The sequence below is a fragment of the Saccharothrix sp. NRRL B-16348 genome (assembly GCF_001280085.1).
Taxonomy (GTDB): domain Bacteria; phylum Actinomycetota; class Actinomycetes; order Mycobacteriales; family Pseudonocardiaceae; genus Actinosynnema.
In genome coordinates, this window is the sequence record NZ_LGED01000222.1 from 1 (window position 1) to 57,671 (window position 57,671).

44 protein-coding genes and 2 pseudogenes are annotated in these 57,671 nt (G+C 66.2%); 12 read left to right on the forward strand and 34 right to left on the reverse strand.

The features are described from left to right. The coding region (locus tag ADK67_RS32330; protein ID WP_157620980.1) for a helix-turn-helix domain-containing protein at positions 1–264 on the reverse strand (264 nt) is incomplete at its 3' end. A gap of 180 nt (positions 265–444) precedes the next feature. On the opposite strand from ADK67_RS32330, the gene ADK67_RS32335 reads away from it, so the two are divergent. Next, positions 445–723, forward strand: coding sequence for a hypothetical protein (locus ADK67_RS32335; protein ID WP_157620981.1), 279 nt, complete (start codon positions 445–447; stop codon positions 721–723). Continuing rightward, positions 683–1,849 carry a TIR domain-containing protein gene (locus ADK67_RS32340; protein ID WP_157620983.1) on the forward strand — a complete coding sequence of 389 codons (1,167 nt, stop codon included), beginning with the start codon at positions 683–685 and terminating at the stop codon, positions 1,847–1,849. The genes ADK67_RS32335 and ADK67_RS32340 overlap by 41 nt, the downstream gene beginning before the upstream one ends. Positions 1,850–2,043: 194 nt before the next feature. Here ADK67_RS32340 and ADK67_RS32345 read toward each other — a convergent pair whose 3' ends face one another. From ADK67_RS32345 to ADK67_RS32405, 14 genes and pseudogenes are all read right to left on the reverse strand, one after another. Next, positions 2,044–4,314 carry a DUF262 domain-containing protein gene (locus ADK67_RS32345; protein WP_053720353.1) on the reverse strand — a complete coding sequence of 757 codons (2,271 nt, stop codon included), beginning with the start codon at positions 4,312–4,314 and terminating at the stop codon, positions 2,044–2,046. Continuing rightward, a complete protein-coding gene (locus ADK67_RS32350; protein ID WP_053720354.1) occupies positions 4,314–5,984 on the reverse strand; it encodes a DUF262 domain-containing protein in 1,671 nt (556 codons plus the stop codon). Before ADK67_RS32350 ends, ADK67_RS32345 begins: the two co-directional genes overlap by 1 nt. A gap of 464 nt (positions 5,985–6,448) precedes the next feature. After that, positions 6,449–7,405: a hypothetical protein gene (locus tag ADK67_RS32355; RefSeq protein WP_053720355.1), complete on the reverse strand. Its 957-nt coding sequence runs from the start codon at positions 7,403–7,405 to the stop codon at positions 6,449–6,451. Next, the gene (locus ADK67_RS32360; RefSeq protein WP_053720356.1) at positions 7,396–8,595 is read right to left on the reverse strand and encodes a restriction endonuclease subunit S; all 1,200 of its coding nucleotides are present in this window, start codon (positions 8,593–8,595) and stop codon (positions 7,396–7,398) included. Before ADK67_RS32360 ends, ADK67_RS32355 begins: the two co-directional genes overlap by 10 nt. Continuing rightward, positions 8,567–9,979 carry an N-6 DNA methylase gene (locus tag ADK67_RS55145; RefSeq protein ID WP_082404152.1) on the reverse strand — a complete coding sequence of 471 codons (1,413 nt, stop codon included), beginning with the start codon at positions 9,977–9,979 and terminating at the stop codon, positions 8,567–8,569. Before ADK67_RS55145 ends, ADK67_RS32360 begins: the two co-directional genes overlap by 29 nt. A gap of 74 nt (positions 9,980–10,053) precedes the next feature. After that, positions 10,054–10,261, reverse strand: a pseudogene (locus tag ADK67_RS49540) (integrase core domain-containing protein); the annotation flags it as partial. A 640-nt stretch (positions 10,262–10,901) separates the two neighbouring features. Then, positions 10,902–13,964 (reverse strand): type I restriction endonuclease subunit R, encoded by a 3,063-nt coding sequence (locus ADK67_RS32370; RefSeq protein WP_053720358.1) that lies wholly within the window; start codon positions 13,962–13,964, stop codon positions 10,902–10,904. Between the two features lie 2 nt (positions 13,965–13,966). Then, positions 13,967–15,136 carry a restriction endonuclease subunit S gene (locus ADK67_RS32375; RefSeq protein ID WP_157620985.1) on the reverse strand — a complete coding sequence of 390 codons (1,170 nt, stop codon included), beginning with the start codon at positions 15,134–15,136 and terminating at the stop codon, positions 13,967–13,969. A gap of 28 nt (positions 15,137–15,164) precedes the next feature. After that, a complete protein-coding gene (locus tag ADK67_RS32380) occupies positions 15,165–16,679 on the reverse strand; it encodes a type I restriction-modification system subunit M (RefSeq protein ID WP_053720360.1) in 1,515 nt (504 codons plus the stop codon). Between the two features lie 344 nt (positions 16,680–17,023). Continuing rightward, the gene (locus ADK67_RS32385; protein ID WP_231648446.1) at positions 17,024–18,028 is read right to left on the reverse strand and encodes an S-4TM family putative pore-forming effector; all 1,005 of its coding nucleotides are present in this window, start codon (positions 18,026–18,028) and stop codon (positions 17,024–17,026) included. After that, on the reverse strand, positions 17,989–18,855 hold the full coding sequence (locus tag ADK67_RS32390) for a CBASS oligonucleotide cyclase (RefSeq protein ID WP_053720362.1): 867 nt from the start codon (positions 18,853–18,855) through the stop codon (positions 17,989–17,991). Before ADK67_RS32390 ends, ADK67_RS32385 begins: the two co-directional genes overlap by 40 nt. A gap of 20 nt (positions 18,856–18,875) precedes the next feature. After that, positions 18,876–19,379: a hypothetical protein gene (locus ADK67_RS32395; protein ID WP_053720363.1), complete on the reverse strand. Its 504-nt coding sequence runs from the start codon at positions 19,377–19,379 to the stop codon at positions 18,876–18,878. Next, positions 19,376–19,822, reverse strand: coding sequence for a hypothetical protein (locus ADK67_RS32400; RefSeq protein WP_197289724.1), 447 nt, complete (start codon positions 19,820–19,822; stop codon positions 19,376–19,378). The genes ADK67_RS32395 and ADK67_RS32400 overlap by 4 nt, the downstream gene beginning before the upstream one ends. A gap of 19 nt (positions 19,823–19,841) precedes the next feature. Next, on the reverse strand, positions 19,842–20,753 hold the full coding sequence (locus ADK67_RS32405; protein ID WP_053720365.1) for an AAA family ATPase: 912 nt from the start codon (positions 20,751–20,753) through the stop codon (positions 19,842–19,844). 240 nt (positions 20,754–20,993) lie between these two features. On the opposite strand from ADK67_RS32405, the gene ADK67_RS32410 reads away from it, so the two are divergent. After that, the gene (locus tag ADK67_RS32410) at positions 20,994–22,106 is read left to right on the forward strand and encodes a helix-turn-helix domain-containing protein (protein ID WP_053720366.1); all 1,113 of its coding nucleotides are present in this window, start codon (positions 20,994–20,996) and stop codon (positions 22,104–22,106) included. Positions 22,107–22,122: 16 nt separating this feature from the next. Here the strand turns inward: ADK67_RS32410 and ADK67_RS32415 are convergent, their stop codons facing one another. The 4 genes from ADK67_RS32415 to ADK67_RS32430 all read right to left on the reverse strand — a co-directional run bounded on the left by ADK67_RS32415 (position 22,123) and on the right by ADK67_RS32430 (position 25,357). Beyond that, positions 22,123–23,232 (reverse strand): hypothetical protein, encoded by a 1,110-nt coding sequence (locus tag ADK67_RS32415; protein ID WP_157620987.1) that lies wholly within the window; start codon positions 23,230–23,232, stop codon positions 22,123–22,125. Positions 23,233–23,282: 50 nt separating this feature from the next. Next, positions 23,283–24,563 (reverse strand): hypothetical protein, encoded by a 1,281-nt coding sequence (locus ADK67_RS32420; protein ID WP_053720368.1) that lies wholly within the window; start codon positions 24,561–24,563, stop codon positions 23,283–23,285. 159 nt (positions 24,564–24,722) lie between these two features. Next, complete coding sequence (locus ADK67_RS32425; RefSeq protein ID WP_053720369.1) at positions 24,723–25,031, reverse strand: hypothetical protein; 309 nt, start codon at positions 25,029–25,031, stop codon at positions 24,723–24,725. Between the two features lie 11 nt (positions 25,032–25,042). Beyond that, the gene (locus ADK67_RS32430; RefSeq protein WP_053720370.1) at positions 25,043–25,357 is read right to left on the reverse strand and encodes a hypothetical protein; all 315 of its coding nucleotides are present in this window, start codon (positions 25,355–25,357) and stop codon (positions 25,043–25,045) included. A 317-nt stretch (positions 25,358–25,674) separates the two neighbouring features. Here ADK67_RS32430 and ADK67_RS32435 point away from each other — a divergent pair, with 317 nt between their 5' ends. Both ADK67_RS32435 and ADK67_RS32440 read left to right on the forward strand, forming a co-directional pair. Next, positions 25,675–26,511 carry an SAM-dependent methyltransferase gene (locus ADK67_RS32435; protein ID WP_053720371.1) on the forward strand — a complete coding sequence of 279 codons (837 nt, stop codon included), beginning with the start codon at positions 25,675–25,677 and terminating at the stop codon, positions 26,509–26,511. Beyond that, positions 26,508–27,335 (forward strand): hypothetical protein, encoded by an 828-nt coding sequence (locus ADK67_RS32440; RefSeq protein ID WP_053720372.1) that lies wholly within the window; start codon positions 26,508–26,510, stop codon positions 27,333–27,335. Before ADK67_RS32435 ends, ADK67_RS32440 begins: the two co-directional genes overlap by 4 nt. Positions 27,336–27,587: 252 nt before the next feature. Here ADK67_RS32440 and ADK67_RS32445 read toward each other — a convergent pair whose 3' ends face one another. Beyond that, complete coding sequence (locus ADK67_RS32445) at positions 27,588–28,487, reverse strand: phosphotransferase enzyme family protein (protein ID WP_053720373.1); 900 nt, start codon at positions 28,485–28,487, stop codon at positions 27,588–27,590. Continuing rightward, positions 28,484–29,878, reverse strand: coding sequence for a helix-turn-helix transcriptional regulator (locus ADK67_RS49545; RefSeq protein WP_197289725.1), 1,395 nt, complete (start codon positions 29,876–29,878; stop codon positions 28,484–28,486). The genes ADK67_RS32445 and ADK67_RS49545 overlap by 4 nt, the downstream gene beginning before the upstream one ends. Before the next feature lie 980 nt (positions 29,879–30,858). Between ADK67_RS49545 and ADK67_RS32455 the strand changes: the two genes are divergently transcribed. Then, positions 30,859–31,965 (forward strand): tetratricopeptide repeat protein, encoded by a 1,107-nt coding sequence (locus tag ADK67_RS32455; protein ID WP_157620989.1) that lies wholly within the window; start codon positions 30,859–30,861, stop codon positions 31,963–31,965. A 200-nt stretch (positions 31,966–32,165) separates the two neighbouring features. On the opposite strand, the gene ADK67_RS32460 is transcribed toward ADK67_RS32455, so the two are convergent. Continuing rightward, a complete protein-coding gene (locus tag ADK67_RS32460; RefSeq protein WP_157620991.1) occupies positions 32,166–33,389 on the reverse strand; it encodes a Fic family protein in 1,224 nt (407 codons plus the stop codon). Between the two features lie 460 nt (positions 33,390–33,849). Between ADK67_RS32460 and ADK67_RS51425 the strand changes: the two genes are divergently transcribed. Then, positions 33,850–35,259 carry a hypothetical protein gene (locus ADK67_RS51425; RefSeq protein WP_157620993.1) on the forward strand — a complete coding sequence of 470 codons (1,410 nt, stop codon included), beginning with the start codon at positions 33,850–33,852 and terminating at the stop codon, positions 35,257–35,259. A gap of 159 nt (positions 35,260–35,418) precedes the next feature. Here the strand turns inward: ADK67_RS51425 and ADK67_RS32470 are convergent, their stop codons facing one another. Together ADK67_RS32470 and ADK67_RS32475 are read right to left on the reverse strand one after the other, a co-directional pair. Beyond that, positions 35,419–36,186, reverse strand: coding sequence for a hypothetical protein (locus ADK67_RS32470; RefSeq protein WP_053720378.1), 768 nt, complete (start codon positions 36,184–36,186; stop codon positions 35,419–35,421). 17 nt (positions 36,187–36,203) lie between these two features. Continuing rightward, the gene (locus ADK67_RS32475; protein WP_157620995.1) at positions 36,204–37,091 is read right to left on the reverse strand and encodes a hypothetical protein; all 888 of its coding nucleotides are present in this window, start codon (positions 37,089–37,091) and stop codon (positions 36,204–36,206) included. 555 nt (positions 37,092–37,646) lie between these two features. Here ADK67_RS32475 and ADK67_RS32480 point away from each other — a divergent pair. Beyond that, positions 37,647–41,405, forward strand: a complete 3,759-nt coding sequence (locus ADK67_RS32480; RefSeq protein ID WP_053720380.1) for an NB-ARC domain-containing protein — start codon at positions 37,647–37,649, stop codon at positions 41,403–41,405. 971 nt (positions 41,406–42,376) lie between these two features. Continuing rightward, positions 42,377–44,605 (forward strand): DUF6185 family protein, encoded by a 2,229-nt coding sequence (locus tag ADK67_RS51430; protein WP_157620997.1) that lies wholly within the window; start codon positions 42,377–42,379, stop codon positions 44,603–44,605. A gap of 254 nt (positions 44,606–44,859) precedes the next feature. On the opposite strand, the gene ADK67_RS32485 is transcribed toward ADK67_RS51430, so the two are convergent. From ADK67_RS32485 to ADK67_RS32505, 4 genes are all read right to left on the reverse strand, one after another. After that, positions 44,860–45,393 carry a flavoprotein gene (locus ADK67_RS32485; protein WP_231648447.1) on the reverse strand — a complete coding sequence of 178 codons (534 nt, stop codon included), beginning with the start codon at positions 45,391–45,393 and terminating at the stop codon, positions 44,860–44,862. 17 nt (positions 45,394–45,410) lie between these two features. Further along, a complete protein-coding gene (locus ADK67_RS32490) occupies positions 45,411–46,718 on the reverse strand; it encodes a helix-turn-helix domain-containing protein (RefSeq protein ID WP_082404158.1) in 1,308 nt (435 codons plus the stop codon). 135 nt (positions 46,719–46,853) lie between these two features. Beyond that, positions 46,854–47,051, reverse strand: coding sequence for a hypothetical protein (locus ADK67_RS51435; protein ID WP_157620999.1), 198 nt, complete (start codon positions 47,049–47,051; stop codon positions 46,854–46,856). A gap of 210 nt (positions 47,052–47,261) precedes the next feature. Beyond that, positions 47,262–47,660, reverse strand: a complete 399-nt coding sequence (locus ADK67_RS32505) for a transposase (protein ID WP_063797803.1) — start codon at positions 47,658–47,660, stop codon at positions 47,262–47,264. A gap of 128 nt (positions 47,661–47,788) precedes the next feature. On the opposite strand from ADK67_RS32505, the pseudogene ADK67_RS55445 reads away from it, so the two are divergent. From ADK67_RS55445 to ADK67_RS32515, 3 genes and pseudogenes are all read left to right on the forward strand, one after another. After that, positions 47,789–48,183, forward strand: a pseudogene (locus ADK67_RS55445) (IS21 family transposase); the annotation flags it as partial. After that, on the forward strand, positions 48,157–48,288 hold the full coding sequence (locus ADK67_RS54840) for a hypothetical protein (RefSeq protein WP_269436080.1): 132 nt from the start codon (positions 48,157–48,159) through the stop codon (positions 48,286–48,288). The pseudogene ADK67_RS55445 and the gene ADK67_RS54840, both read left to right, overlap by 27 nt. A 40-nt stretch (positions 48,289–48,328) precedes the next feature. Continuing rightward, positions 48,329–50,371 carry a hypothetical protein gene (locus tag ADK67_RS32515; RefSeq protein ID WP_053720386.1) on the forward strand — a complete coding sequence of 681 codons (2,043 nt, stop codon included), beginning with the start codon at positions 48,329–48,331 and terminating at the stop codon, positions 50,369–50,371. A 26-nt stretch (positions 50,372–50,397) separates the two neighbouring features. On the opposite strand, the gene ADK67_RS49550 is transcribed toward ADK67_RS32515, so the two are convergent. The 6 genes from ADK67_RS49550 to ADK67_RS32535 all read right to left on the reverse strand — a co-directional run bounded on the left by ADK67_RS49550 (position 50,398) and on the right by ADK67_RS32535 (position 57,615). Then, complete coding sequence (locus ADK67_RS49550) at positions 50,398–50,715, reverse strand: transposase (RefSeq protein WP_157621001.1); 318 nt, start codon at positions 50,713–50,715, stop codon at positions 50,398–50,400. A 326-nt stretch (positions 50,716–51,041) separates the two neighbouring features. Then, positions 51,042–53,756, reverse strand: coding sequence for an ATP-binding protein (locus ADK67_RS32520; RefSeq protein ID WP_231648448.1), 2,715 nt, complete (start codon positions 53,754–53,756; stop codon positions 51,042–51,044). 137 nt (positions 53,757–53,893) lie between these two features. After that, the gene (locus ADK67_RS55450; protein WP_442974214.1) at positions 53,894–54,307 is read right to left on the reverse strand and encodes a tetratricopeptide repeat protein; all 414 of its coding nucleotides are present in this window, start codon (positions 54,305–54,307) and stop codon (positions 53,894–53,896) included. Continuing rightward, complete coding sequence (locus tag ADK67_RS32525; RefSeq protein ID WP_197289727.1) at positions 54,201–56,270, reverse strand: tetratricopeptide repeat protein; 2,070 nt, start codon at positions 56,268–56,270, stop codon at positions 54,201–54,203. Before ADK67_RS32525 ends, ADK67_RS55450 begins: the two co-directional genes overlap by 107 nt. Before the next feature lie 230 nt (positions 56,271–56,500). Next, on the reverse strand, positions 56,501–57,454 hold the full coding sequence (gene tgmB, locus ADK67_RS32530; protein WP_053720389.1) for an ATP-grasp ribosomal peptide maturase: 954 nt from the start codon (positions 57,452–57,454) through the stop codon (positions 56,501–56,503). Continuing rightward, positions 57,451–57,615 carry a hypothetical protein gene (locus ADK67_RS32535; protein WP_197289728.1) on the reverse strand — a complete coding sequence of 55 codons (165 nt, stop codon included), beginning with the start codon at positions 57,613–57,615 and terminating at the stop codon, positions 57,451–57,453. Before ADK67_RS32535 ends, tgmB begins: the two co-directional genes overlap by 4 nt. Positions 57,616–57,671 lie beyond the last annotated feature (56 nt).

Below are 57,671 nucleotides of genomic sequence, written 5' to 3' on the forward strand. Positions count from 1 at the left end.
GGCGATCAGGCAGATCCGTTCACGGATCGCCTCACCGATCGTCCGACTCCGCCCGCCGCTCCATTTTGGGTCCAGCGCCGCGAACCCCCGCTCGTTGAACGCATGGATCACGTCACGGACATAGTCCTCGCCCACCTGCAGCAACGAGGTGATGTCCCCGACCGCCTGGCCCTGGCCGGACATCAGCACCACGATCGCCCGGCGCAGCCGTACCGGATCCTTCGCGGTCCTGGTGATCCGTTGGATCTTCCGGCCTTCCTCCATCGATAACGGCCTCACGAACACGCTCGGACGACGAGCCACAACCACCTCCCGCACTCGACATGCGGGACCAGCCTCGCCGATCACCCCAACCGATCGATTACCGGGTCATCCCTCTGTGACACGCCACTAGTCGAGCTGCACCGGTTGCACGCCAGGGCGGGCAGGCCCAGCCTTGATGACATGGTCAAGCGACAGGACCGGGACCTGAGGGACCGGTTCGGTCGCGACACGGTTCATCGCCTGTTCAGCGACTGCTGGGAAGCCCCAAAGCTGCCACTGCTCTACGAGGTCGTGCGCATCCTCGCCACCATGGCGCCCGGAGCTGATGTCGAGCGCATGTGGGACCGGTTCGATCGGCTGTGGTTGGCCGTCGAGCGCTACGAGGCGCTCGATCTAGGGCAGGGATTCCTGTACGACGGTGTGGTCGCGGACGATTGGTCAGGAGACCATCATGGCTGATCGCGTGGTGCGGATGGCGCGGTCCCGGGCGGTCCTCGTGGGCGTCGCCAGGTACGACGACCCGTCGCTGCCAGACCTGCCTTCGGCCGACCGGGCTGCCGAGGACTTGGCGCGGGGGTTCGAAGAGCTGCCTGCCGGCGGTGCGGTGCTGGTCGACACGGTCGTCGACGCGGATCGGCACGAATTCGTGCGGGCTCTGGTCGAAGCCTGCGCCGACGCCGAGGACCAACTCATCCTCTACTTCTCCGGGCACGGCGTGCTGTCACGGTTCGGCGAGTTGGTCCTGGCGACCCGCGACTGCGACCCGCGTGCCCCGGAGCTGACCGGGGTGCCGTGGAACTCCGTTCGCGCCGCGCTCGCCGACACCCAGGCCCGGTCCGTGATCGTGATACTGGACTGCTGCTTCAGCGGCGCCGCCGACTCCGCCCTGCAGGAAAGCCAGCAGATCGCCGAGGCCGCGCCTGCCGGGAGCCGGGGACCACAGTTCACCTACCTCATGGCTGGCCGCGCACCGTGGCCGTATCAGCCTGGTGTCCTCGGCGCAGCCCTGCGCACCGCCATGGACGCCTTTCCCGTGGAAGACGGCGCCTCACCGGATTTCGCCGCTTTGGCGGTGCTGTTGCGGCACGAGATGACGGGCGTCAGCCAACCCAAGCTGGCAATCTCGGACTCGGGGTCAACAGCGAACGACCACCGGGTGAGCCCAGTCTTCATCACGTACCGGGTCGAGGACAGCGGCTTGGCCGCCGCTATTGACCAAGCCGTAGCCAACAGGTTGGGCAAGGCAGCGGTCTTCCGGTCCACTAGGTCTATCCCAATCGGAGCGAACTTCCGGGAGGTCATCGCGGACAGCATCCGGCGAGCTCAGGTCGTCGTGGCTGTCATCGGTCCGGACTGGGAATCCCGGTCGACCGCCCCGGACGACTGGGTGGTCCACGAGATCGCCACAGCGTTCGAGCACGGCATCCCCGTCGTTCCGGTGGTCGTGGGTGCTCGGGGCCCGGTGCGCGCCGAGGACGTGCCCGAACGGATCCGGCAGCTCGCCTACTTGCAGTTCCTCCAGGTCCGTGCCGACGCGCCAGAGGTGATCGACGCGGTCGTCGGACGGTTGCTGGAGGTGCTCTGAGCCTGCCGCACGGTCCGTGCGGAGCGCCCTGACCAGCAGTGGCGATCGATGAGCCACATCATCTCGCCGGCCCTCGGTGAGATCGTCCGAGTGCGTGAAGGCTACTGGTGGGACAGCGCTGTGCGCGGATCTGGTCTCCAGAACCCTCTAGGTCCGGCAGGGCCCAAGTCCGGTTAAAGTCGATTGACAATCCCTCAGAGACCCGCGGCGACAAGGTCACGCAGCAACCTTGCACCGGCCTGGATGCGGTCTTCGGTGTCTACGTGCCGGTTGTCACGCCACTCTTGCAGTATGACCAGCTTGAGTTGCTCGTCCAGGCCAGAGTTGGCGCGGATCTCATAAAAGCGTTCGAGAAACTCGCTGTGCGACGGAGGCTTCAGAACGAAACCATCCACCGCGCAGCGCAGGCCAGTGCCACTTTTGCGCAGGAACATCGATCGCGTTTCCTCAACGTAGCCGCCGATGAAAAACGGACCTTCCTCCCCGTCGATGACGTCCCCGCTCGCTCCGGCCTCTCGAACCAGGGCGGTGAGATAGGGATCACGGTATTTACCGTTCATCTGGGTCTTGTTGAGCATGCAGACGCGATAACCCATCGCGCCACCGACACTGGCGTAGATTCCGGAAGCGCCCTCGCGCATCGCTTCATAGCGCACGAAGTAGTAACGCCAATCGAAGTACCCCTCTTGCTCTCGTTCGCGCAGGAACGCGTCTCGGACTTCACGTAGCGAGGTGTCCGGTGCCGTCCCCGCCGCGACGGCATCGAGGACCGCACCCATCGCCGTGGCAGTGTTCACCAAGTTCGCACGAGCAGTACCGGTGAGCAAGTTGCGCCACGGTTCACCGTTCGACGGCGAACCGAACTGCAGATCCCGAGCGTTGCGACGGCGCGCGTACTCGCCCGCCGCGAGGAGTGCTCCGGTGAGAGCGCGCCACTTGACAGGCGCGGCCATCAGCGATTCGAAGGCGGTCACGCGGTGTCCGAACGTATCCGCGTCAAGTTCGAATGCTTGCAGCGACCCGTGAAGGAGTTGGTGATCTTCGAGCCGGAAAAGTGCCGGGGCAAGGTGGGGATGCTCGTCGAGGAAGGCCCACTTGGCGAGTTCGTCCTCGGCCTGAGCCTTGTTGAAACCCTTGATCTCCTCGAGTGAGCCGTGAACGATGATGCGCTCCACGTCGGCAACCAACGCGGGTAGCCGATGCGGACGGAACTCGCTCTCGGATGCTTCGATCAGGTTGCGCAGCACCCGCAGGCGGCGCGGGAATTCGTCGGAGGGATTAGCACGATTCAGGATGACGGCCAGGAGTAGCAGCGTACGACCGTAGCTGAATCGTCCCTTGTACCTGCTGTCGTAGTGGCGGCAGCAAGCATCGAAAAGGTTCACGTTCGCGTCGGTACCGAAGAGCAGCAGCAGCCGCCCCTCATCATCGGCGCTAACCGGCCTGAAAGTGAAGATCCGTCGGAACTCCTCCGCGATGTCGACCTCAACCCAGGTGTCGAACGCGTGGAAGAGAAAGGTCAGGCACTCATCCGCTTCGACTCCTTCGGTTCCGAACAGCCGCAACGCGCGGTTCTCGAAAGAACTGCCGTTCGGAACTCGTCCCAAGCGCCACTCGCACACGTCGGTGATGAATGCGATGTAACGCATGAACTCGTCATCCACGATGTCGTCATTACCGCGATAGCGCCACAAGATGTCGGACCACACCCCGTCGACCCGCTGATCGAAGGCGATGGCCTTCTCCCCGGCCCACGAGATCGAGCGCTCGAACCGGGCCTTGAAGTTCTCGAACGCCGTCAACGGCTTGCCCCGCGAGTTCATCTTGATGTAAAGCTCCTCGCCGGAGCCCATCTCGTCGATCGGCAGGAGCTGGAAGGAGATGGCCGGGTCATCAGCGGAAACCAGCCGCTCCCACGCGAGGCGCGCATCGCAGTCGCCGAAACGCTCGTGGATGGCGCGGATCATCACCAGCATCGCCTGAATGGTCGGATCGTGCTTCCAGACGTACAGATACCATGACTGATCGACGATCCACGCCGTAGGATCTGCCACGTTCGGCGGCGCCACCGCCTTGACCAGCCGCTGGCAGAACAGGCGAGCGCTGGGCCTAGTGGCGTACGAGAAGCTCATCCAGGGTTGTTGCTCGGCGATCTGCCCTGCCCGGTAGCCCAGATACCAATGCAGCAGGAAGAGGGTGGTCAGGCGCTGCTGTCCGTCCAATGGGCGTAGCGTGCCGTCCTCGACATCCCCGTAGATGAAGTCCAGTCCCACCTTCTCGTCGCCAGCGAGTGCGTCGTAGAGTACGTCGAGAAACCGCGCCCGGATCTCCTGCACGCGGCCGTCTGTGCGCCCTTGCGCGTAGTCGCGCTGGATGAGCGGGATCTCGATGCTCCTCACCGCGGGGGCGTCGGCGGTGGCGTCCGATGAGAAGAGCCCGGTGTAGGACGTCAGGTATTTGGCCATCAGGGAGCATCCTCCTCGAGCAGGTATGGAGCGATGTAGCTCTGCATGGCCGCGAGGTATCCGGCGCGATCGCGCTCGCCCCAGAAGTGGACCTGCTGCCCTTCCGCGTCGGTGTAGTACTTGAGGAAGACATTGCGGGTACAGACCGGGATGTAGGAGCCCTCGCGGTCCCGTTCGAGAATGCTCCGGCGCTTCACCTCGAAGGCCGAGTTGCTCAGCGCGCTGTTGTCTTCACTCGACAACAAGGCAAGGTTCGAGATCGTGTCGATGTCCGCACCCTCCCCGGCCCGACTGAACACGCTGCTGAGTTCTTGCTCGAGTGGCTGGAAGGTCTCGGCTGAGATGTCGTCGAGGGCACCGTTGATGCGTCTCGTGAGGTCAGCGCGCTGGGAGTCGTCGATCGTGGGAAGGCCAGCCAGGGCGTTACGGTGCAGGCGGAGCCACTCCTCCCACTGGGCCGCGCGATTCAGCGGCTCGGCGTTCTGAGCATGAATGTGTTCGATACTCCATTTCCGGGTCGCATGCTCCTTGAAGGAGAATCGCTCGGAAGACAGCTTCATGCGCCGCACGGTTTCGACGTTCATCAACAACAGGACAGCCTCGGCCCTCCAGTTTCCATAGCGAAGCTCAGCAACGTCGGACGGAGACAGGTTTAGGTCGTTGCGGATCCGCGCGTCCAGGCGTGCATCAAACTCGTGCTTCGTGCAGTCGTTCGACAGCGCCACCAGGCCGTCGAAGCGCTGACCCCTGGCGATGAGATAGCCGATCTTGTGGAATAGATCGCGGTTGTCGTACCACCCCATGACAAGCGAGTGAAGGTCGATCACCTGGTTCCAAAGATTCTCAGATGACTTCTCGATCTGCGGCCGGAGCGTCTCGAAGGTGTGGAACATCGGACGCGGGTACGTTTGCGGCCTGCCTGCGAGCGTGTCGAGCAGGAGGGTGATGTGTGTTGCCTCTGGGGCGGACTTACCGGTGACGAAGGCCCACACCTCCGGGATGCGCAGGTCACGTTCGATGATGTCCCACTGCGCGGCGATCTCGCGGTCGCGTTTGACCTGGCGACTGCGGGTCAGGATGAGAGCCTTGACGAGTTCGGCGTCGGTGAGAGGTATCCGCCCGATGTTGAGGCGGGTGAACAACGTGGTCGACTCGACCTCCGGAGGGGCTTCGTACCAGATGACGTAGACCGACTCCGAGAGGTACTTGTAGAAGTTGATTGCTGCGAGCGTGGTGTTGTCTTGCTCTTCAAACCATTTTCGGATGCACTCGAAGGCGCCGAAGATGTGGAAGAAGTCGATGTTGCTCTGGCTATCCTCCGATGTCGGATTCTGCAGGTACTCCGCACTGGCAGCGCGTGTCTCGTATTCCAGCGAATACTTCAGACTCGCAGTCGGGAGGTGGTGTCGGATGTAGCGGAGAATTAGGGACAAGGTCGTCAGGCGTTGTTGACCGTCGATCAGTTCCCACTTCTCATCGTCCCGACGCTTCACCACGACCGGTTGCAGAAAATACTTATTGCCCGCGCTCTCGTGAATATCATCGAGGAGCCGCGTGACTTCATCGGATCCCCAACGGTAGCCGCGCTGATAACTCGGCACGAAGAACTCGCCGGCGATGTTTCCCACCAACTCCGGCCGTAGATCGGTGGTGACCGTCTCACGTTCCACACATCGAGGCTAACGGAGCCAGCCAAGCGGCGACGTTCCCGGGTTCGACAGTTGACATGGCCTAGAGCGACCACACGTCCGCTGATGCCCGGAGCGAGCGGTCGAACCATCGGGTGCTCGTGCAGTGAGAGCGGGCCTATGTGCGACCAGGGCGTCTCCAACCCTGCAGGAGATCAACGGGCTGGAGCTCGCTGGCAGTGGCATGACCGTGGTGCGCACGATCGGCCGCCTCGTGGCTTGAAACCCGTGCCGGTTCCTCGGACCCGATCGGGCGAAGAGCGCAGCTCGTGAGATGTGGTTGCCGTGCCATCCAACGGAGGTTGGGCTTATCGGAGGCCAGTGGCGGCGCGTTGCCTCCTGTCGGTTGGTGATCTCGGTACGTGCCGCCGCCCTGGCCGGACCTCGGGGAGGGCACCAACCTGCGCGAGGTCGTTGTGCGGAGGGCCGGACCTCAGTTGTGTAAGTCAGCCGGAATGCGGGGACGTCCATGAGTCGGACCCGGCGGGCGCGAAGTCTTCGTAGGCCTGAAGTTCCCACTCGAGGTTGTCTGCCACGGCTCGCCACCGCGCCAGCGGGCTGTCGAGAAGCTCTTCGGCAAGGCTGTGACCGACGAACGTGGTGGCGCTGGTCAGGGCGGGCGCCACCTCGCTGCGGTTGCGCATGCGTGAGGCGACGTCAGCGAAGGAGTACGCGCCGTTCTCCCCGGCGACGTGGGTGAAACCATTGCGGACCTTCTTGTACTCGGGCCACTCCTTCGCCCACTGGCTGAGCACGGTGGAGCTGACGTAGCGGCGCATCCCGGCGATGAGCTCGTTCACGCTCGCTTCCAGGTTGGATCTGCCGCCCCTTTGTGGGCGTAGGCCGTCCGCGAGCCCGCACGCCCGCCACAGCACGGCGCTGCCAAGCATCTCGGGCCACTCGTCCACCTCCGGCAGCCCGACTACGTGCTGCACGAGTCCCTCGTAGGCCAGTTGCACACTGCGGTCAGCGAGCGGTTCGCAGAACACAACGGGCAGCGAGCGGTCGTAGTCGCCAACCACCTGCCCGAGGCTCCAGGCGACGAGCGCGACTCGACTGTGGTCCCGGACGAGCTCCGGCGGGTCGCCGGCGGTCCGGTCGCGCACGGCCTGTTGCACGGCCTGGTTGATCTCGTTGCTCGGTCCGTAGCCGCGCAGTCCGGCAGCGATCCAGGCGGCAAGGGCTGCGTGGTCGGCGTCGAGCGGCTGATACCGCTCCTGCGGGTCCGGCAGGGTGAGCCGGTACGCCCAGAGCGCCTCGTACCGCTGGATGGTCAAGCTGAGCCAGTCGAGATCGCGGTCGATGTCGGCTAGCCGGTCAGCCATCTGTGTGGCGCAGCTGCTCTGGAGCTCCTGGTACAGCTCAGCAAACACCACGGGCGCCAGCCGTGCGGTCAGCTCCACAGCAGCTGCTCCAACTTCTCGCTCAGTGGGGCGTGGGGAGACGGCTGCTGCGCATGGGCATCCCCGGAGGCGGACAGCGCGTCGTGCGGCACGGGCAGCTGCGCCAGGGTGCTACGGCTCAGCCTGGGAATGACGCCGCCGGTGATGAGGGTGCCGCGGAGCGTTTGAGCGGGCTCGCTGCGCAGATAGGCGGCCAGCGCTTCGCCATGGCTGCGGTCGTGCGGCTTGACCAGCAGCACGCCCGTCCCGGCGATGGCTGATTGCGTGACCAGGGCTGCCCGTCCGCGCACCCCGACCTCGACAACTGCGACGTCACCGGGCTCCGCGACTACACCGGTCCCCGGCTCGGCCCAGCGCTGCACCTTGTTCCCATCGACCGACCGACCGTTGAGGACGGGCAGGGCGCCTGGCCGCGGCTGCTCGAAGACGCCAGGCGGGTTGCGGCCAGCGATGATAGTGGCGAGTTCCTTCAGTGGAACGCCGTCGTTGAAGACCTCGGGTGTGGGTGTGACGAGGTAGCGGTGCCACTGGCCGTCAACTGGCAGCGTGGTGACGCGCCACCAGCTGCGCCCTTCGGAGCTCACGGCGACGCTGGTCCGCGCGTGCAGCGCTGAGAGCTGGGCGTAGCACGGGTCGGCGGGCGGGAGCGGTACCGGAACGGGCGTGTTGAGCAGCGCGGTCAGCGGGAGTCTCCCGGTAGTGCCGACCGTCAGGGTTCGGCGCAGCGCGCGTCCACGAGCAGAGCTCAGCGCGGCCCACAGCCAGAGGCCGGTGGTCGGCTGCTCTGGGCGCAGCGCGACGAAGTTGACGAAGGTCAGGGCGCGGTGCTGCTCGCCGATGAGCACGCAGGGGCCGTCACCGAGCTGCGGCACCAGGACGTCACCGAGGTGGGCGGCGGCGTCCGTACTCCCGACGCGCAGGACGAGTCGATAGGCGCCACGGCCACGGCGGGTGCGGACATCACCAGTGACGGTGTCAACGCTCCCCGGACCGACAACAGGTTCGTCCTCCTTCGCCTCGTTGCGCGGCGTGCGCACCTGCACGAGCGCACCGAGCGGAACGAGCGGTTGCTGACCCCACAGCTCGTCGGGCGTCGGCGCGAGCAACGCGGTGACGTCCCAGGTTGCTCGCTCCCGCAGATTGAGCACAGCAGTGACGGGACTACTCACCTCGGCCGCCAGCGCCGCCAAGCATGTGCGGTGCGTCGAGATGCTTCAGGCACTCGGTGAGCACGGAGCCGCCGGGGGCGAGCTCCTCCGCCCAGTTCGCCTCGAGGTTCGCGACGAACGTCTCGCCGGGCTGAGCACGGTCAACGACCAGGATCGTCGACGGGATGCTCGTGCCGGCGTACGCCCCGGCTGGCAGCCCGATGAGCGCAGCGACGCGCCACTTCGCCGCCAAGTACGCGCGGTACCGCGCCGCGTCTCCGCTGCGGAACGTCCACCCACGGCTGATGTGCAGGACAGCGCGGCCGCCTGGCGTGAGGCGGCTCAGGGCGACGTCGATCGCGGCCAGCTCACCGTCCTTCGTCGTCGCACCGCTGGACAGACGGAACGGGTCGGGGAGTCGCAGGCCCAGCGGCGGCTGCGTGAGGACCGCGTCGACCGGATCGCCATCCTGTAGGCGGAAGCTGTCGCCGACGCGGAACTGCAGCGGCACTGGGCAGAGCGCACCCACCGCCGAAGCGAGCTCAACCACGTTGGAGTTGATGTCCGTGCCGGACAGCTGCACCACGGTGCCAGCTTCCACTGCTCGGTCGGCGACCGCCCACAGGAAGGCACCGAGGCCAGCGAACGGATCCTCGACGCGCGGAGGGACGACGTCGCCGAGGAGCTGAGCCACTGGCCGAGCGAGCGCTGGCTGGCTGAGCAGCGGCTCGAGATGCCTGTCGCGAGCCAGGTACTTGCGGACGACGTCGCGCACGGCGAGCCACCGCGTTGCCGGGTCCATCGGCACGGTCTGGTCAGCTGGCACAGTGGCCGGGCTGGCGAAGCGAATCAGCAAATCACGAACCGCGCCCAGGGCGGCATCTGGTCCGGCCTCGTTGCGGTGCCGGTTGCTCTCGGCCCACAGGTACTGCTGCAGCAGAAGCTCGACGGTGGAGATGTCACGCAGCTCGCCGCCGGGCCGGTCCGCCTCGGCAGGGCCGTCGACCTGCTGCAGGCGGCGCAGGCCGCCATCAGCCTCGAGCCAGCCGTCGGGGGTGACGAGGTAGTGCAGTCGGGTTCCGAGGATGTCGCGGGCCAAGGCGAGCTGGTCGAGGACGAGTTGCGGGTCGTGAACCCTTCGTTGCTTGACCTCGACGACGACAGCGGGCTGCAGAGCGCCGGTGCTGTCTGCGGCGAACGCGACGACGTCGAGGCGATGCTCCTTGCGGGTGGTGGGCAAGCGCATGTCGGCGAGGACGAGCGGGTAGCCAGCCGCCCGGAGGTCCTCCCGGACCCGGGCCAGCAGGTCTCTCTCGCTGTTCACAAGCAGTACTCCCCGTTCGTCTTGAGCAAAGCTGCGAATCGTTACACAAACGAACGTTGACCGCAACTCTCCGTTGCATTGTGCATCCACAATGCCGTCCATACCACCTCTCCCAAGGCGCTGAATGTGGTCGTCTGACGCGTAGCTCAACGCGCACGCAACGCCGCGCGTCAGGCCTAGCTGTATTGCCCTGTGAGGTTGGGGACGCGGCTGGCGGGTGGTTGCCCGGTTAGTGAGGTGTCCGCGGTGGTGGTTGTAGGTGTGCAGCCATCTTGGCAATGCTGCTCGGCGTTCGGTCTCGGTGCGGTGGGGCTGGCTGTAGGCCCATTCCTCGAGCAGGTTCCGGTTGAACCGCTCGACCTTGCCGTTGGTCTGCGGCCGGTACCGGCCTGAGTATCCGCTCATGCCACTGACCAGGCATAAGCATGTGTGCGATGCCGCCTCGGTACTTGTGACCTGGTCGCAGGTCGTGGTCTCGTGGGCGACCTGCTCTGCGGTTTCCTGTGCGATGGGCCAGCGGCCGATGACACTGACTTCGTCGCATCGGACGCCGTTCGGGTCGGGTTCGGCCCCAGCTGGTGAGGTGTTGCCGCGTAGAAGCGCCGCTCGTCAGATATGGAGTCGCACCATCCGTCTGGAGGCCCAGCCCTATCGGAGGCCAGTGGCGACGGCATTTCCTGCTGTCGGTTGGTGATCTCGGTACGTGCCGTCGCCACTGGCCGGACTTCGGGGAGGGCACCAACCTGCGCGTGATCGTCTGCACAGGGCCGGACTTCGGGGAGGATTACCAAAGGATGGGACCTGGGCTGACCAGCGGTTTTACACCGGTAGTCTGGTCGTTGAGTGCCGGTTGGTGCTGTCTTCGTCCAGTTGAGTGGGTGGTCCGTGGGCGCGGACATGCCGACCCGTCCACGGACCACCGCGGACATCTTCGCGATGCCGTCACGGTGGTCAGACCGCCTCGTTTCGATCAGCCCGTACGGTGGCTGGTCTGCCCGTCCGGCGCGGGGGATCCGCGCGGTCGTCAGTAGTTCTCCCTCACGTACTCGTACGTCTTGTTGAACAACTCGCCCGTCACGGGGAGTCCGAAGTTCTTCAGGGCGGCCCGCAGTTCCTTGCGGACCTTCTTGTCCCCGGCGTCGCTTTCCGTCCATCCGGTATAGGCGACTTCCAGAACGATCGAGTCGATCCTGAAGACGATGTCCGGCACGATCTTGTGCAGGCCCGGAGGTGTGTTCTCCTCGACGATCTGTGTGAGCGCGCCGCGCTTCGGGTCGACGAGTGGCTCCAACTCCTCAAGGCGGCCTTCTTCGGCCGCCCGGTCGGCCGCGACGACGTCCTGAGCAATCTGTAGTGCCTGCTCCAGGAACGCGAGGGACTCCTCAACGCTGGTGATGGCCTTCTGACGCAACTTCTCGATGCGTGCGGCGAGGCTCTGGTAGACCGGACTGTCGGACTCTTCCAGGCGGCGCTTCAGTCGACTCTCAATGCTGTCCAGGACTTCCTGGTAGACGTCGCCCGGCTTCGTGTCCGGCGACTCGACCTCCGGGATCTTCAATTGCTCGGCGATCTTTTTGATCAGTTCGAGGCCGGCCGCGTCGAGCATGACGTTCTTCGTCCGGTTCACCCGCACGGTCACGTTGCTCATGTGACCGTGGACGAGATCCTGCGTCTTGGCGCCGAGCCGCTCCCACAGGAAGGCCTTGGACACATCCTTGGGTCGGATCGACTCGTAGACCTTCGCCAGCCAGTAGTAGGTGCCTTTGAACGGGGCGAGCATCGCGTTCGGATCGAGGAACTCCCACACCGTCTGGATCGAAACGAACCCCTCGACGAAAGCGTCACGCTGTGGAGTGCCGTCCTTGATCCGCTCATGCGCCTCCGCCAGGGAGGCGAAGCCGGAGTCGGTCTTGTCGATGCCCGCGAACATCGCGTCGAGTTTGGTCAGGTCGCCCATGAACTTGGCGACCAACTGCGAGACGTCGACGATGTGGAGTTCGTCTGTCTCCCCGGTCTTGGGTTGCGGGCCGACCAGCGATTCGCCGATTGCTTTGGCCAGGCCGATGTAGTCGACGACGCGGCCGTAGTCCTTCCGCTGTCCGGTGACGGGGTTCTTCCACGGGCGGTTGGGCCGCGTGATCGTCTGGAACAGGTTCGCGGCCTTCAGCGGCTTGTCGAGGTACAGCACTCCCTCGATGGGCGCGTTGAAGCCGGTCATCCACTTTGCGGTGACGACGACGAAGCAGAGCGGGTCCTCGACCTTCTTGAAGCGCCGCTTCAGTGTCTCCTCCTGCTCGTCGGTGAGCAGGTGTTGCTTCAACGCGGTGGGAGTGTTCTTGGAGTCGGCGACGTGCATCACGACGCCGACCTCGCGTTCCTGTCCGTCGGGCATCCGGGCGACCGCGCCGCGGCGCTTCAACTCCGCCTCGATGGCCTTCGCGTAGGCGACGACGAGCCGCTGGTTGTAGGCGACGACTTGGGCCTTCTGGCCGAGCGGCGCGACGTACTTCAGGTAGTGCTCGACGATGTCGGTGCAGACGGCCGCGATTCGCTCCGGGTTGGAGAGGACGGTCTCGACGTGGGAGGCCTTGCCGGAGAGGTAGACCTTTTCGTCCTCGTCCAGGTGTTCCTGTTCGGCCAGCTCCTCGAACGCCTCGTCCAGGTCCTCCTTGTTCAGCTCGAAACCCACAGAGCGTCCCTCGACGATCACCGGCTTGGTGAACCCGTCGATGATGGAGTGCTCCATTGTGTAGCGGCTCATGACGAGGTCGGGATCGTCCGGGTCACCGAACAACTTGAAGGTAGAGCGGTCCTTGTCCTTGATCGCTGTACCGGTCGCGCCGAAGAACTTCGCGTTCGGGACCGCCGCCCGCCAGGCCTTGCCGAACTTGCCTTCCTGAGTGCGGTGGGCCTCGTCTACCAGCACGATGATGTTCGACCGGTCGTTGAGGTGACCGGCCTCCGCGAACTTGTGGACGGTCGTGATGACGACCCCGGGCTCGTCGCGCTTCAGGATCTTCCAGAGTTCCCGCTTGTTCGCCGGCACCGACATGCGCGGCATCCCGGCCGTCTCGAACATCTCCGCCGTCTGCCGGACGAGGTCCTTGCGGTCGGCGATGACGATGACGGTCGGCGAGCCGACCCCCGGATCCCGCAGGAGACGCGAGGCGGTGAACGCCATCAGTTCGGTCTTCCCGGAACCCTGGTGATGCCAGATCAGTCCTCCCGGGCGACCAGCGAGAACCTTCACGTGGATCGCGAGGGCGGCCTCGAACTGCGGGTACCGCGGCAGGAGCTTCACGTCCTGCTCGGAGGCGTCCCGGGCGTGCCGGTACATCGCGAAATCCTTCAGAATCGGAAGGATCACCTGCGGTGTGAGCAGCAGTCGGGCGGCGCGTTCGACGCGGACGGGCCCGGTCAACTTCGGGTCGTCCGCCGTCGAGCCCCACTTCGCCCAGATCTCCGAGTCGGGATCGGGGTAGCACCGGATGGGAGCCATGCGGAAGTCGAGGCCTTCGGTGGCGACGTTGAAGACGTTGGTGGCGAAGAACTGCGGGTACTCGGCCTCGTAGGTGCTGTAGATGTCCTTCGCCGCGTTGACCCACGACACCTGCTTCTTCACCGGGGTCTTCGTCTCGACGACGACCAGCGGGAAGCCGTTGACGTAGTAGACGACGTCGAAGCGACGGGGCTTGACGGCCCCGGTGATGGTGACCTCGTCGGCGACGATCAGCCGGTTGTTGTCGAGATCGCTGAAGTCGATGAGCCGCCGCGGCACGTGCTTACCGTCGACGGTCACGAACGAGTGATCGCCCCGCAGCATGACGGTGAGCCGCTCGTTGGCCGCCACGAGCCCGTTCTGGGCGTCGAGGATCGCCTGGTTGATCTCGAACAGGACCATGTCGGCCGACTCTGAATCCTCGGCGAGGTCCGGGTTCAGGGCGAGGAGTGCCTCGCGGGCCCACGGCTCGATGACGACGTCGTGCTCATCCCGAGGCAGATCCACGCCGGGCACGTGTTCCCAACCGGCATCCTCCGCCCAGTCGAGCAGCGACGTTTGAATCGTGCTTGCCTCGGTGAAGCCCATGTTCAGGACACCTTCTCCAGCAGGTCGTCGTAGGACTCGAGGATCTCGATCTCCTGGCTCAAGAGAGCGACCAGAAGGGTCGAGCGGAAAGACCCGAGGCGGTCGAGTTCGTCGGCAAGTGACCTCTTTGAGTCGGCCGCCGCATCGCACTTGGCGATGTACTCCTGCTGCTTATCCAGGCTCGGAACTGGAACCATTACCATGCTGAAGCCACGCTTGTTGATCTTCTGCATCGACGCACTTGTGCCTGTTGCGGTTGAGACGATCCGTGAACGCCATTCAGGTGACGAAAGCAGATGGCTCAAATAGCCCGGTAGGCATTGCGACTTGTTCGGGCGGATTCGCCAAATGAGGTCGGGCAAGTATGTATGCGGTGGCACCTGCCGTGCGACCGCCACATATCCGACACGGGCAGGTGTATTTGAGCGCGTGATCAATAGATCTCCGTCAGAGACCAAGTGTGCTGCCGAATATCCTGAAAGGTCATCGAGCCGTTTTGCCTCGGCTGCGTTGAATTCCCCCAACTGGATGGCGCTCAATTTCAAAACGGATGGTTCGCCGTATGACGGGGTCTCGCCGGAAGTCTGGACACTCTTGCCGCTGTCAATGCCAACGACGACCTCGCTAATGCGGTACTCATCCCCGGCTGGCACATCGGCCCGAAGCAGCGTGAGCACCCGTTCTGTCCTAACGACCTCCTCCATCAGCGCCTCGATCTGCGCGTCCACGGCCCCCATGACATCGACAATGCGGCGCTGCTCAGAAAGGGATGGCAGTGCGATCTTGATCGTCAGGAAGTCGTTTGGCTTCACGCGCTCACGCCGTCCGCCCATCCCCGTCGACAGGTTCTGCAACGTGTCCCAAAGACGCTTCGTCGTCGTCAGAAGACGGAAGTAGCCCGGGAGTAGCGACGGCCCGCAGGTGAACGTCGGGAACTCCTGGGACGCGTAGACCTCGTGGAGGTCGGCGGGTGCGACGGTGATCGCGCCCTCGAAAGCCTTCAAGCGGCTGTAGACGACTTGGTTCAGGCCGATCCGATTCAGCGTCTTGTATGCGGTCTTGGAGCCTGCCATCGGCTCGCGGTAGAGCAGGCCACGGCCACGGTTCAGTACCCCGACGATGTCGTAGGCTTGTGCGGGATCAACCTCCACGGCGTTGACGTCGAGCGTCATGAGGTCTCCGAGAGCCGCCTCGCCCCACTCACTCACCGGATACCTCGAACATGCTCAGGTCGATCCCGGCCGCAGCGAGCCGCTCGAACATCGCTGCCTCGGCCTTCAACCGCTCCTGCCGAGCGTCGGCGTACGCCACGAGAGCCGTGCCCAGATCTGCAGTTTCCTCGGCTGCCACCTTGATGTACCGGCCGATATTGAGGTCGAAGCCGTTGCCCTTGATCTCGTCGAACGACACCAGACGGACATTCGTGCCGCCCTCACCGTCCGGATCTTCGCCGGTCTCGTAAGCCTGGATGAGGACCTTGATGTCCTCGTCGGTCATCCGATCCTGGTTCTTGCCCTTCACGAAACGTGCCGAGCCGTCGACGAAGAGGACGTGGTCCTTCCGGTCTGCGGTCTTCTGGTCACGGAAGACGAGAATGCAGGCGGGAATATTCGTCGAGTAGAAAAGGTTGGGTGGCAGGCCGATGACCGCGTCGAGTAGGTCCTTCTCGATGAGGCACTGCCGGATGCGAGCCTCGGCGCCGCCACGGAAGAGGACACCGTGCGGCATGACCACGCCGACCCGGCCGGAACCGGGCTTTATCGAAGAGATCATGTGCTGGATGAAGGCGTAGTCGCCGTTCTTGGCCGGCGGGACACCGCAGAAGGCACGTGGGTCGGCGGGCCAGCGATCGGCACCCCAGTCAGTCAGCGAGAACGGCGGATTAGCGATGACCACGTCGAACTGACGCAACGCGCCATTCGCGTCCTTGAACGCTGGCGCGCGCAGGGTGTCGCCGCGCTTGATGTCGAAGTCCTCGATTTCGTGCAGGAAGAGGTTCATGCGAGCGATCGAGGCGGTCGTCAGATTGACCTCCTGGCCGTAGACCCGGAGCGTCCGGTGATCCTTGCCCTGCTCACGAACCTGGTTGATGGTCGCCACCAACATGCCACCTGATCCGCAGGTCGGGTCGTGGACCGACTCGCCCGGCTCCGGCCGGAGAACGCCGACGATCAGGTTGACCACCTCGCGCGGTGTGAAGAACTCGCCGGCCTTCTTGCCGGACTCGTCCGCGAAGTTCTTCAGCAGGTACTCGTAGCCCGCCCCGAGGAGGTCGTGGCTAACTGTGGAGGGGTCGAGGCGGATCTCGTTGAACGCCTTGATGAGTCCGAGAAGAGCCGACTCCGGAATGCGTTCCTTATTGCCCCAGGAGGCGTCACCGAAGACGCCTGCAAGCGAACGGGGGTTGGCCTTCTCGATGCGCTGGAAGGACTTCGCGATCTCGGCACCGAGGTTGGTGACCTTCGTGGTCACCTCGCTCCAGAGAGTGCCTTCGGGCATTTCGAAGCGGTGGTAGTCGGCCTCGATCTCATCGTTGAGGCCGTCGCCATAGTCCTCGAGCGCCTCGTCGTGCTCATAGACCCAGGTGTCGCTGATCCACTTCCAGAACAGCATGGGGAAAACGTAAGTCTTGAAGTCGGCAGGATCGACCGGCCCGCGAAGTGCGTTTGCGGCCTTCCAGAGGCGAGCCTCCAGGTCCTGCTGCGTGGTGGTCACGAGGGGTAGTTCCTCCTGCTCGGGGTCTGTCGCATCCTGCCGTAGCGGACTGACAGTAGTCGCCCCTTCCTCCCATACCGTGACCGTGCGGCCCCAGCCCCGCGGACGCATATGCAGCTTGGTTCGGCCGCCACGACTCGACTCCTGTGACCGATTCGGCAGCTCCAAACTCGCTCGCTCCGGATCCGAGACCGCCAAGTCGACCGGACGCTTGTCGCGTCGAAGTAGGTGGTCGGAGCGGTGGTTCTACATCGGCAATCTGGTCGTCAGGTGCCGATTCGGTCTGTCTTCGGCAGGGATGATCGATCGCATGCGGTGGTGCCGCTCACATGGGGTGAGCGGCACTACGTCGGTGGCTGTGTGTGCTGGGCGAGTCGAAGGCGATGGCCCTCCGCGGTGTCGGCGAAGTCGCGTTCGTCGCCGTCGCGGAAGCGTCTGTAGAACCACTCCGGCACCCTGGTGGGGTCCAGGCGGGTGCGCAGCACGCCGTCCTGGACATCGCGGGCTACGTCGCGTAGACGGTGCCACTCGGTGTCGGTAACGGGGCCGGGACGTCCGTTGCGGAGTTCGCCGTTGACGACCTTGGCCAGCCGTTCGCGCTCATCGGCGACGCGCTGTTGGCCGGACCAGACCTCGTATGCGATCTGGTAGGCGGCCAGGGAGGGGACGAAGAAGCTGAGCAGTGTGTCCGGGAGGGTTGCGTTTGCGATCGCGAGACCGGCGGCCAAGCCGATCGCGGTCCACAGGACGGCGGCGCCGGCGACGAGGTAGCTGTAGCGGCGGCGGAGCCGGGCGTCCCAGGCGAGGTTCTGTTCCTGGGCGATGAGGACGTCGTAGGGGTGGTGGACGTCGGCGGTGGAGTCGTACCAGCCGGCGGTGATGCGCTGGTCCTTGGCGCCCCCGAGGCGGAGTTTGCGCGCGAGGCGGTAGACGTCGGGTTCGGGGATGGGATCGCCCGCGACGGTGGAGCGCCACGGCAGATGGAACAGTTTGGTGTCGAACATCTCCTGGAGCAGGGCGCCCTGCCGGGCTGTGGTTCCTGACATGCGCTTGAGCAGGAACGCGGAGAGGATGAACCAGAAGAAACCGACGATGGACACCACCGGTCGGCCGTAGCCGAGCAGGGTGACCAGGACACCGGCCGCCGCGAGGACGGCCGCCGCGGCCACCCGTACGGCTTCGAGGAGTTGCCCGCGTTGGTGGCTTGCCGACGCGGCGCGCTGCAGGCGCAGCATGTCGTCGTCGAGTTGCCGTTCATGGATCGCCCGCGGAGCCACCCCGTGGACGCCACTCGCGTCGGAAGAGATGGTCATGGCCTCGTCATCCGGTTGCCGAACAGCTTCTTCCACTCGTCGTAAGCGGCGCGTTCCTGGCCCTCGTCCTCCAGGTCCACAGCCCGTTCGGCGATGACGCGAGCCTGGTTGAGCGCGTCCACCGCGACCAGTTTCTGCGTCGCGTTCATGACCGCGTTGACGTCGCCGCCCAATCCCGCCGGGTCGGGCCACTCGTCGCCGATCCGTTCGGCTGCGGTGGCCAGGAAGAGCACGATCTCGTCCTGGTAGCGACTGATCGGCGGCTTCACCAGGGATTGGGCTATGACCTCCAGCAGGAAGGACGGCGACACGGGCTCGCCGAGTTCACGGTTGATTCCCTTGATCATCTTGACGAAGGGGACGTACTTGCCACCGCAGTCGGCGTTCTTGGCGATGCTCAGCTCGTGGTGACGCTTGGGGTTGGTCGCGATCCAGCCGCCCGCCGAGGGATTGGGGATGAAGTAGCCGCCGCCCTCGCGGTCGAAGGCGGGGACGACGTCGATCGACATGACCTCGTCGTCGCCGCCGTAGGGGATGACGACCGCCATGCCGTCCCGGGAGGCGTCGCTCCACTTCTGGCGGAGCAGCGTCTCCAGGGCGTTGATCACCTGGATCGGCGCCTGATCGCGGTAGCCAGCCTGGGAGCCCTCGTCGTCGATGACGATGAAGATGTCGATGTCCTTGAGCTTCTTCGTCTTCGTGTCGCGCCGGTAGCTGCCGGTGAGGAAGTCGTCCGCGAGGTCCCAGTGCAGCTTGACGTAGTCACGGATGGCCTCATGCCGTGCTTTCGCCAGGTCCTGCTCTGTCTTGGTGATCTCCAGGTTGCTCTTCAGCTTGGCGAAGGCGTCGTCGATGTATCCCATACCTTGTCCTACTTGTGGTCTCAGTTATGGAGGTAGCGCATGCCCGCTGAGGCATGCGGTGCCGAGCCGAGGGTGCCGAAGGTGATGCCGCGGAGGCCGTCTGTGCTGGCGCGTTGGCCAGGGCCCCATCCCGACTGCTCGGTGCGTGGGCCGTTGAAGGTGCAGAAGAGCCGGTAGGTGGTGCCTGCGGGCACCCGGTCGAACTTGGCGCGGAACCGGGCGGCGCGGGCGCGCGAGGCGGTGAACTCGGCGTTGCCCGCACCTGAGGTGGTGTAGGACACCGGGAACTCGATCACGGGCGCCACCGCGCCCGAGGGCTGGTGGCACTCGAGGACGACCGTGTCGAGCGAGCCCTCCTCGATCCACGCCTTGATCGCGTTCTCGTTCTGCACCCAGTCGCGGTGCAGGCGGTCCATGTTGACGCCAAGATCGGAGAGGATGTCGGTGATCGTCCCGAGGATGACGTCCGTCAGGTGGGTGGCGGTATGGGTGCGGGTGTAGCTGTAGGTGTACGTGGAGGTCATCGCTCCGTCACCGCCCGTCGTAGCGCCGCGTGGTCGATCAAGGAACCGGAGCTGGCCGCCTGCGTTTGTGGCGTGGGCGGTGAGGCGTCGGACAGGCGGGCGTGGCCACTGGCGGCGGCCTTCACCTGCTCTTGGAGCGGCTCCGGGGACGGCAGGTAGATGGTGAAGTCGTCCGCGCCCGCTGCGCCGGGGACGGGGTTGAGGTTCTCCTCGAAGGTCAGCGCCGCCGTGCCGGAGACGGTGGTGATCTCGCAGTGCACCTTGCCGGCCACCAGGGTGATGGGGTGCCGCTCCAGGTGTCCTGCGGCGATCAGCATCCGCCCGACCGTCTCGGCGACCGACAGGGCCTGCTCGGCCTCGTCGCGGGACAGGGCGGAGGACTGCGCGACGGTGTCGGCCACCAACTGCGCGATCACCGTCCAGGTCGCGCTGGCGCTACGCACGGGCGAGGCCGCTACCTGCCTAGTTCGCATCACGAGAGGCCTCCGGGTGACTCGTCGTCGCCTTGCCGACGGCGTTGCGGACCGCCGCGTTCAGGTCGTGCTCGGTGAGGCTGCCGGGATCCAAGACCGTGTCCAGCCGCTGGGCCATGGCTTCAAAGACCGCCTTGCGCGCACGGCGGCCGTCCAGCCCACGAGCGGCCTGGGCGATACCGTCCATCGCGGCCGAGCGGGCCAGCTCCCACAGCGCGGGGTACTTGTCGGCGAGGGTGAGCAGCGTGGAGGCGAGAATCTCCCGCAGCGCATCGGCCTCGGGAAGCGGGACGAGGATGGCGGCGTCGGAGCGGGAGAGGAACGCCTCGTCGAGCGCTGACGTGAAGTTGCTGGTGGCGACGAAGAACAGATGCGGGTGCTGGGTGGCGTTGAGGTCCAACGCGGTGAGCACTGCGTCCGTGGCGCGATGCACGTCGGCTGGATTGGCGGCCAGCGACGCCGCTGACCTGGCGACCGCCATCGACTCGACCTCGTCGAGGATCACGACGGTCGGCATGCCGTCCGACGCGAGGCCCGGCACGTATTCGCCGAGAAGTTCGCTGACCCGCTGCTGCGACTGTCCGTGCTCGGCGCTCATCAGTCCGTGCGGGTTGATCTCGATCCGCCGGACCTTGCCTCCCCCGACGTACTGGGCGATCTGCGCGGGCAACCCGCGCGCCAGGGTCGTCTTGCCGGTGCCGGGTGGGCCGTAGAGCGTGCACAGCCCGTGCAGTGCCGTCACCGTGAACGGCAATTCCGGGCGTACGAGCAGCGACAACAGGGTTTGGTTGCGCAGCCGCTCCTTGATCTCGTCCGGTACCACGATCGCATCCCACAACGCGGTCTCCGCCGAGTCGGCGCCGATCACCTCGTCCGACAGCACGCACTCCTGGACCTTCACGCTCCGACTCCGTCCTCCACGCGCGGTGGCACCTCAGATTTCAACATCATTTTCTAGATTTCGAGTAGACTACACGACGTCGAGACCGGTGAGACTCCACACTTCACCTGGGCGTGTCCACATGGTGAGCTGCAATTTGACCCGTCGGTAACGTAGGCGAACCTAAGATGCGAACGGAGTGATCAAGATCGAGAACGTCCGCTCATCCGGCGGGCGCGGACAGGCACGGAGACGAGTGACGTGAACGACCCGCAGCTGGACCCCGGCGACATCGCGGCCCTGTTCGACAGGGGCAGGCTGCGGATGGCGCGCGAGCTTCGAGGGCTCACCCAGGTGCAACTGGCCCGGGAGACTGGCTCGGTCACCTCGGCGTCGGTCAGCCAGTTCGAGAACGGACACGCCAGACCGGCAACCTCGACCCTTCGCCGACTCTCGGTGGCACTGCGCGTCCCATTGCCGTTCTTCGCCGCCCCGGCACGCCCGCCCGCGCAGGAACAGGTCAATGGATTCTTCCGAAGTCTCCGGTCCACCTCTCCGCGGGACCGTCAACAGGCATTGGCCTACGTCCAACTGGCGCGCGAGCTTACGCTCGAACTCGAAAAATTCGTCGCCTTGCCCGATCTCGACCTGCCGCGCATCCCCGTCGATGAGGGGCAACAATTTCGGTCCGTCGAGATCGAAGAGATCGCAGCCCAGGTGCGTGCTCGCTGGAAAGTCCTGGGTGGGCCGATTGAAAACATGGTGAGACTGCTTGAAAAGAATGGGATAGTCGTCATCCGCTTCCGTGTCAGCATTGAGAAGGTCGATGCCTTCTGTGTCGACTTCCCCGACAGGCCGGTCGTTGCGCTCGGGGCTGATAAGGGGCTGCGCGACCGCTCGCGGTTCGATGCCGCCCACGAACTCGGCCACCTGGTCATGCATGGTGCCGGTCAAGTCGGTGACAAGGGCGCTGAAAGTCAGGCCAACGAGTTTGCCGCCGCGTTTCTCATGCCGGCCGACGACATCAAACCGGAATTGCCCTCTCGGCTGGACTGGCCGACGCTACTTCGCCTCAAGGCAAAATGGCATGTCTCAATCGCCGCCCTCCTGGTTAGGGCGAAAACGCTCGGTGTCATGGATGAACACACTTACGCGCAGGCATGGAAGACATTGTCGGTGCGAGGCTGGCGCAAGGTGGAGCCGGGCAACCTCGGGAACCCTGAAGTTCCGGTCCTACTGCAACGTGCACTGGAACTCACGGAAAGAACTGGATTCCCCTTCGATGAGTTCATCAGCCGCTCAGGACTGCCCGAAGCCGATATCCGAACCCTGCTCAACAGGGACATCGACGAACGTCCACGCGTAGAGTTCTGAGAAATTTGGAACTGCATCACACGGGGATCGTCGTTTGCTCCGGGGTACCTGGAACTGGTTCACCGAAGAGAAGTGATCGTGCGCGGGCTCGGAAGCCGTCGTTCAGGCCGGTAGTGCTCACAAGGAACTGGACGACGTCGGCGGCTTGCTTCGCGGCGAGATCGTCGTGCAGCGAACCGAGATCGGCTGGTTCGACGCGCTGGGCCAGTGCGGTCACCGTGGTCAGCACTTCGAGCAGCCGTAGTGCCGGGAGCACCCGATCAGGCCGGCGCATGACCCTGGTGATCAGCTCGCGGAGCTTGGGGTAGTAGGTCGGCAGTGGGTCGACCCGAACCTCGGCGGGCAGTGCCCCGCCTTCGCGGAGGCTCGCGAGCAGCGCGGAGAGCTGCTCCTTCTCACGCAGGCCGACGACGCCGCCGAACAGGTACTCCTGCAATCCACGGTCAGGGTCGGAGACGTGCGCAGCACGGATGGCGTGGATGGCGTGACAGAGGCTGACGAGGTAGAGCCACGTCAGGTCGAGCACCAGTGCGAGGTGTCGGGGATTGCGCGGGTCGAGTCGGTCGGCAGACGCACGGATGTGCTCCACGAGCTGCACCAGGTTGCGGTGCTCGTCGTAGAGCCAGTAGCCGAACTCCCGGTAGTCGAGCAGCGGCTTGAGCCTCTTGTCCAAGCCAGTGAAGGCAGCGAGAACGGTCGCTGCGCTGGACACGTCGAACAGGTGCGAGATCGGTGCGGTGTCCAGCGGGATGTCACACGGGTGCAACTCTTCCAGGCGACCGAGGTCCGCACTGGTCAACGTGGTGATGCCCAGCCGGGTGGCAAGTTGTCGCGCGGCGTCGGTCACGACGGAATCGCGCACCATGTAGGCGTCGTCGGCCGCGAAGAAGTCGCCCACGCCACGCACCCAGAACATTCGGCCCGTGGAACCACCTGTGGTGGTCTTGCAGTCCACGATCGTGCTGTGCAGCCGGGCTCCGCCGGTGAGGCTCAGACCCAGGACATCGAGGTCGGTGAACGACTCGGGTTGCGAGGAACGTTTTCCTCGCTCCTTCGATGTGTCCGGCTGTGCCGCCGGACCCCATGCGCCGCGAAGCTGCACGTCGAGGCGGGTGGTGTAGCCCATCCTCCAGAGCAGCCGGCGCGAGGCGACCTTGAGGCCGAGGTCTTGTTCACTCATCGAATGCGTCCCCGTCCCAACGCTGCGTCCACCACGGTCTGCCACTGCTTGGGCGACACAGTCGCCCTGTTACGAAGTCGGGCCGTTGTCTGCATAGGGGCCGAGAAGGGCTGGCCGAGCAACAAGGCAGCTCGGGCCTGCTCGTCACCGACCCGACCCGCGACGGGTTCGCCGTGAGTGATCAAGTCGCGTGCGATGTGCAGGGCTTCCCGGTTGTCCTCGGTGTCGATGAACCGGGGCCGCACCCAGCTTCCTCCGGGCAACGAATCCGGCGCAAAGGCGATGATGCCGGCCGAGTGCATGAGCCGGTACTGCCTGGCGTGGGAGGAATGGGGTTGGAGGATGCCTCGGTGCGGGTCCAGGAGTTTGTCGATCACGTCGACCAGCGCGTTGGCGGGCAGGTTGGTGGCTCCACCGAAGTGCTGTCCGCATCGCAGGCACGCCAGCACGGCGAGTGCCTTCTCCAGCACCGGCTTCCGGCCGCGCAGCAGTTCTCGGTTGAGGGTGTAGGGCAGAGCGGCGAACGGTTGCACCGTCTGGTTCGGCAGTTCCACCGCCGGGGCGAGGAGAAGACCGCGGGCGATGGCATCCTGCAGCACGGGTTGAGCCGCCGTGATCGGCATCCCCTGTTCACCGCGCAGGGCAGCGAAGGCGTCGGCCAGCTCAGTCGGGCCGTGTTCTCGGACCAGATCACCGACGACGTCCGGGTTCTCGAACCCGAAGAACGGCGAGTACACCACGTCCCCGTCCAGCAGGGGGATCGTCTTAACCAGATCCGCCCTGTCGCCGACTTCGAGGAGTTGGGGAACGGCAGCGGTGTCCAGGCCGATGCGGGCGGCAAGCTCCTCGACCGGCACCGGGGTGTCCGCGAGGTGATCAACGAGGACCACCATCTGCTGTTCGAGTTCGGTGGGTTGGCGGGCTCGCCAGGCGCGGCCGAGTTCGGTGTAGAGGTCGTCGTAGTAGGGGACGTTCTCGGTGAAGCGGACAATCCTGCCGCCCGAGGTCTGTACTCCCTGTACAAACTCGACGTCGGCCAGCGCCTTGACGACGTCGGCGAAGGCGAACTGGTTGACGTCCAACTGCTCGGCGGCGACTGCTCGGAGCGCCTGTGCGTCGTCGATGACGTCTTGGCCGCGGATGAGGGCGGCGAGGCTGGCGGCCATGCCGATCAACTGGGTTTCGGCCAGTGGTGTCAGGGTGCCGGAGTTCGGGTCGACGTTGCGTAGACCAGCGTGAACGTCCTGACAGCGAAGCCCTTCGTCAAACGGGTCCATCTCGCCCCCTCGGTATCAGCCCCGGTTACTCTAGTCGGCCTAATCGTCTCTGCGGAGCTGATCGCTTCAGCCAGGGTCGGCCTGCGGCAGGAGTGCCGCGTACGGCGGCTTGTCGCGAAGACACGAACTCTACGTGTGTCGGCATCGGCCTTTTGCGGCCTACCGGCGTTCGCGTAGCGCGATGAACGGTACGAGTTGGTCAACTAGGTGCGACTTCTCGCGGCGACCGTCGGCGTAGTCGATCTCGTAGTTGACGACGCCGTACCAATCCCCCTCGACGCTGGGGAAACGGCCGTGAAGCCGTCCGCGGACCACGCCCGTGAGGTCCAGGCCGGTCTCGATGACATGCCGTGGAGCGTCGGCCGGACGGGGGAAGAGGATGTCCAGGTGGACCCACACCGACGTCAGCACTGGTCTACGTCCGTGGAGCTCGTCGCCTTCCCAGCGGGTGAACGGGCTGTTGATCAAGGCATCACCGCCTACCTCGCGTTGGCCGCCGCCCGTACGCGGTGAAGAATGAGGTCGCCATAGGGTTCGTCGTCCAGCTCGGCCCGGTCCGGGCTGGGGCGGCTGCTGGTCAGGCGCCAGCTCGCATCGACACCGGGCATCGCCGCGCAGGCGGGGCAGTCGACGCGGACTTCGCTCTCGGTGGCGATCGCCCTGCTGACGCCGGGGACGACGAGGTGTCGGCCGCCTTTGCACGTGGCCGGGATGACGGCGATCGTCGTGCCGGTGCGGTCGACGCGGTAGCGCAGTGCGCCGTCCGGTGAGGCGGGTGGAAGCGGCGAACTCATGTCGGAGAAGCTACCACCGCGTCGCACATATGTTCGACTGAGGTGGAATTCGGTGGGTCGGCGTGGGCGAGCGGCGACGGAATGTCACTCGGTCGAGTGAAGCCGCTGCTGAAGTCATGTTCAGGTGCGGTGCCGCCTCATGGACGCCTCACGAGCGCCGCGTGTCCGCTCTGGTTCAGATCTTGATGTCGCCGGTCTAATCGCCCGCACCAACCCGGCCGACTTCCGGTAACGCGGACGTCCCACCTGCCGGGGTCGACCAGGTGCACAGCAGGTCAGGCTCGTGATGACGAGCCGGGCGGGGGAACGTCACGGTGATGGCGACGCAAAGGGGTGCGCTGGGCCTCGACGCGCCGGTCGATCTTGACGCGCCGTCGCTGGCCCGGATCTACGACTACCTGCTCGGCGGCGGGCACAACTTCGCCGCCGATCGGGTCGTGGCCGACAAGATCACGGCTCTGGTGCCCGGCTACGGCGTGTTCATCCGCGAGAACAACACGTTCCGGCGCCGCGCGGTGCTCCACATGCTCGCCGCCGGGATCGAGCAGTTCCTCGATGTGGGAACGGGCGTGTTCAGCACCCGACCCCTGCATCACCTAGCGCAGGCCGGAAACCCCGACGCTCACGTCGTCTACGTCGACCGTGATCCCGTGGTCGTCGCCGGTCTCAACCTCCTTGTCGAGCAGGGCGACGCGCGAACCGGGGTAGTCGAGGCAGACCTGCGGCACGTGGACGAGGTCCTCGACCACGCCGTGACCGCCCGGCTGTTGGACCTGAGCCGACCGGTGGGCGTTGTCGCCGGTGCGGTGCTGCATTGCCTGCCAGACGCCGACGACCCCACTGCGGCGGTGGCCCGGTACTACGAGCGGCTCGCGCCCGGTTCGCTGCTGGCCGCCTCGCACGCCGACGGCACGACGCTGGGGCTCGAGTTGGCCGCCGCGATCGAGGACTGCCTCGCCGAGGCCGGCATCACCCTGGTTCACCGCAGCGAGCAGCGGTTCGCCGACTTGCTCGGGCCGTGGCAGCCGCACCCGGACGGCGTGGTGCCCGTCGGCTGGTGGCGGCCGGACAGCCTGACGGCTCCCAGGCCCGAGCGCTCGTTGGGCGATGCCGTGATGGCCGGCCGCCGCCTCCAGGTCCCGGAGCAGGTGTGAGCAGGGCCCAGCACATCAACAGCATCGCGGGCGCGGTCGTCGGGCCGGTCGTTCAGGCGCACACGGTCACCGCCGAGACGATCGTCCTGCACGCTCACGACCGACGGCTGCCGGTGCCCCGTCAGATTCCGCCGCCCGCACGCACCTGGGTCGACCGCGCCGAGGAACTAGACCGGCTGGACAGTCTGCTGGCTGCGGCGGGGGCGACGCGTGTGGTCGTGACCGGCCTGGGCGGAGTCGGCAAGACATGCTTGGCGGTGCGTTGGCTCGACCGGCACCACGACCGCCACCCCGACGACGTGCTGCACATCGACCTCAACGGGTGGAGCGGCCACCCGCCACCGACCACGGGTCAGGTCCTCGCCGGGTGGCTGCGCGCGCTCGGCGTCGCCGCCGACGACCTCCCCGGCAACGTGGCCGAGCTGACCGCGCTGTACCGGACGGTCACCTCGGACAAAGCGTTGGCCGTCCTGATCGACCACGCCCGCTCCGCCGACCAGGTGCAGCCCCTGGTGTCCGCCACGGCGCGCGGCACGACCCTGGTCACCAGTCACCAGTCACCAGTCACCAGTCACCAGTCACCAGTCACCAGTCACCACCGGCTCGCCGGCTTGGCCGTGGTCGGCTTCCGCACCCTCGACCTCGACTGCTTCCCCGCCGCCACAGAGGCCGCGCTGCCAGCCGGACTGCTCGACGGGGACCGCCGGCCCATCGGGCACGAGCTGCTGCGCGCGCTGGCCGATCGCTGCCACGGGCACCCGCTGGCGCTGACCATCGCCGGGGCCCACCTCGCCGCGCATCCCCGACGCGACCCGCACGACTGATCACCGCCTGAACCACCACCCCGCCAAGGCGTCATCCGCCGCCTTGGATTCGCACGAGTTGTCCGTCGGAGGAGTGCCGCAGATGGGCTACGAGAACCTCGATGCCACTATCGCCCGGCTGTACCGGGGCCTGGTCGAGCACCCCCGGCGCTGAGTTCAACGCCCACCCGCTGGCCGCCGGCCCGAAGTCCCGGCGACCAAGGTCGACGACCCCGATACGGAAATCGTCCATATCGAGATCAGATGCCCCTCTTAAGGTACGGGTTGCCAGCCGCTCCAGGGCCTCGGCCCGCGTTGCCCCTGCAAGCAGGCGAGTCGATGCGCGGCCTGGTCGGCGTACTGGGCTGGATTGGTGGCAGCAACCTGGGCGGCCATGCTGGTCATCCGCAGTTCCCGTATGTCGCGCAGGATGTCGAAGCCGTGCCAGGTGGTGACGTCGAAGCCGTACGCGTTGCTGTAGGCGGTCCATTTGGTGCTGTCGATCCACCCCGTGGTGACGTGGGAGACGGCGGTGGACACGAGGTCCCATTCGGGTGGTCCGAGGGAGCAGCGTTCGAAGTCGAGCAACACGAGCCCTCCCTCGTGGGTGCGGACCACGTTGCCTTCCCAGGCATCGCCGTGAACGACTCTGCGGGGCAGGCCTGGCGGCAGGGTGCCGTAGGCGTCTCGGACTTCGGCCAGTCGCGTGAGCATCCACCTCTGATCGTCGTTGCTCAGGGTGGAGGCGGAGCGGATGCGCTCGGCAATCCGTACGAAGGGGTCGAGTCTGGGTAATTCGAAGTTGTTCGGCGGGGAGAGGGCGTGGAAGCGGCGCAGAACGGTGGCCACGTCGATGCCTGTTCCAGGTTCGTGGGGAGGAAGTTCTTGCCAGAACGTCACCGGCCTGCCATCGACCACGACTGGCTGTTCGACCTCGTGCAGCACTCGGGCGGCCGGCACCTCACCGTCCTCGAGCCAGCGGGCAATGCGCACTTCGTTGGTCGCGGCCGCGTGCTGACCGACGCGTGCGACCCGAGCCACGACGCCACCGGGTAGGCGATAGATGTGGTTCTCGCCCAGGCGGATCACCGTGGCTGTGGTGGCGTCCAGTCCGACCTTCGCCGCGGCTGCTTCGAGCACCATGCGGCTGTCGCTGGCATGTTCGGGGATCATCCGATCACCGCCGTGCCGATACGCTGCCGGAGCTCGGCCACAGCGGTCAGGTCGTGGTGAGGCAGGGCGAAACGGCTCAGGTCGCGCAAGTCGTCGGCGGCACGGCGCGACTTCACCGTGCCTGCCCAATCCAACGCCAGAGTACCCAGTGCAGTGGCTTCTGATGGATCTCCGGTGGCCATGACAAGGGAAGCGAGCTTGGTCTGGCTGATGGCGCGTGCGCGGGCGAACTCGTCGCCATGCTGCGTCACCGCCAGTGCGAGGCGTTGCCGTGCTTCAGCGGCGAAGTGTCCTTGGAGGGCGGTATCCCATAGGGCGTGGCCGGTGTCCCCGGCGTGTTGCGCCTCGTCGTAGTACAGCATCCATGGTGGGTCGTCATCGGGTTGCCTGCGAGCGAACTCCTCGTCAGCCCCTCCGACCGCGCCGGCTGTCTCTTGGACCAGGCCGAGCTTGGCCAGGGCCCGAGCTCGACCGGTGTGCAACATGGCCCGTTCGGTGGCGGTGAGCCGGTCGGCACGTACCAGCGCCAGTTCGGTGAACGTCAAGCCGCTGTCGGGATCCCCGCACCAGATCGCCTGTCGGGCCATCGATGAGAGGACCTTCGCGCGCAGGTGCCAGTCTCCGGCTTCCTCGGCACAAGCTAGCGCGAAGCGGAACATGCGGCGGGCATCCTCATGTGCGTAGGCATCGAACGCCATGAACCCTGTGACGTGGCCCAGGTAGCCCACTGCGGAGAACAGCTCGCTGCGTACGGTGTCCGAGCAGCGTGCACGCAGCAGTTCGGCGCAGTACCGCAGTTGTGCGGTCACTGCCGCGCGGACCAAGCCGCCACCGTAGAGAGCGTCCCAGTCCTCGAACGACCGAGCCGCAGCGCGAACCTCCATCACCTCGGCTGAGCCGACCACAGATGGAACGGGTATCGGTTGGATCGACGCGACGAGATCGGTCAATCCGGTATGGTTCGGCTTTGTGCCTAGGCGAAGGACTTCTTGTTCTGTGGATGTCGTTGCGCCTTGGGCAGTATCGGTATACGGGTTCAGTCGGAATCTGTCGCTTGCCCTGCCGGAGATGATGCTTTGCGTCCCGTTGGAGCCCTGTGCGCGTGGTGTGGCTAGTTGACGGCGAAGTTGTTCTTTCTCTCTTTTTGCTTGTTCTCGGAGTGCGATCAAGGTCCCTTCCGCGCCCAGGGCTTGGTCGATGGCTCTGACCAGGTCGGCTGAGGGGAGGTTGTGGTCTGGGCGTTCTGAGAGGGAGATGTACTGCCTGGTGTAGCCGATCTCCTTGGCGAGTCGTCGTTGGCTGAGGTCGGCTTGCGTACGCCGATGGCGAATCTCGTGAGCGAGTCGGGCGCTTGCGGATTCGAGTGTTGGAGGGGTCTCGTCGTCGGTCACGTCGCCTCCGTCTGCGCTAGGGGGCAAATGGGCGGCAAATACTTGCCTGTGGTCGGCTCGTGTTCCTGCGATGCTACCTGGTGTTGTCGACATGTGTGCGTATTGACATCGCTGGTCGTGGAAGTCCTTCCCTTCTTGCGTTGGAAGTCCAGGCTTCTCGATCCGGACCTGCCGAGAAGAGTTGCTTCAGTCGGTCGGTAGAGCGAATGCTGCCTTCGGTGCCGTGTGCAGCGCGCAGGCTTGACGCACCGTGAGTGAGGCGGGCTCAAGATCTTGTATCGATCGAGCCCTCTCCTATGGGTGGGGGCAAATCGTCGGCCAGCGTCGTTTGCCTCCCTCCGGGGTCGTGGCTGAGCACGTTCGATGGCCTACCGTGAATCGGTGCCCGCCCGAGGGCGAGTGTTAGCGGCCGCAGGTGACGAGTCGGAACCGTGCCTTCCTCGCATCGGACGACGACCGTCCTATGTGGATTCGGGTTTCCTGGTGAGGCGGCGCTCATGTGGGTAAAGGGCTCGACCGTCTCATGTGTACCGGTGTCCGGTGGTCGACGGTGGATCCGGTTCCGGGTGAAACGTTCGACGTCGGATCCGCGATAGCCGCGTGGCGGGAGTGCTGTGTTCGGTTTCGAGGGAAGGGTGGATAGGGGAGGGTGGATCTTGTGTCCGCTCAGTGAGGTTGCCACCTTTCGTGTCGAGTGAAGGTGCCGTCTTTGGTGGGTGATCCACCACTCGATCGATTGACACTGTTGATCATGTGTGAAAGAACTTGCGCGTTTTACTCTGCGTGTGCCGCTCGATTGGCTCGTCTGCGGGCTGGGTTGATCGGGCGACAAGGGCTCCGCGTGAGCGTGCGAGGCTGCATGATCGGGGAGGGACCACCGGGGCGGAGGAGACCGGGAGATACGCGGGCAGGGATGACGGGTCGGGTCGATCGAGGAGTTGTTGCTGGTGAGCCGGGCGTGGGACAGACCGTCGGACGACGTGGAACTGCTCCACTGCTTCCAGGTTCTCGACCGCCCGGAACTTCCCGCGTGGGTCCTGACCGTCGGCGCGAACCTCGAGCCCGGCGAACTCGAGGATCTCTCAGTGAGGCTGAACGAGGGGTCCGCGGGGCTGGTGCGGCTCGGTGACGACCTGTTCGGCTGGCGCCCTGAACCGCAAAGCCTGCCGGAGCCGTGGGGCGCGCGCGCGCGACTGGTGACACGTCGTATCGGAGAGGGCCTGCTGACAACCCTCGACACCGCCTGCGGTCTGCTGGGACACCCGGTCCGGGGATTCGACTACAGGGTCGACACCCCGGTCCCGGCGCCAGTGCGGTTCTCCGAACCGTCACAGGCCACGGCGTGGTTGCGTCGACACCTGCCGGTGTCACTGGCAACGGTGCGCGCCGGCGGCAGGGCCGGACTGAGGTCGCTGGCCACGGTGTTGACGGCCCGCCTCTGGGTCTGTGCGCCGACGGACGTGTCGCGACAGTGGGCGGTGGATCTGGCCGAGGCGGGAACGCAGGCGGCGGTCGACGATCGACGACCACGCGATCTGGCCGGCCTGTTGCGGTTGAGCGCCCGCTGGTTCGCCGCCGCCGGTGACTTTCCCACCGCCGAAGCCCACGGCGTGCGCGAGTGGGTGCTGTGGAAGGAACTCGACGACGCCACCGGCATGATCGACACGCTGTGGCGTCGCGCGCACGTCTACCGCGCGGCCGGCCGCGGGAACCGTGAGCTGGACTGCTACCAGCGTCTGCTGTCGCTGTACCGACAGTCGGACGACCGGTTCGGCCTGGCGCACACACAGGTCGCGCGCGGCGTCGCCCTCGCCGGCGTCGGCCGGGCCCGTGACGCCGCCGAGCAGCTGCGTGAGGCGGCTCGCGCGGTGGGCGAGCTGGACAGCCCGGGGGCTGCGTCGCCCGGCGAACTCGCTTCCGTGCTGGAGACCTTGGGACGCGCCCTCTGGAACCTGGGGGTCTTCGGTGCGGCCCGGCGGCAGTTCAGCGCTGCTCTGCGGCAGCTGGTGGACGTGGACGAGCAGGCGGCGCAACGCATCCGCGTCCTGCTCGCCCATCCGGAAGGCCATTCCCTCCCCGGCCGCTGAAACGCTAGTCCCGCCATAGATGGACCAACGCCAGCGCGACCTGGATCAGGGTCGCCAGCGGCTTGAGCGCCGCCAACCTCCGGCGCCGGACCCGACGGGAGACGCTGAAACGGCGGCGGCCGGTGCGGACGTGACGGCGAGGGCGGGGACGTTTGCCGGGGGACACGGTCGTGACGCTGCTTTCCGGATCGGTGGAGGGTTCAGTTCGCGGGCGGAAGGAAGACGGCTTTGTCGGACTCGGGCGGCGAAGGGGTCTGCAACGCGTACACGTCCAGCACCGACTGGCAGGCGAAGACCTTGTTGTAGGACTTGCCGCCCAGGTTCTCCAGGACGCCGGTGTTCTCGAGGTGACGGGTCACTTGGGTGGCGGTGCGGTTGGCCATCCCGTACATCGCCTCCAGCGCGCGATTGCTCGTGACCGGGGCGGTGATCAGTCCGGCTACCACGCGCTGCACGGTGGGGGAGCCTTTCGCCCGGTCGAGCAGCTTCTCGCACAGGCTGTCCAGCTCGTCGATCAGGCGTAGTTGGGCGCGTGCCTGCAGGCGTACGCCGTCGGCGAAGAATTCGATCCACTTCTCGATCGGGCCGCCGTCGACCACCGCGCGGATCTGCTCGTGGTACTCGCCCGCGTGTTCGTCCAGCCATGACGACATCGGCAGGACCTGCTCGCGCAACAATCCGGAGCGCACCATCTCCAACGAGCTGTAGATGACGGGCAGGTACCGGCCGGTGCCCTCGAACGGATCCAGCAAAGCCAGGTTCAGGTGCCCCAACGCGATCTTGCCGATCCGCGGCAACGGATGCGGGGCGCCCACCCAGGTAGACCACTGGGCGAAGCCGCTGTGCAGCATCGCGCCGGGCGGAGGGGTCAGGATGGGCACCTGGCCCGGCGAGGTGCCCTCCAGCCAACTCTGCTGCGTCCGGAGCCGCGATTCCGTCGTGTCGGCGTCCCGGCCGGTCAGCCTGCCGCTGATCTCGCCGAGCAGGTCGCCGTCGACCACCGCCCCGTCCGCGATCCGGTCCGCGCCGTGTTCGAAGGCGAGGATCACCCGGCCGGCCTCGTGGCGTTCCAGCACGTCCTCCTGCCTGCCCACTCCTTCGGTGGCGCGTTCCAACAGCAGCTTGGTCGTCCAGACCTCCGACATGTCCAGACTCGTGCCGGACAGTTGGGCGGCGTTCTGCACTTCCCGGAGTCGGGTGCACAACGCGAACATCGCACTGCGGGGGAGACGGCGTGTGCTCTCGTTCAACTCGCCCAGGCTGTGTTCGGCCATCGCCTGCACGCGGTGCGTCTCGGTGGGCACAATGACGTCGGACGGCAGCGGACGCGGCATGTATGCCCGCATCCCCCGCAGTGCCTCGGGTAGGACATCGGTCTCCGACGGCTCGACCCATTCGCCATGGGGCGACGGTGTGGAACTCATGGCGGAAGAGTGCGCTACCCGAGTAAAACACTGCAAGTGGTCAATTTCAGCACTTCAAGATCAACTCTGGGTGGTTGGTGCTCGTGCATCTGCCAGTGCACGACGGGTGAAAGGCCTCGAACCGGTGTTCGTGCACGTCAGCAGCAAAGGGGGTGTCGAATGGACTCGCAGAATTGCGGTCCCACGCCGCCTGTCCACTCATCGTTCGCCTGATCGGCCGTTAGCGCCCCACCGGTCCATCGGCTCGGCGGGCACACAAAAATCACCCGAACGTGTAGCTGTTGTCATGGGTGGGTGCGCTCGTTCCTACGAGCGACTCCGACCGGACGCCTCAACCACCAGGACCTCGCCGGCCGACACGGACCGAGCCGTGACCCACGCCGACGACACACGCACTACACCGACCCCCCGCCGGACAGATCGACTTTCGGCCCGAGGGCGCCGCCGCGACACTGCTCTCGTGAGGCGCTGGACACCACTGAACGACCGGCAACTCGCAGTACTGCGGCGCGTGGCGGCAGGCGACACCCTCAGCACCACCACAGACGGGACGGCCCGGCAGTCGGCACGGGCGCTGAGGGACCGCGGGCTCCTGCGGCTGACCAAAGCGAACAAACGCTGGACGGCCGCCATAACGGACGAAGGCCGCTTCTACCTGGAACACGGACACCACCCGGACCGCCCAACTTCACCGGACACCGCACCGACGCAAACTCGGAAACCACCCCGGATCACCACGACATCGACCAACCACCATTCACCGCGGGAACCGGCAGCCGCCACCGCCCGACGCCGCGCGGCAGCGGCCACCGAACTGCTCCGACGACTGGCCGACAGAACCGTCGTACGCCTCGAATGCCCCGACCAGCACACACTCGCCGAGTGGCGACGAACCATCGACTACGCCAAGCGCCACCGACTCCTGCCATCCGGAACGCGGCTGAACACAACCCGCATCCAAGACGGAAACCTCATCGTGCAGATACTGCACGGCATCCACCCGAGCAGCATCCGACGCAACCCCCCGAGCCTCGTCCCGGTGCCCACGCCGCAGCAGCTGCGCGACGTGCACCCCGCGATCGACGAACTGCGCCGCGACACCCACCGCCTGATCATGCCCAAGGACCTGCGGCACCGATGCCTGCTGATCCTGCACGCCCTGACCCAGGCGGCACTGCGACATGGCTACACGGTCCGCCCCTGTCCGGTGCCACAGCCGCAGTACCGCGAGTACTACGACAGGCAACGCGGGCACCACCAGGGCTACCGGCGCCGCGACGGAGCGGTGACGATCACGGCCGACGGCCTCGACATCCCGATCACCATCATGGAGGCCAGCCCACAGGTCGACGATCCCGTCCGACAGGAGCAGCTGATCCTGGAGATACCCGCCTACGGCAGACACGGCTACCAATACCGGTGGGCCGACCGCACACGGACCACGGTCGAAGCCGCCCTTCCAGCCGTATTGCACGAGATCGCCCTCCGGGCCCAGGACGCACGACAACAGCGACTATGGGCCGAACAAGAAGAAATCGAACGCCGGCACGCCTGGGAAGCCGCCATACAGCACGCCCGCGACCGCGCCACCCACGCCCACTTCGCCGAGATACTGCGCGGCCAAGCGGCGGACTGGAGAACCGCACAACAACTCCGGACGTACTGCGACGCGCTCCACGGCAAACTCGGCCTGATGGACTCGCATGACCCTCAGGTCATGAGCACCGTCCGGTGGTTGAACTGGGCCCACGCCTACATCCGGACGCTCGATCCGCTGACGGGACTGCCGTCGATGCCCGAGCCGCCGACCCTCGACGCCGACATGCTCCAGCCCTATCTCGACGGGTGGAGCGCAGACGGACCACGTTGACCTGACTCGCAGTGCCCAGTCAACCGTTGTCGGACAGTGCAACGAGCGACGTCCCCGCTGATCGTGTGATCACAGTGGACCGTCCAGCAACTGGCTCACCGTGCGTTCGCTCGATGGCGGCCCGCTGCCTGACTGCCTGCTGGCCCGGCTCGATATCACCTATCCCTCGGCATCGGGTGATCGGTTCGAGTCCGGGTGCTCCGAGAGTTGATCGATGACCGGCGTGATCAGCTCTTCCAGGCTCTGAGGGCCGGTTGCGGCGATACTGGCCCCGGCGGTGACCGGTTCGTCAGGGCGCTCGGTGGGCGCGAACAAGGACGGCAGCGGCGGCCACCTCAACGTGGCCAGCAGCACGACGATGTCGGGGTCGCTGGTTGATCCGGGCTCGATGGATTCGCACCGGCGCAAAACCACGTTCAACTCCGTGACGATGGGCGTCAGGGCCATTCGGTCATGGCCTGTGAGCACCTCACCCGTGTCAGAGTCGATCGCGCGGAACGGGGCCAGTTGATGCGTGAACTCGTCTTCGGCCAGGTCTGCCCATGACTGCGGGATGCACTGGTCGCGGACAAGATCGTCGATGCGTTCGTCGAAGTGATCGGCGGAGTTCCGGACCTTCCTGTCCCGGAGGGCCGAGGTGTCGCTGATCATCAGCTCTGTCTGCAGTCGATCGGCACGGAAACGACGCCAACGGGACTTGAGATCGGCTCCCTCGGCTCTGACGGGCCACAACAGCTTGCTGATGATGGCGGTCGCGGTGAGGAACGACTGGACCGCCGGCCACGCCTCGACACGCCGCTGCGGATCCCGGCTGAGACTGAGAGCCTGTTGCACCGCGGCCAGGGCATAACTCGCCTGCCGCACGATCTCGGCGACGTAGAACCGCCGGGCTCCCGATGTCCAGCGCAATTCCCAGTCATCGCTCACTCGATCATTGTGTCCTGTCAACGCCGTAGGCGTTGGCCATCCAGGCCAGGCGGGGGCGGCCCGTCATGTTGGCCATCGCTCCCTCGGCGTAGGTCTCGATAGCGGGTGACGGCGTGTGCGCCCGGAGTCCGTACCCACAGTGGAGCGCCGATGAGGATGCGGTCGACGTCCGGGCTGATGCCGCCGTCGCGGTCAAAGGTCCACCGGTCTTTGTCGAGCACGACGTCGCTGTAGATCTGTGCGAACCATTCGGACTCGGTCGCGTGGCCGAGCGTGAAGCCTCGTGTCCAGGGCTTGTCCTCGTGTTGGTTCCAGGTTCCGGTTACGCCCTGCTCGGCCGCGATCTTCAGGGCTTCGACCGCAAAGGACTCCGGGTCGTCCCACTGTGAATTGTTGATCGTTCCTCGGCTCTGGATGTAGAGAGCTATCGCCCCAGCGGCGGAGGACGACCATCCTTCCAGCGGTTGGTCTGAGCCGCCGACATAGTCGGCGGTGTTCTGGAGGCTGCCGAACAGGCACACGTCGACGCGGGCGCCGACGCTGCTGCGAGTGCTGGTGTGCATCACGACGCCCTGTCGCTTCTCGACACCGCCCGTGAACTGGGCGAAGTCGACACGGCCGACGCCCTTGGCGAACGTCGCCGGTGGCGGGGTGACGAAGTCCTCGACTGCGAGGTCGCCGATCGCCGTTTCGATTCGGCGCGCCACTTCAGCACGGTCTAGCGTGCGCGCCTCCTGCGCAAACTCAAGCCCACCGATCAAGGGAATCGACGCCGTCTTGACCTTCCAACTCACGCGCCGTTCGAGGGCGATGCCGTTTGCCGACGCGATGTCCCGGATACGGCGATCCGACCAGTACGCGTAACTCCGGATCACACCCAGCTCGCCCATGAGCAGACCCTCCAAGCGCCAATCGTCGAAGCGGTCCCGTCGGGCCGGCACCTTCGAAGCCTAGCTGGGTCCATGCGCTCACCGGCCGGCACGAGCACTCCCCCTGCATGGAGTCGGCGCACCAATGCGGCGAGCACCGCGTGATCGGCCTACTGCAATTGTGGGTGGGACTGGTCCGGCCCAGCACGGCGACCTCGTGCCGCAGCACCGGCAAGTCGACGTCCTTGGCCGCCGGTGACCGGCCGAGCAGAACCGGCCAGCCAACAGCCGGACGAAGATCAGACACAGCAGTCGCGGCGCTACGCCTCGCGATCATGCCTCTACGGCTCATGGTGCACGATCACCGCAGCTCAGTGCCCAAGGTGCAGAGTGCCGGCACCCACAGGGTTGGCTGCTGTGGGTCCGTACTCGTTGATCAGCTTGCCGAGCGAGTAGGGGAGTTGGTCGGCCTACCGGCGTTGTGGTTCGGGACCACGAACCACCATTGGCCCGTCCGGCCTTCCCGGTATCTCTCAACGGAGTCGATTGCCGCCGTCATTGCGGCATCATGGGCCAGCGAGGAGGTGGCTGGTGCTGGTGGTGGCGGGGATCGTGGCTGCCGCAGCAGCGTCGGCGCTCCTGGCTGTCGTTGTGAACATTGCGACTGGCGGGGACGCTGGCTATTTCCCCTGGGTGGCGACGCACCCGCTGTGGTGGGTCCTCGGGTCGACGCTGGCGGTGGCACTGTCGAGTGTGTGGGTGGTGTGGGCGCAGCGCCGGGCCGATAGGCGGTTGGTCGCGTTGGTTCCCGTCGCGCAACGCCCGGAGAAGTGGGTGGTGGATCGGCCCGCCGAAGTGGCGGCGGCGGTGGCCGCGCTGTGCGGCCAGGGCGGCACCGTCGGGGTCACGACGGCACTGCGCGGAGCCGGCGGATTCGGCAAGACCACGGTCGCCAAGCTCGTCCGTGCCGACCCCAGGGTACTGCGGCACTTCCGCAACCGCGTGTACTGGGTGACCCTCGGCCGGGACGTCCGTTCCCGAGGTGCACTGGCACGCAAGGTCAACGACCTGATAGGACGTCTGGACCCGGGTCGTCCGGTCACGTTCACCGACCCGGAACAGGCCGGGGAGCACCTGGCCACATTGCTGGCGGGGATGCCCCGCACGCTGCTGATCCTGGACGACGTCTGGTACCCGGCTCAGGAAGCAGCTTTCCCCGTGGCGGGGAAGGGATCGGCCCGGTTGATCACCACCCGGATACCCTCCTTGGTCGAGCGGGCCGTTCCGGTTCGTGTGGACGAGGTCACAGAGGTGCAGGCCAAGGCGATCCTGACCGCCGATCTGCCCACGTTGTCCCGCGCCACCACGTCCCGCCTCTTGGCAGCGACCGGCCGCTGGCCGTTGCTGCTGCGGTTGGCCAACAAGGTTCTCGTCGACCAGTGCAGGATCAGGGCCGACGTCCGGGCTGTTGCCGCGGAACTGCTGGAGCATCTGGACCAAGGCCCACTGCGGGTGGACCGGTTGACAGGGGTGCCACTCGCGTCGCTGGACGTCAACGATCCCAGACAACGCGACCAGGCCGTGGCCACGACGATCGAGGCCAGCGCGGGCCTGCTCACGGGCGCTGATCGACAACGCCTGACCGAACTGTCCCTCTTCGTCGAAGACGAGACCGTCCCGATCCTCCTGGTGTCCCGGCTGTGGCGATCCACGGGGGAGCTAGACACCATGGCCACCCGCGCGTTGTGTTCCCGGCTGCACGACTTGGCCCTGATCACGCTGACCGCCACCCGCGACGGCGGAACCCTCACCATGCACGACGCCATCCGCGATTACCTCTACCAGCAAGTTCCCGAGCAGCGCCGCCCCGGCCTGCACGCCGCGTTGCTGGACGCGGTCGGTGTCCAAGACGGGGCCTGGTGGAATCTGGACGAATCCCATCGCTACCTATGGGACCACCTGATCGAGCACCTCTTGGCCGCGCGCCGCACGGACGTCGCCGAGGCCGTGGCCGCCGACCTGCGCTGGGTCGCCGTCCGCCTCGAACAAGCTGGTCCGACGGCCCCTTACGCAGACCTGTCCTTGATCGACACACCGCTGTGTCACCGCCTGCGCCGCCTATTAGGGCAGAGCGCCCACCTACTGGCCCCGACCGACCCGCCGCACAGCCGCGTCGACGTCCTGCACAGCCGCACCGCGGTGGAACGGGCGTGGGCAGCCCAGGCGGCCGAACTGGCGACTCGGCGCGGTGTCCCGCGCCTGGTCAACAAGACCACCCTGCCCGATCCACCCCACCCCGCCCTCCTCCACGTCCTGCCTGAGAAGTGCTTGGTGGTCGGCATCCTCATCGCCCCTGACAGTGCGTGGTTCACCAACACGAACCCCACAAGTACCGAGATGCGGGTCTGGGACGTGAAGACCGGCGGGCTCATGGCGGTCCTGCGTCATCCCGCGAAAATCTCCGCGGCACGGGTATCACCGGACGGCGCCTGGATCGCCACCGCCGCACCCGACGGTGTGCGCCTCTGGCACCCCCTCACAGGTGAGCTCAAGACCGTAATGCCGAACGTGTACGACGATCACCCCTATCTGTACGTGGCACCGGACAGTTCATGGCTCGCCGTGGTTACCGACGACGAGGTGCAGATCCTGGACGCGGAGACCGGCGGGATACGCACTGTCATCTCCTACCGCCACGCGCCGTGGGCGGCCGTGGTGTCGCCGGACGGCACGTGGCTGGCTCTCGGCACCGCATCCGACGTGCGGGTCTGGGACGTGACGAGCGGCAAGGTATTGGCCGTGTTGCCCGGAGCGATCCGACCGCACGTCGCCACCGCGGACGCGCGCCGGTTGTTCACCTCCTCGGACGAAGGGGTGATGCGGTTGTGGAACACGGCGTCCTGGACGGAGCAGGCAGGCATCCCGCTCGAGCCGCATGGCAACTGGCCTCTGGTCGCGGCCAACGGCGAGTGGGTCGCTGTCGGCGACCACGAGGGCGTGCGGGTCTACAACACCACGACCGGTGACATCGCGGCCCGTCTGCCGCAGTCGCGGTACTGCTGGCCCCTCGGCATGGCCCCCGACGGTCGGTGGCTCGCTGTCATCGACGGGGGCAACGTGCGGGTGTGGGACATCCGTACCGGTGCGGTCCAGGCCCAGTTCGTCGCCGAGGTCGTCTCGGCCGAGGTCGCGCCGGACGGGGCCCGGATCGCCACGCACGACGGTCACGAAATCAGCGTCTGGGATACGGCCACCGGCCACCGCCTGTCCGTGCTGCCGCACTTCGATGACTACGGTGAGTTCGCCATCGCACCCGACGGGACGTGGCTGGCGACCGGTGGTCAGACGTTGCGCATTTGGGATACCGCGGTCATCGAGCGATCTGCCACCAAGCCTTCCGCAAGCGCTCAGCCGGTTATCGGACCCGACGTGGCTGCGACGGCTACCAGTGCCCTTGATGCGACGGTGCTGGTGGTGAAGGCACCCGGCACGACCGCGATTATCGACACCGCTACCGGCCGGCTCCACGGGGTGATGCACCACGGCCTCGTCGACTACGAGCACTTCGTGACGCCGGACGGCTCCCGGCTGGTGACCGCGAGCAAGAGTCAATTCTCTTTGTGGAACGTGAAGACGGGTGAATCCATCCCGATCGGCCTGAACGCCATCGGCCTCCCGCTGGTGTTCGCCGTGGACGACGAGCACGAGTGGGTGGACATCGTCGCCGCGGTCCGCACGGCCGCGGCGCCCGACGGCTCGTGGCTCGCTGTCGCGGGCACAGACGGCGTGCGGGTCTATGACACCAAGACCGGTGACACCGTCGCCGATCTCGACCATGTGGGCCCCTCGTGCTCGTCGCTGGCTGCACCTGACGGGACGTGGCTCGCGACGAGCAACGTGAACGGCGTACGCATCTGGGACACATCGAGCTGGGAATTGCGCTCTTTCACCCCGGTCGAGGGCCGCGTTGCGGCTGTCGCACCGGACGCAACGTGGCTTGCGACCGTCGGGTTGTCCGGTGGAGTGGGTGTGTGGGCCGTGGGCGGTGAACGCGTCGCATGGTTCGACGTTCCTGGTGTCCGCTCGGCAGTCATCGCTCCGGACAGCTCCGCGTTGCTGATGGTGAGCGAGAAGGGGGAACTTCGCGTGTGGTGGCGCGGGGATGGTGCGACCGCCCTGATGCGCACCGAACAACCCTTATGGGGCGGGGCGTGGTCGGCCGATGGGGGGAACGTGGTGGTGGTCGGGCCGCGCGGGGTCGCCTCGTTCATGGCGTACCTGGGTGTCGCGGCGACGGTGCCCGTCGCGACACCCGCGCAGCTCTGCCCTACACCATCGAGCGGAATGTGACGTTACCCGGACAGAGGTACAGCGCCCTGTGCTGCTCGAAAGTCTTCGCTGCCGGTCAAGCGATATGTGCGGACTCGTTGATGAGGCTGCCGAGGATGCGAGTGCGGGGCCCTCTGCGGTGTCGACGTCGTGTGTTGCGGCAGGGTGCTGCCGGGCCTCGGGTGGTCGCTGGTCGCGGGCCTGGCTGGCCCGTGGCGGTTGTAGCGGTCTTCGTAGGTCAGGCGACGCCGTTCGGGACCGCGATCACGCACGTGGGCACCTCGAGCCCTCACCACGAGCACGCCTTCAATCTGTACGGATAAGGTTGTCGGCAGGATGACGTAAGCCCTGCGCGCGGCGATGCGCGTCGCGTCGGTGAGATCCGGGGCGAGGTCGGCAAGAACCTGGACGGCTTCGTGGATGTTACGGCAGACGGTGACCAAGCCGATGCTGCCGATCCGCCGTCGGTGCACGGCCAGCTGGTCGCGCGGAACTGCAGATCCGAACTGGACAGGTCGATCGCGGATGGGCAGGCAAGCACTCGAAACTCCTGGTCATGGCCTTGCTCTTTGTCGAGAAGCCATCCACCAGAAGCTTCGCCACGCCTCCACCACGATCGCAGCCCACACCACCAGGTCGGAAAGGGCTCATTGGCGCTGAATGTTGCGGAACCTTCGTCAACCGGCTAACGCCCGGGCCGACGATCACGATATCTCAGCATCCAAGGCTAAGGGCGAGAGACACTGGTGAGTTGTAGAATGCGACGCAATCGACCCGTAACGAAGGCGCTCAAGCAACCCCGAAAAGCCCTGGAGCGGCGGCAGCCGTCATCTTCGCCCAACAGGGTGAGAGGTGCCCTGCAATGGGCGGTCCGTCGGCTTATTCCGATGGTATTTGCAGTTGCCGTTGGAATACTAACCGTATTTAGTGTGACATGCTGGAATCTATCGTTCAACCCGCAGCAGGGGGTTCCGGCATCGTGCGGGTTGAACATGGGTGAAGGAGTAAAAGTAGGCATTCGAATAAGGATTACAGTCGAGAATGTGCTTTACCCGCGCATTGTTACCGAACAATCGGTTCAGGTGCCCGTTGCTACCCCGGGCTCGGAACTCCTGCTGTTAAATGAGGACGATCCCCGGCGTCAATCGGCATTCGAATGCCTGTTCCACGCGTCAAGATGGCCTGCCGAGGTTCGCGACGCCCCGCCTCAGGTAATTCGGTCGACGAGCACTATCGAGGTCACCGACCGAGTGCACGTGGACGTGTTCAGTCCAGGCACTTCTTGGGCGGGAACCACGGCGGTTCAGGTAGACGCAGCCGGGTGGTGGAACCTGTCTGTGATCCCAACACCTGGTCTGGCGGCTACTCCCTGGGATGTGGACATCTCCGCCCCGGACGGTTGGCTGTCCTCGCCGACTCCGTGGCAGTCGGTCGAGATGGAACGCGGCCGGATGCATTGGAACGGGGTTGTTCCCAACACAATCGGCGAACAGTTGTCTGTACGGGTGGACCCCGGTCTCGCCACCGCGTTGACACTCAAGGCAACGGCCCCTTCCTGGAAACCGTGGACCTTGACACTCGCAGCCGTGTCCATTCTGTCCTTTGCCGGTGCGATGTCGCTGTTTCTCGGTCTGCGACGTAAGCAGTTCGAACCGGCCGCTCGCCGCCTCGCACGTCGAGCGACGTGGGCGCCAATCATTCTAACCACGACAATCGGTGGCCTGAGCGTCTGCGTAGCGGTGCTGGAAAGATACAACACCTCGACGCAAAGCACGACCCCCTGGTGGTACATCGACTGGTACCTCAACATTGGATTCACCATACTGCTGGCATTAGTGGCGGTTATGTGGTGGCTGCCTCGCTGCTTTGTGGCGCTTATGACCACTGCAATGCTCGGCACCTCATGGCTAATCTTCCTCACCGCTGGCGGCACAGGAGGACTAAACGACATTACGTCAACCGCCACAGGTGTTCTCGACGCGGTGTTAGCGTTCGCGAGCACCTTGATCCTGACGATGGCAGCGGGCAAGGCCGTACACGTCTTGCTCGGCAACGGCGAGCCTCGAACGGCTCCACGCTGGCTATGGATTACCGCCCCGGTGGTATCCGCCGTGCTCGTCGTCGAGCGGTATTTGATCGCTCATCTCAACTCGGCCAGCCAGGAGTGGCTGGGAGTGCGCCATGCGGTAAACTTAACCGCAGTTTACCGTGTCTATCCCTGGGAACTGCTGGCCGAGTCGCAGTGGCTTCTCCTCGGGCTGTCCGCTCTCGCGTTGTGGCACTTCGTCAAGAAGTCGTGGTTCGAACCGGCCGGCTCGCCGGCCCGCACCGCAGCGGTGATCCTGCTGGCCGTAGGACCACTGTGGTGGCAACTCGAACTGTTGGGCTGGTCGGTACCATTTGGACTCCTGGTGCTACTGGGGATTCTTGGCGCCATTCCGCTTTTCGAAAAATTGTGGCCGTCCGTGTTGCACAGATCGGGCGTGGGGTCGGATTTGGACCTGGCCCGAATCCGGGCAAAGGCGCGGAGATGGTACCGGAAACGCACATACCGCACACCCCTGTCGCCGATCGACGTGTTGCTCGCCGCAGGACCCGTGGGCACACCTTCGGGCAATATGGCCACAGCAATGAGACTTGCGCTGATGCCCGCATTGCTGGTCGGAGGGATCCTGACTACGACCGGCTGGGCCGCCACCCCTCTCCTGAGCACCAATCAGGAAGACTCAATCCTCCTCCTGATGGCAAGCGACGTCGTCTGGGAAACTGCGAAATGGATACTCGGTGCGGCAGCGCTAGGTTTGGCTTGGCAGCACCTACCAGGACGTCGAGGTGTGGTGAAGATCCTGCCGGGCGTTGCGGTCTACAGCCTGCTACCACTCGTCATGTTCGCTGTCGATACCCTTTTGCATGATGTTCACAATTGGTTTTTCGTTGCAGAAGTGTCTACATTCACCTTGATAGGTTTTTACGTGGCGTTACGTATGGACAAAATGTCTCTAAATGCCGCACAAGCGTCCGACCTCCCGGGTGGCAGACTTCGGCGCATGCTCAACGCTTACGGTCTTGAGAATTTTTCAACCAGTGTCACCACATTGCTTACGCCAGCCATCGCAGTACTGGCGGTCTGGAGCGCCGTTCAGGGCGGCGACGTGACCTATCCCAATGTGAACCCGATGCAAGCGCCGCATGCCGGGGCCGTTCAGACGGCCGGAAGATGAAGGCACTCCTGCACTGGGATCGAGCACAGTCACATAGGCACACACATGTAACAGTCCCCTAGATCTGCTACTAGATGCCAAACCGCTGGAGAATTACCTTAAATCGAGCCACTGTGGCAGATCACCCACGTCATGCCGGTCACCCGCGCAGCTGTCTGCCTGCGGTTGCGCGGGAGGTAGGAACGTTCGGCGTAGACGAGACGAAGTGGTCGCCAGAGCAATATGGTCATCGTCCGAAAGATCGTGTCGCACGCTCACGAACTGATGGGGTTTGAACTTTGCAGAGTGCGGCGCAAGACCGTGGTGATCATCGTCCAGTGGAATGTCGCGATCCCGTTGTCTGTTCGCGCCATTATGGAGTCCGGATCGAGGACAGTGACCCCGGTGGCGGTGAGTGTCTCAACGCCGGGAGCGTAGGCCGGATGTTGGCGCAGCAGTGGTTTGACGCAGGGCGCGGCGATGATCGGGATGTTGGCGGAGATCAGTTCGTTGAGTACGCCGAGGGCGAGTGAGTCGCTGATGCCGGCCGCCCACTTGTTGATGGAGTTGAACGTGATCGGCGCTGCGATTACCGCGTCGGCGTGCGGTAGAGCGTCCTGAGGGTGGCCGGGTGGCTGTGTGGTGGTTCGGGTGAGGCAGCCGGTCCGGTCGGCCAGTTGTGGGAGGTCGATCCACGTTGCCGCGGTCGGTGTAGCGATGACGCACACCCGCCAACCGTCGACGTGCAGAAGCGCGATGAGTTCGTGGAGGCGGAGGACCGGCGGTGCGGCCGCGGCCACGATGTACACCCATGGTCGGTGTCCGGTCATGCGAGGACGCCGATCCGTCGGGCCAGGCCCCTGAGGCCGGGTACGGTGTGGCGGCGTTCGCGGCGCAGCAGGTCGTGCACCACCGTTCGGGCGATGCGGTGCGTGTGCAAGAGTTGGGCGGCGACCCGCTCGGACTCGAGCAGGTGGATGACGGCCAACGGGTCTTCGCCGAGTCGCGCGTGTGCCCACGCACTGTCCAGATGGAACTGCCCCTGTCTGCCGTGCAGGCCGGACGGTAGAGCGGTGACGTCCACCTGCTCGCCGACGGCGAGTACCCGGTGGGGGTCGTCGACGGAGACCGCGACCGCGGCGCGGTGGATCCGGACGTTGGTCGGCCCGAACGCGGTGAAGCCGATGTTGTAGTCGCCACCCAGCCGGGTCGCGAGCTGTTCGGCGTGGTCCAGACGACGGCCGGCTTCTGCGGGATCGCCTCGGCGGGCGGCGATCACCGCGCTGATCAGCGTCAGCGTTCCCCGCCAGGTGAAGCTGTCCGGGTCGTCGCCGGTCATGGTGTCGGCGAGGTCGACGGCGTGGAGTTCCGCTTCGTCGGCGCCGCCGAGCCTCAGCAGTGCGCAGCTGAGCTGGTAAGCGGCAGCGGCCTGGCCGAACGGATCCTCGGCTTGCTCCGCGGCCGTCCGCGCGCGTTCGGCCGCCCTATAGGCCGTGACCCCGTCGCCGACCTTGGTGGCGAGCTTGGCCGCCACGATGGCGACCTGGCATCGCAGGCGCAACGCCTGACGGCGCTGATCACCGGTGCTGCTGTCGGTCAATGCGCTGACGGTGTCGACGACGCCGGGCAGGATCTGCGCGACTTCGGCATAGCGGGCCGCCTGATAGTCCTGGTGCAGCCCTCGCACGAGCGCCGCCGCGTACCGGACACCACCAGGCCGGAACGCGAGATCGAACGCCTCGACGGTGGAGGCCGGGTCGCGCGCAACTGCGTCTGTCCTGGCTTCCACTCCGGGTAGTGGGTCTGAACGTCCTGAAACGGCTGCCGGGCGGACGCCGATGCGGTGACCCGCAACGGTTGATCGCCGACGCAGTTGCTGCTCGTGCTTCGCCTGCTCACGGAGGGAGGTCAGGGCACCGTCCGCAGCGAGTGCCTCGTCGATCGCCTTGACAAGCTCGAAAGAAGGCAGGTTGTGCCTGTGCCGCTCGGCCAGCGACACGTACTGGCGGGTGTAGCCGATCAGCTTGCCCAGTTCTGGTTGGCTCAGGCCCGCAGCGAGTCGACGATTCCTGATCTCCCGAGCCAGCCGCGCCGCGACACTGTCGCCACTCGCCGGTAGGTCTTCTTGACTCACGGTCGCTCCGCGGAAGGCAACGTGACGGTACGTTCGGAGATCGGTCTATGGCACTGGGTAATCATAGCTGGTGCGGGCCGCGCCACCCCAACAACGGCGAAAGGCCACCCAGGAGGTTGGCGGCCGCATCCTGCTTCACCTCGGGGCCTGATGAAGATCAGCGGCGAGCTGGAGACGGGCGAGTTCGTAGGGGTCTGTAGCGTCTCCTCGACTGACGTCGACGATGGCCTGCCGCAGGACTCGGTCGGCGTGTTCCTTCGACGCGCCGCGGTTCTCGGCATGCGTGAAGTAGTCGGTCTCGGCCTTGGCAGCATCGGTGTAAGGGTCGTTCACGGTCGTAATGCTGGCTGGTGATGCACGTGTCCGCCAGCCGTGTGATCCACGCGGGACGCGCCGCGGTCTACTTCAGTCGCGGCCCCTGATTCTCGGTGACGATGAGTATTCGTCGTCCGGAAGGTGGTCCGGGCGGGACATGCAGCGGGCATGGCCGATGACCTGTCGGTCACCCCGCCGATGCTGGTCACCGCGGGGGCGCCGTCGGGCTCAGGTTGGGCGGTGGAGTCCAAGTGGGACGGAGCCGCGCGGGTTCCGGACTGCCCCATGTTCGTCGCACTCCCGGTCCGTCCACTTCACGGCGAGTTCGGCGGCTTCCGCGTCGTATCGCCTTTGGGCTGTTGCCTCCTTGAGCAGTTCGGCGGCGCGGCGATGCACGGCGGCCTCGGCCTCGAGTTCGGCGATCCGTCGACATGCGGCGACCAACTCGGGCATTGTCGGCGCTGATCGTCCAGGCATCTGTCCGATGCCCCCGAACTCCTGGCGGGGCCAGGCGTCAATCGTCTGGTCGCTGATGTCGAGGTCCGCCGCGACCTGGGCGACACGGCGGCCGGACGCCACCAGGTCGAGCATCTTGCGACGGAACTCGGGTGGGTACCGCTTGGGCATCGTGTGTCCTCCGGGCTACTGAGACGAGTGATCATCCAGTAACCCGACTCCGAACAACCAGGGGAGGATCGCCGACTCCGTGCAACCAGGGGAGGGTCAGGTGAAATCTGACCCTGTTGACCGTAGAAGTGCTCAACGTGGAGGACTGTGCGGAGACCCGCCGTCTTCACCGGGCCGACGGAAGGCCATCGTCCGCAAGCTCGGCGCCAGCCGCAACACCGTCCGGCGCGCTCTGGCCGCCGACGAGCCGCCGCGCTACCGGCGGGCGGCGAAGGATCGATCGTGGACGCGGTCGAGCCGCAGATCCGGCGGCTGTTGGAACAGTGGCCGACGATGCCCACGACGGTGACCGCCGAACGGATCGGCTGGACCAGCTCGATGACGGACTCAAGGACCGGGTGCGAGAGCTGCGGCCGTTTGTTCGCACTACCGGACCGCCTCGCGGACGGACTACGCGCCGGGTGAGTTGGCGCAGTGCGACCTGTGGTTTCCGCCGGTGGACGCGCCGTTGGGCTTCGGGCAGATCGGACGGTGGCTGGCCGTGACCTGGCTGATCGCCGGCCTGCTCGACCTCGGCTACTGCGCATACGGCGTTCACCGCCCCGAGTATGCGGTGAACCTGCGCTGACCAGTCCTCCTGGTGGACTGCCGTAGGAGAAGATGGCGGGGTGACCAAGCGGTGGCTGATCGGCGGTGGGGCGTTTGCGGTGGCGGTCGCCGCGTTCCTGGTCTGGCTGTCGAGTTCGGGTGACGCGCTGGACGTCGGCGACAAGGTCGCCAGTGTCGGGAGCGCCCTGCTAGCGTGCGTGAGCCTTATGGTCGGCCTGGCCGCCCTGCCAGCCGCGCCGCGTGACGCCGCGGTGACCGACGTCGAACGCGCCGCCGACGACCTGGCCAGGCTCGTGGGGCTGCAGTGGCGGCGCGAGGTCGCGGTCCGCGAGCTGACCGTTCCGCTGGACGTGCGGTGGTCCTCCACCGAACGCCCGGTCGCGCCCACCGCGGCGGCGGTGCTGGGTCCCGGCGTGATGAGGGCACGTCCGGCCCGGCTCAAGCTGCGCGGTGGCGTGTCCGACCTGGCTGACTCGTTCGCCCGGTTACCCGCCCGGCAACTGGTGGTTATCGGGGAACCGGAAGCGGGCAAGACCAGTGCGGCGATCCTATTGACCCTGGGTCTCCTCGAACGCCGGGAGCGGGGCGGGGCGGTGCCGGTCCTGGTGTCGCTGTCGACGTGGGCGCCGGCGCGGCAGAACCTCGACGCGTGGGTCGTCGGCCGGATCGCGGACGAGCACCCCGCCTTCGGGCGGCGTGGCGAGTACGGCGTCGACGTGGCCCGGCGACTGGTCGCGAGAGGTCTTGTCGTGCCGGTTCTAGACGGCCTGGACGAGGTGGCGCCGGCCGTGCGCGAGAAGGCGTTGCTCGAACTCGGCGTGGCGTTCGGCGACACCCGGCCGGTGGTCCTCACTTGCCGCGCCGCCGAGTACGAGCAGCTGATCGGCATCCGTGGGACGCCCTTCGGCCGAGCGGCCGTGGTGGAGTTGGCCGAGGTGGCTGCCAGGTCGGCCGCGGACTACCTGGCGGCGGGGCACCGGGAGCGGGACGACCGCTGGGCGGAAGTGGTGGCGCATCTGCGGGCGGAGCCGGACGGCGTCCTAGCCAGTGTTCTGTCCAGTCCGCTAATGATATATCTGGCGAAGACCGCATTCGCCGCGCAGCACACTGATCCGGGCGAGTTGCTGCGGCTCGGGACGGCCGACGAGGTCACGCGGTCGCTGCTGCGGCAGTACCTTCCCGCGCTGTACCCGGACGGGACGGCAGAGGAATTCGCCCGGTGGTTCCGCACCCTGGCCCGCCTCGATGGTGCGTTGCTGTCCTGGTGGCGGCTGCACTTGGCCCTGCCGTGGTGGCCGGTCCTGACGGCAGCGTCGCGGGGCGGCTTGGCCGGCGTGATCTTCGGCTTGGCGTCGAGCACGTTCCTGACGTTCTGGACGTTCCCGAACGGCGGTCCCAACGCGCCCCCGGCCTTGCCGCCAGTGTTCCGGGAAGCCGTCATGACCGGGTGGTTCGGCTTTCTCGGCGCGGCGATCGGCGCCGGTCTGGGCGTGGTCGCCTCGGTGATCGCCGCGTTCCGTCGCGAAGCGCTGGTCCCGTCACCGAAGCACATCCCGCCCCGGTTGTCCCTGCTGCCGCTGTGGTCCTCTGCCGGCGCCCTGCTCGGCGCAGTCGCCGTCACCCTCATTCAGCTCGCCGACCGGCCGGACCTGCCGGTTCCCCCGGAAATCGTCGTCATCGGCGCCGGGCTGGGCGCGGTTGTCGGAATCTACCGGGGCAGCGCGCGCCCGGTCGCCGTCGACAAGGTGATGTCCCCGGTGGCCAGCTTCCGTGGCGACCGGACGACTGCATTGGTGCTCGCCGCCACCACCGCGGTCGGGACGGCGATCACCGCCGCGGTGGCCGAAGGTGTGGGGACCGGGGACGAGCCCGGCGTCGCCGCGGGCACCGCGCTGTTCGGCTACTTCGTGGTGTTCCTGGTCCCGTTGTCCTGCGCGTGGGTGAAGTTCGGGGTGGCGCGCTTCTGGTTCGCCCTATTCCGCAGGCTCCCTTGGCGGCTCCTGGCGTTCCTCGAGGACGCGGAGAGGCGCGGCGTGCTCCGGAGGGTCGGCGCGTCCTATCAATTCCGCCACCAGCGGTTGCGCGGGCACTTCGCCCGCTGAGCGGGCGCGCATGGTCAAACGCAAATTCAAGAAGGTCCAGTAATGTGGGACTCTGTTGCCCAATTATGAGTCGAAGGTGTTCGTTTGCCTACATGATGGCGTAGCGGGCGTGAAGGTAGCCGCAGACGATGTGCGGCTGGCGTTGGCGGCGTTGTAGGAAGCGGCGGGTCGCGTGGGCGAGTGAGGTCGACGTTGTGCGCGTGTGAGGCGTTGACGTTGCGCTTGAGGTCGGCGTTGAGCAACTCGTCCGGGTTGAGCTCGGGGCTGTAGCCGGGCATCAGGTGCAGCTCGACCCGGTCGGTGTTGACTTCCAGCCAGAAGTCATCTACCAGGAGCTTCGCCACGCCTCCAGCCCGCCACCATCAGGTTGGAAAGGGCTCAGTGCGGCAGCCCGCCTCTTCGTCGCGGATCGTCTCCGTGGGAGGAAAGCGATCCCGTCCAGGCGGGGCTGTCGCGTCGTCAGCGGCGTCCGGTCAGGCTCGGATGGCGCCCTGCCGGCGGTCAAGGCCGGAGATTGATCACTTCGCTGTTCCGCTCCTCTGCCGACACAAAGCTCGGCTGCGTGAATGGCGTCGGCGTCGTCCGATCGTCGTATGTGACAACCTCTGCCGCCGGTGGCCGGCGGAGCAGCCGCGCATCGTCCCGCTCAGCGGTTTACGCAGTGTGTCCGCTACTGGGTGCCGTCCGGGTCGGTGAGGTCGTCGAGTTGTTTTCGGACGCGTTCGGCGTCGGCATAGCGCCCTTGTGCCTGGTACAGCCCCAGTGCCTGTTGCCAGGCGGCACGGGCCTGGTCGTGTTGGTCAAGAGCGGCATGAGGGTGGCCGAGGTGGTCGAGTGTGTCGGCGGCCTGGGTGGTGTTGCCCAGGGTGCGGTACAGGGTGAGGGCTTGGCGGTAATAGTGGACGGCCTGCTGGTGTTGGCCGGTGTGGTGGTGGATCCAGCCGAGGCTGTCCCGGGTGTCGGCCTCGGCGTGGGGGTTGTCGTGGTGGCGGTGTAGGGCGAGGGCTTGTTGGCAGTGGACCCTGGCGGTCTCGTAGTCGCCCAGGCGGGCCGCGTGCCAGCCCATCGTGTTGAGCGCGTTGGCTTCCCACACTGGTTGGTCGAGGGCTCGGTGGAGATCCAGGGCCTGGCGGGCGTGCTCGAAGGCTTGCCGATGGTCTCCCTGAAGCTCCCAGGCCCGTGCGAGGAAGTGGTGGGTGTGGGCCTGTTGGCTGGTGTCGTGATGCTGTGTGGCCAGGGCGAGGGCCTGGTGCAGATGTCCGATGGCCGGTTCGTGTCCGCCCAGTTCGGCGTGGGCGTGGCCGAGGAAACGGTAGGCGAGGGTCTGCGCGGTGGGATCGGGCAGGTGGACGGAAGCATCGGCTGCGGCCTGCCACACGGCGAGATCGTCGTGGAAGTGCCCTTGCCGGTAGTGGAAGTTGCCGAGAGTCCAGGCGAGGTGCCACACAGCGTGGTGGCGATGGTGGACGGCTGCGGTGCGTTGGGCGGCCAACAGGTGGGGATGGTGGGTGTGCAACCAGGCCAGCGCGGCAGGAGGGTCCCGTGGCGGCAAGGGGTGTGCGCCGGACGCGGGCGGGTCGAGCCGGACCGGTGGGTCGAGGAGATACAGCCGGCAGGCGGCGGCGTGGGCGGTGTGCAGGTAGAAGTCCACCACCCGATCCAGCGCCGCCCGCCGTTGAGGCTCGGACAGATTGTCGCGCACGGTGGTGGCGGCGTAGGCGCGGACCAGGTCGTGCATCGCATATCGACCGTGCGGGTGTCGGTCGAGCAGAGAGTTGTCCTCCAGAGTGTGGAGGATCTTGCGCGTCTGTGTCGTGGACAGGCCTGTGAGGCAGGCCGCGGCGGACACGTCGATGTCCGGGCCGGGGGCCATGCTCAGCAGCGCGAACACCGTCCGCTGCTGGCCGGTGAGGTGACGAAGGGACCAGGACAGCACCGTGGACAGGCTCGCCGTTGGATCGTCGTCGAGCATGTCCAGGCCGAGGTCGCGCAGTTCGGCGGCGAACTCGGCCAGCGGGATGTGCGGTCGGGTCGCGGCGTGTCGGGCCGTGATCGCCAACGCCAGTGGGTGGTATCCGCACAACCCGACCAGTTCGTCGGTCACGCCGGGCTCGGCCGCTACCCGCTGTCCGCCGAGGCGCTCGCTCAACAGGGCATGGGCCTCACCTCGGGTGAGTACGTTCAAGGGCAGATGGTGGGCGCCGTGCCTCTCGATCAGCGAGGCGAGTTTGGTGCGCCCGGTAACCAGGACCGTGCACGTAGACGTGCCAGGTAGCAGCGGGACGATCTGGTCGGCGGTCGCGGCGTTGTCCAGCACGATCAGCATCCGTCTGCCCGCGACGAGACTGCGGTACAGCGCCGCCTGCGCGTCCAGGTCTGCCGGCAGGTGACCTGGGGCGATCCCCAAAGCGCCGAGGAACCCGCGCAGTACGGCTGCGGGTTCGAGGGGATGGTCGACGGGGCTGAAGCCGTGCAGATCGACGAACAGTTGCCCGTCGGGGAAGCGGTGCGCGTGACGGTGGGCCCAGTGCAGCGCCAACCAAGTCTTGCCGATCCCGCCGGCTCCGCCGATCGCGGAGATGAACACCGCCGTTCCCGTGGCCGGACCGCCGCCGTTGTCTGCCCCCGTGTCGGCACCGGTCACGGCGTGGTCCAGTGTGATCAGCTGCTCGTCCCGGCCGACGAACGGGGTGGGAGGCGCCGGTAGTTGTCGGGGTGGTGCGGCAGGGCTGCGGGCGCTGTCATCGGAGCCGGGCGGTGCGGGATGCCCTGCGAGCCGGTCTACGACTGCGGAGTCGACGGGGTAGGGATGGTCGGGCAGAGTTATCCAGGCGGTCTCGTGGATCTCCTTCACCGCGACCGATACCGGCCGGAAGGTGGCAGGGTCGAGCACATCGGAGTGTTGGACCACCTCGTCGAAAATCCAGTGCGACACGACGAATGCGACCAGCCCGGGCGACTCGGCGAGAGCCTGACGTACTGGCGGCGCGTTCAGCAGCCGGAACGCGGTGGTCAACGCGGTTGAGGTTGCACCGTGCCCGTCGAGGGCCACCTCACCGGCGTGTACCGCCACGCGTAGTCGGGTGTGCTGGGCGGCAGGGCTGGTGTCGTTGTGCTGCTGCAGCGCCCGCACCAACGCTTCCGGCAGCACCTCCACCAGCGGCCCTTTGGCGTACCGGGGTGGAACCAGGACGAAGATGCCGTCGCCGCGATCCTCGTGGTAACAGGCCCGCCATGGCACCCCTGCCGCGTCCATCGCGCGGGCGACGACGCGGTACAAGCCTGCACGGGTGCCCACCTGGTGCGGCAGCGTGCGGCGCGGATCGCCGAACCCTTCCACATCCACCACGACGATCGTGCGGTGCACCGCCTGGGTCGACTTCACCACGCCAGTCTCCGACCGTTGTATCGGGTGGGTACCGATCACAGAGGGTTGACGCTGTTCGGTGCAACACGCGTCAGCGAAATTCCGATGCCAGCCGGTGTCTCATTCGATGCCGTATGAGAGGCCGTCGATTCGGTTCAGTAGGTTCGATCTTGTCGATGATCCTGGGATCGTGGTGAAAATTGTGGTCCGTTCGGTTCCGGGGAACCGTCCTCGATTGCTGACGGGATTTTCCCTGTTTTATTTTGCATCGATTCCCTGACGGATTCCAGATTGGCCAGCGTCAAGGATGTGAGGGGGTGGTGCTCGCCAGCAGTGCGAAGTCGGATCGCTAGCAGGGCCTCCAGGTCCTCTGCCGCAGTCTGGCGGTGTCCCAGCGCTGCCAAGGTAAGCGCCAGGTGCTCTCGAGTTATGAGTGTCGCATGATGCTGTCCGCCGAGAACTTCAGTCTTTTCTCGGAGCACGTCCTCGAACTGCTGTCGGGCCGTTTCCAGTCGGGAGCTTTCGAAGTGGAATTTCGCCAGTCGATGGCGAGTGGCGAGGGTGTGGATGTGGGTCGGGCCGAGTACGCGTTTCTGTTTTTTCCAGGACGTCCTCGTACAGGCCCTGTAGGCCGTCGATCTTGTGTTGGTCGTGACGCAGCATGACCAGGTGGCTGTAGGCGATGAGGGTCTTGGGGTGGTCCTCGCCCAGGGCTTGGCGTTCGTCGGCGAGCAGTCGGTGGTACTCGGTTTCGGCGGCGGCGAGGTCGCCGCGGACGTGGAGCAGTGAGGCCAGCTCGCTGCGGGTGTCCAGGGTGTTGATGTGGTGTCTGCCCAGTACGGCTTCCCGGGCGGCCAGCACGGCGCGGAACTCCGCTTCCGCTTCCTTGACCTGGCCTTGTAGGTGCATGAGGTGGGCGAGACGGTTCCGGGTGTCCAGGGTCTGACGGTGCTCGGCACCCAGGATGGTGATCTGCCGGTCCAGTACGTCTCGGAACTCCGCTTCGGCCTCGTCGAGGCGGTCGCGTGCCCGCAGTGCCACGGCGAGTCGGCTGCGGGTGTCCAGGGTGTCGGGATGTGCCTCGCCGAGGAGTGTCGTCTGGATCGCGAGGGCGGTGTGGAATTCGGTATCGGCGGCATCGAACTTGCCCTCGGTGGTGAGGACCGAGGCCAGGGTGACCCGGGTCCGGATCGTGTCGGGATGGTCGTCGCCGAGGATCTTTTGCTGTGGTTCCAGGGCGGCGGTCAGCTCGTGCTCGGCCTGGGTGTAGAGGCCGCATTGGTGGAGGAACCGTCCGCACCGGTAGACGCTCAGGGCGGCGACGCGTATGTGGTCTGCGTGGTCGAGGGCTTCGGCGCCCGCTTCCTCCCACAGTCGTAGCGGGGCGGTGCAGTGTGGTGCCAGTGTCTGCCATTGGGCCCAGGTGGTGGAGTCTTCGTAGTCGAGGTCGCGGGTGGCGGAGTCCAGCAGTGTCCCTGTGACGGTGGCGTACTCGACCAGGTTGTCGGCGACGTCGCGGTGGTGGCGGTTGCTTTCCCGGACCACCGGGTGCAGCACCAGTTCGGCCACCGGTGTCGTCTGGGGCTGGTGTGACCCTGTGGCTTGTTCGGTGAGGCCGAGTTCGGCGAGGGCTTGGAGCAGGGTCAGGAGTTTTTCCGGTGTGATCCCGGTGAACAGGGGAGAGGTCGCCATGACGCGGGCGTCCAGCAGTCGGTAGGGGATCGGGCTGTCCGCGAAGCAGGACAGCAGACGCAGCACTGTGCGTGCGTCGGCGTGTCCGCGTTGCCGGAGTGCTTCCAAGGACAGTTCCCAGGTTTCGGTGATCAACTCTCGTGGCTCTCTGCGTTCGCGGGGGTGCGGTGGTGCGGCGTCGACCGTGGTGACGAAGTGCTCGTCGAGTGCGGCCAGGTAGTCGTCGAAGTTCCGGACGGTTTTCAGTCCGGGCAACGGAGGTGCGGTCGCCATGCGCGCGGAGTGCAGGCCGGCCAGTCGCAGGGCCAGCGGAAGGCCGCCCAGGCGGTCGGCGACGGCGCGGGCAGCGGCGAACTGGCCGGTGTCCCGGTGTGTCAGGTCGAGTAGTACGCGGGCGCCGTCGTCGGGGGCCAGCGCGGGGACCGGCAGCAGTGACGCGTGTGGGCCCCATGCCTGCCGCCGGCCGTCGCGACTGGTGACCAGGACCGATCCGTTGGTGCCGCTCGTGCTGCGAAGCCAGCTGGGCCCCGTGGCGCGGGTGGAGCGGGCGGAGACCACGTGTTCGGGGTCGTCGGCGTTGTCGATGACGAGCAGCCACGGGTGCGGGAAGTCGGCGAGGTGTCGCCACAGTAGGTCGGGTGCGGAGGTCTGGCCTGTCCAGGCGGCGTGGATGTGTTCCAGCGATACGCCGATACGCGAGCACACTTCCCGCATGCCGGTGGCCACGGCGCTCTCGTCGTGGGCCGACACCCACCACACGACGACCCCGCGGTCGCGCATCCGAGCGGCGAAGTGCAGCGCCAGGGTCGTCTTGCCGTAGCCGCCGCCACCGTGCAGCACGATGATCCGACCGGTGCCGTCCGAGGTCATCCGCGTCAGCCGGTCGACCAGACCGGCGCGGCCGCGGACGTCGTGGTCGAGTCGGTCCGAGGGCGGTTCGACGGACACGAATCTCGACAGGTCCGGATGTGGCGGTCGTGAGGTGTCGTGGATGGTGACGATGTCCCGGCCCGCCTGCAGGACGCTGCCGTGCCCGGCCGCGTGAGCGGACTGCCCGAAGGCGCCCGAGGTCATGCCGCCTCCGCCAACATCTCCGCGATGGCGGCACTGACCGGCAACCCCACGGCGTCCTCCAGCCAGCCGAACTGGCCCGCGGGGTTGGCTTCGAGGAACCGCCACACACCGTCCGGGGTCACGGCGAAGTCGAACGCCGCGAAGGCGAGCCCGAACGCGTCCAGGAACCGACCGACCGCGGCGACGATCCCGGGCGGCGGGTCGATCACCGTGTAGGACAGCGCGGCGTAGTCGCTGCGCCAGTCGATACGCGAGGCGGCGCTGTGCGCGTGGATCGCCACCGCGAACAGCGTGGCGCCGACGGCGATCAGACGTACCTCGAAGGACTTCTCGACCCACTCCTGGAACAGGTGCGCCGTGGTCTCGACCCCGCCGAGGTCGTCCAGGTCGGATGATTCGAGCAGGTGCGTGTAGGCGATCCGCGTGACCGGCCCGTCGTCCAGCCGATTGACGCCGAGGACCTTGCTCACGACCCGGGGAAGGTCGGCGGTGAACCGGTGGGCCGCCTTCGGGTCGTTGGTGACCATCGTGTTGGGCACCGAGAAACCGCTCTGCGCGGCGACCGCCAACTGCCACGGCTTGTACCCGGCGTCGGCCTGCCGGGCAGGGTGGTTGCACCACGGCACGGGCAGTGACGCCAGCACGCCGCCCAGTCCCAACCTGGCCTCCATCCGCATGTGCCGCAGCTCCGCCGCGGACACACCGGCGTCGAAGGTAAAGCCCGTGGGACTGCGGAACAACACCGACCTGATGGCCTCGAGATCGACGCTGCGGTGAGGCGTGGTCAACGAACCGCGCCACCTGACCCCGTCGAGCACGGCATCCAGGGACAACCCAGTGGGGAACCATCCGACATCACATCGGAAGACCGGCACCGCGCGGTCACGGAGCTCGAGTACGACGCGGTTGACCGTGGGGTCGGAATCACCACCGATGATCAACACCGTCACGGCGACTCGTCGTCGGGCTGGTGGAAGTCCATCTCCTCGTCACCTGTGGGGCCGTCGGTTCCGCCGCTGGACGTGCCCGCCAGCACCACGTGCGTTCGCGGGCTGTCATGGACCACCACCTGCAGTTCGTGGGAGTACCGATAGGCCGGCTGGTCCATCACCGGGGTCTCGTGGAGAAACCGGAGCCCGAAGGAGCGAAACGCCATGCGATCAGCGG

What these genes read in the sequence shown, in the direction of transcription:
- ADK67_RS32460 (WP_157620991.1), bottom strand. Translation starts at nt 33,389, where the DNA reads ATGAGTTCCACACCGTCGCCCCATGGCGAATGGGTCGAGCCGTCGGAG.
- ADK67_RS32370 (WP_053720358.1), bottom strand. Translation starts at nt 13,964, where the DNA reads ATGGGCTTCACCGAGGCAAGCACGATTCAAACGTCGCTGCTCGACTGG.
- ADK67_RS32430 (WP_053720370.1), bottom strand. Translation starts at nt 25,357, where the DNA reads ATGAGTTCGCCGCTTCCACCCGCCTCACCGGACGGCGCACTGCGCTAC.
- ADK67_RS32375 (WP_157620985.1), bottom strand. Translation starts at nt 15,136, where the DNA reads ATGACGCTCGACGTCAACGCCGTGGAGGTTGATCCCGCACAAGCCTAC.
- ADK67_RS51430 (WP_157620997.1), top strand. Translation starts at nt 42,377, where the DNA reads ATGGGTGAAGGAGTAAAAGTAGGCATTCGAATAAGGATTACAGTCGAG.
- ADK67_RS32415 (WP_157620987.1), bottom strand. Translation starts at nt 23,232, where the DNA reads ATGGGCTACACCACCCGCCTCGACGTGCAGCTTCGCGGCGCATGGGGT.
- ADK67_RS32390 (WP_053720362.1), bottom strand. Translation starts at nt 18,855, where the DNA reads ATGGGATACATCGACGACGCCTTCGCCAAGCTGAAGAGCAACCTGGAG.
- ADK67_RS32505 (WP_063797803.1), bottom strand. Translation starts at nt 47,660, where the DNA reads ATGCCCAAGCGGTACCCACCCGAGTTCCGTCGCAAGATGCTCGACCTG.
- ADK67_RS55145 (WP_082404152.1), bottom strand. Translation starts at nt 9,979, where the DNA reads ATGGACGGCATTGTGGATGCACAATGCAACGGAGAGTTGCGGTCAACG.
- ADK67_RS32335 (WP_157620981.1), top strand. Translation starts at nt 445, where the DNA reads ATGGTCAAGCGACAGGACCGGGACCTGAGGGACCGGTTCGGTCGCGAC.
- ADK67_RS32395 (WP_053720363.1), bottom strand. Translation starts at nt 19,379, where the DNA reads ATGACCTCCACGTACACCTACAGCTACACCCGCACCCATACCGCCACC.
- ADK67_RS32345 (WP_053720353.1), bottom strand. Translation starts at nt 4,314, where the DNA reads ATGGCCAAATACCTGACGTCCTACACCGGGCTCTTCTCATCGGACGCC.
- ADK67_RS32445 (WP_053720373.1), bottom strand. Translation starts at nt 28,487, where the DNA reads ATGATCCCCGAACATGCCAGCGACAGCCGCATGGTGCTCGAAGCAGCC.
- ADK67_RS32420 (WP_053720368.1), bottom strand. Translation starts at nt 24,563, where the DNA reads ATGGACCCGTTTGACGAAGGGCTTCGCTGTCAGGACGTTCACGCTGGT.
- ADK67_RS32435 (WP_053720371.1), top strand. Translation starts at nt 25,675, where the DNA reads ATGGCGACGCAAAGGGGTGCGCTGGGCCTCGACGCGCCGGTCGATCTT.